A 56,475-nucleotide genomic window follows, 5' to 3' on the forward strand; every position below is an offset into this window, starting at 1 on the left:
CCGAGAAACGCATCCGGAAGGCACTCTCCGAGAGTTAGCTCTTCAGGATCGCGGACGCGACCCGCTCGGTGAGCCAGCGGGTCGTGCGTTCGGCACCCCAGCCGAACTCGTCCGCGGCGAGCGCGAACTGCGGGTACCGGAAGTGGAAGAAGATGACCTGCACGCCCTCCTCCACCGTGATCCCGTCGGCCAGGCCGCCCACGTCCCGCATACCTGTGACGATCTCCCGGAGAGCATTCTGCTGACGCTCGTCGGCGACCTTCAGAAACGCCTCCGCCGCGGGCGCACCGGCCGCGGCGCGGGTCACGATCTGGATGATGTCGCCCGACTCCGCATAGATCGCGACGTACCCCTTGGCCAGCGCATCCAGCGTGGCGCGCGCCGACTCGGCGGCGGCGCACTCAGCGATGATGCTCTGCACCAGGCTGCTGTTGGTCCACCTGTCCATCAGCGCCTGGAGCAGCCCCTCCTTGCCGCCGCACTGCGCGTACACCGTCGCCGGTGACACCCGGGCATCACGGGCGATGCTTTCGACGGTGGTCTGCGCGTACCCGTACCGGCCGAACAACTTCCGTGCCGAGCGCACCACCTCGTGGCGGGTCATCTCCGCGTAGATGTGGCGCCGGCTCCGGGACTGTTCCTGGTCTGGCACCCGACACCCACCTTCGATCTGCGACGACCGCACCGACGCCGAGCGGCTCCGCGGCGAATCTATCGGAGCGCGCCCGGCGGCGCCTTCCACCCCTCAGGATGTGATGAACTCCAGCAGATCCGCGTTGATGACGTCGGCGTTCGTGGTCGGAATGCCGTGCGGCCAGCCAGGGTAGGTCTTGAGCGTGGCATTCGCGAGGATCTCGACGGCCCGCGGCGCGGTACTGCCGTACGGAACGATCTGGTCGTCGTCGCCCTGCATGACCAGGACCGGCACGCTGATCTTCTTCAGGTCGTCGGTGTAGTCCTCCTGGGCGAACGCGTCGACGCAGTCGTACTGAGCCTTCGCCGAGCCCATCATGCCCTGGCGCCACCAGTTCTGGATCACTGCCTCGGACGGTTCGGCACCCGGCCGGTTGTACCCGTAGAACGGCCCGGCGGCCACCTCGCGGAAGAACTCCGACCGGTTCGCCGCGATGCCCTGCTTGAGACCCGCGAAGGCCTCCGGCGGCTGGCCATCAGGGTTCGCGTCGGTGAGCTGCTGCGACGGTACGACGGAACTGATCAGCACGACCTTCCCCACGCGGCCCTCGCCGTGCCGCCCGAGGTAGCGCACCACTTCGCCACCGCCGGCCGAGTGACCGACGTGCACGGCGTCGCGGAGATCGAGGTGGGCGACCAGCGCGGCGAGGTCGTCGGCGTAGTGGTTCATGTCGTGGCCCTCGGAGACCTGGGCCGACCTTCCGTGTCCCCGGCGGTCATGCGCGATCACCCGGAAGCCTTGGCCGAGGAAGAACAGCATCTGGTTGTCCCAGTCGTCGGCCGACAGCGGCCAGCCGTGGCTGAACACGATCGGTCGCCCGGATCCCCAGTCCTTGTAGAACAGTTCCACCCCGTCGGGGGTCGTGATCGTTGCCATGGGTGTTCTCGCCTTCTCGCTCGACCTGGTCCGCGTGCGGTCGCCCCGGGGCGGGAGCGCGCACGCCACGTCCGACGGTAGGGATCCGCAGTTGACGGTCAGTGGATTTGCAGTGGATCGCTGGCTGGAGCGTGACTCCAGCCTCTAGAGTGCAACTTGACCGACGCGCGTGACGGCAGCTGTCGCGGAGGCCGGACCATCGGCGAGGGAGCCGGACATGACGGAGACACTCACGCCTCGAAGCGTCGACGGGCAGCGCGCGGGCAGCGTGAGCTCGCTGAGGCTGCAGGTCCTGGGTCCGCTACGGGTCTGGCACGGCCGTGCGGAGGTCGACCCCGGTCCACGCCAGCAGGCCTATCTGCTCACGCTGCTGCTGGCACGTGCAGGGAGACCGATCGGCGCCGGCGAGCTGATCGACCTGATCTGGGGCGAGAACGAGCCGGCCAGCGCACTGAACGTGATCCACAAGTATGTCGGGGCGCTGCGCCGTCTCCTCGAGCCCGCGCTGCGCCCGCGGGAGCCGGGAGCCTTCCTCGTGCGCAGCGGCAACGGGTACCTGTGCACCGCCGGTCCGGACGTCCTGGACCTCGCTCGCTTCCGGCAACTCGTCGCCACGGCTCGGACAGCCGTCGGCAACAACCACGAAGCGGCCGCGCTCGACCAGTACGTGGCCGCGCTGGAGCTGTGGAGCGGCCCGGCCGGAGGCGGCACCGCGCACAGCCTCGCCGCGGTTCCGATCTTCGCCGGCCTCGACGACGAGTTCTTCGGCGCCTGTGTCGACGCGGCGCGGCTCGCGATCTCGCAAAACCGACCCCACCTGGTGCTGCCCGCGCTGCACGTCGCCTCGGCCATGGCGCCCTTGCACGAACCAGTGCACGCTGCCCTGGTGCGCTCGCTGTGCGGCGCCGGGCAGCAGGCGGAGGCGCTGACGGCGTACGACGTGATCCGCCGGCGGCTCGCGGACGACCTCGGGATCGAGCCAGGCGCGGCGGTACGTTCCGCCCAGCGGCACGTACTCGAGCAGACTGCGTCCCGCCGGACCGCGCAGAGTCGCACCAGCCTCGAGCTCGTCGGTCGAACTGAGGAGTTCGACATGCTCCGCGGCGCCGTCGAGCCGGCGCTGACCGGCGGGACGGCAGTCGCCCTCCTCGAAGGCGAGCCCGGCATCGGCAAGACACGTCTACTGCAGGAGATCGCTCGTCGTACGCAGGATCGCGCCGCGCGGGTGGTGTGGGGGCACGGTCTCCAGGGCGGCGGCGCACCGACCATGTGGCCATGGGTCGAGGTCGTCGAAAGTCTCCTCGAGACCCGGCCGGCAACGCGTCGCGCCGAGTGGCTCGCCGGCGACCTGAGCCGCCTCACCGAGCCTCGCAACACCGCCCGCACCACACCAACAGTCCCGCACGACGGCGCCCGGACCGCACCGACCGTCCCGGATGACGGCGCGCGGTTCCGGTTGTTCGAAGAGGTGGTGGGGGTGATCGCCGAATCGGCGGCCGAGCGGCCGTTGCTGATCGTCCTCGACGACCTGCAGTGGGCCGACCCCGCCTCGCTGCGGCTGTTCGACCATGTTGTCGCCCGGCTTCCCGCAGGCACGGCCGTGATCGCCGCGCTGCGGAACCGGGACCCGTCGCTCAGCCTCGAGCTGGCCCGAGCCCTCGCCGCCGCGAGCCGGATCCCCGGCCACCGGCGCCTCTTCGTCGGACCGCTCGGCGAACGGGGTGTTGCCGAGCTGATGCGACGCGAGACGGGCGACCTGCCCGCCGCGGAAGTCTCGCGTGCGGTGCATGCGCGCACCGGCGGCAACCCCTTCTTGGTCCAAGAGGTAGCGCGGCTTTTCACCAACGGCAGCACCATCACCGAGGAGTCCGTGCTGCGCAGTGGTGTCCCGCTGACGGTCCGGGACGTCGTCCGCGACCGCATGGCCGCGCTGGATCCCGGCACCCAGGAGCTTCTGCAGACGGCCGCGCTCGCCGGCCGGAGCGTCGAACTCGTGCTGCTCGCGAGGATCGCGTCCGCGACCGTGGCGACCTGTCTCGAGCAACTGGAGCCGGTGCGCGACCTCGGCCTCGCCGGGCCCGCACCCGGCGATCCGTTCAGGTACTGCTTCGCCCACGATCTCGTCCGCGAAGCGGTCTGCGAGGCCATCCCGCCCGGACGCGCCGCAGCACTGCACCGCGATATCGCCGACGCACTCGAGACCGTAGGTCCCGCTGACGAGTCACTCGCCGAGCGAGCGGCACACCACCTCTGGGAGGCCGGTCCGCTCATCGACGCTGCGCGCACGGTGTCGGCTCTGCTGCGGGCCGGGGCCCGGGCGACGGCCAAGACGGCGCTCCAGGATGCCGAACGGCACCTCGTCCGGGCCGTCGAGCGAGCCCGCGGAGCCTCGCTCCTCGAGCTCGAAATGGAGGCGCTGGCCCGCCTGATCGCGGTGGCCGGCATGCGGTCCATGTACGGCGCCGCCTCCGTCGAACTGCTGGAACGAGCCGAAACCGTGGCAAGGACACTCGGCCGGGAGCGTCAGGCCGCGAGTTTCCTCTTCTCCCGGTGGACCGCGCACGTGCAGGGCCTCGAACACGAACGCAGCGGCATCCTGGCGGACCGTCTGCTGGAGCAGGGATCGAGCTCCAGCGATCCGGTCGTCCGCGGCTACGGAGACGCCGCGTGGGGAATTCAGCAGTGGCACCTCGGACGTCTCGGAGCGTCGTACCGCCACCTGACCGCGACAGCGTCCCACGGGCTGCCTGGCGACCACGGCCCTGACCCGGTGTGGGACGGCCTGCGGCTGCTGATCGCGGCGACGCTGGCCGAGATCTCCGCGTACCACGGGCAGGCCGCTCACGCCCGGGCGGCCCTGGACAAGCTCGTCGCGGGCGCGGGGGACGATTCCTACGCGATCGCCGTCGCGACGTGCATGGCTGCCCGGACGGCCACCGTCGTCGGCGACCCGGACTGGGCGCTGCAGGTCGCGGACCGTGGGATCGCGGCGGATCCGCAGTTCTCGTTCGTCTTTCTCGGCACCTACCTGCGCCTGGCGCGATGCTGGGCGCTGGCGATGAGCGGTCACGATCCTGGCGCGGCCGCGGATGCAGCGGAGCGGCTGATCGTCGCCAACCTGACGAAACCTGTCCGATCCAGCGTCTCCACGTGCTACGCGCTCCTCGCGGAGATGCGGCTGGCAGCCGGTGACGCGGACGCTGCGGCTGTTGCGCTCGACCAGGCCGACGCCTTCCGGGACCGCTACGGGCAGCGGTCGGCGGACGGTCTGCATCTCCTCGTCCGGGCTGAGCTGGCGAAGACGCTCGCTGATCCGGGCAGCGCCGTACGTCTGGCCAAGCAGGCACGCGCTGTGGCCGAACGGCAGGAGGCATATCTGTTCGCGCAACGCGCCGATATGTTCCTCGGCGAGCTCAGCGATCGAGACCTAGGAGTTCAGTAGCCGCCGGGCGTGCTCGTGGACGGCGTCGCGGAGCTCGGGCGGTTCGAGGATCTCGAACGGCCAGCGGATCCGCAGGGTCTGGGCGATCAGCGGCCCGAGGTCGTTGGCCGCGAAGCGGAGTTCGCAGGTGATCGCGTCGATCGGGTCGACGATGGCTTCGCGGGCCGGGAAGACCTTGCGTACCGTGTCCGCGTCCGCCCCGACCCGGATCCGGGCGACGATGTCCCACGGCGCCACCCCGGTCCCCTCGGCCACCAGGGCGATCGGGTCGGGCGGGTTCTCGAACCGGTAGCGCGCGCCGGTCAGCACCGGGTCCGCGATCCGGTCGACGCGGAAGGTCCGCCAGGCCTGCCGGTCCCGATCGCGGGCGACCAGGTACCAGCGCCGGCCGGTGTGCACGATCTGCAGCGGCTCGACGCTGCGCTCGGACTCGTCGCCGCCGTGCGTGCGGTACCGGAACCGGATCCCCTCGACGTCTCGGCACCCCGCGGCGAGGGTGACGAGTACTTCGCCGTCGACCGTCGGCAACTCCCCCAGCGGCAGCTGACTGGTGTGTGCGCCGATCGCCGCGACCTGCTCGCGCAGCCGCGCCGGCAGGACCTGGTGGAGTTTCGCCAGCGCGGAGATCGCCGCCTCCTCGACGCCTGACACCGTCGTGGTCGTCGCGACGCGCAGCCCGACCGCGATCGCGACCGCCTCCTCGTCCTCCAGCAGCAGCGGCGGCAACCGGCCGCCGGGCCCGAGGCGGTAGCCGCCGCCGATCCCGGCCTCGGCGTCGACGGGGTACCCGAGTGACCGCAGCCGAGTGACGTCGCGCCGTACGGTCCGGGGCGTGACGTCGAGCCTGGCTGCCAGGTCGGCGCCGTCCCACTGCGGGCGGGTCTGGAGCAGTGAGAGCAGTCGGAGCAGTCGGGCCGCGGTGTCCATGATCTGTTCATTCTGCCCCGACCTGCGGACCGATCCTGTCCGCAGCTCGTCCTACCGTGAGGTCATGACCACGACACTGGAGAACTTGCTCGACCTGTCCGACTTCGCCTGGCAGCGACTGCGCGACCGGGTCGCCGGGCTCACGGACGAGGAGTACTTCTGGGAGCCCTTCGACGGCTGCTGGACGGTCCGGAAGACAGATTCGGGCTCCGCGGCCGACTGGGCCTGGATCCCGCCGGAGCCGGCGCCGTTCACCACCCTGGCGTGGCGGATCACCCACATCGTCGACATCCTGCAGGAGGACCGCACCGCCACGTGGCTCGGGCACCAGCCCGCGGACGACGACGGTCAACCCCCGGTACCGGCGTCTGCGGCGGAGGCCCTGACCGCACTCCAGCACGCGTACGACGTGTGGCGCCGACGGCTTGCGGCGTTCAGTCAGGACGACCTGGATCGGCCCATGGGTGAGATCGCGGGCCCGTGGGCGGACCACGACGGGACGGCGTTCGTGCTGCACATTCTCGACGAGCTGATCCATCACGGCGCCGAGGTCGGGTCCGTCCGCGACTTCTACCGGGGCCTGCGCGCCGAGGACCCGTTCGCCCCCGCCCTGACCGGCGACGTCACGCCAGCAGACCGGCCGGCCCTGCTCGCCGAGGCCGCCGCCGCCCAGCGCTGGGAAGTCATCCCGCGACTCGCCGAGCTGGGCTTCGGTATCAACGAGCGCACACCGAACGGCGTCACCGCGGCCCACGTCGCCGCGGGCACCGGATCTCTCGACACCCTCCGCTTCCTCGTCGAGCACGGCGCGGACCTGTCCCTGACCGACCCCCGCTTCAACGCCGACGTCCTCGGCTGGGCCAGCTGGTTCAAGCAGTCAGAGGCAGCCCGGTACCTCACGGCGCGAACGCACTCCGGGAGCGGTGCCTGAGCTCGCCCGGTGGGATCGCGGTCGCGAGCGATCGGGCGAGGGCGTCGAGGGTGTCGTGGACGCCTTGGGTGAAGATCTCCAGGTCCGGACAGCTGTCCCGGTCGGCGGCGGCGGTGACGTTCAGTTGGCCGGCGTACGACAGCGCGGCGACAACCAGCGTCAGATTGCCCATCGGCGGCATCAGGGGGAACGTCTCCAGCAATCGTGCGCCGGCGAGATAGAGCGGCACCGGCGGGCCAGGGACGTTGCTGACCACCAGATTCACCGACCGCTGCCGCGGGAACATCCGGTACCAGACGCGTTGCCCCGCGACGAACCGGAAGATTCCACTGCCGGCCTCCGGACGTGCCTCGTGCTTGCGCGCGGCGGTCTCGGCAGCGATCAACTCGAGCCGCCGGACCGGGTCGCGCTCGCCGACCGGTAGCGGCACCATCATCCAGCCAGGCTTGTTGCCCTTGGCCTGGGCAGGACCCTCCTGGTGCTGGGAGATCGTCACCATGGCGCGCTGTACCAGGCCGTCGACGTCCTCACCGCGGCTTGCCAGCAGCCGGCGCAGCCCGCCTGCGACGGCCGCCAGGATCACGTCGTTGACCTTGGCGTGCTGGACGTGGGCGATCTGGTGAGCAAGGTCGAGTCGGCCGCGTACGACGGATAACCGGCGCTCGGCACCGACCGGTTGGTTGAGGCTGGTCTGTGGAGCAGACTGCTCGGTGAGGACCTCACGCCACGCCGGCAGGGTGCGTCGTACCTGCTGCACCGTCCGCCGCGGATGGACGACGCCCGAAACCCCGCGAGCCAGCTCCTGCCCGCGGCGATGCAGGTTGTCGCGCAGCAGCTGGCCGGCCGACGGGATCGGCCTCGGCGTCCACGGCGGTGCTGCGGGAGTGGACGCATCGGCGCTCAGGTCGAGCAGCGCCGCGAAGGCAGCCATCGCTGCGGGTCCGTCCGCGAGGACGTGGTGAACCTTCAAGAACGCGCCCATGCGATGCTCCGGCAGGCCGGGGAGCAGCCAGAGCTCCCACAGCGGCCGGTCTGGATCCAATCGGGGCCTGGCCAGTTCCTCACACGCCCGCAGTAGTTGGGATTCGTCGGCAACCGCGTGGACCTTGACGTGGTCCGCGAGGTCGAAGGAGGGGGCGTCGACCCACAGCGGCCAGCCCAACCCCAGCCGCGGCCGGTACAGCACCTGCCGGAATCGAGGGACGAGCTGCAGTCTCGGCTCCAGGTGCCGACGGACCGTGTCGACACGGACACGGCCCTGCTCGTCGAGCAGGCTGGCGCCGTCGACGACGGCGAGTCCGCCGATGTCGGTGCACCAGCCGTAGTCGTCCCACAGCAGCAGGAAAAGGTCCGACGCTGTTAGTCGTTCAAGGTGACGTGTGCGGGCCATGTCGCAACGCCCCCTCTCCTTGTCGTCTACACGGCCAGGACCGGTTCAAGCCCCTGGACGAACGAGTACACCGCGAGTCCTCCGGCGTGCTTCTTCCCCAGCTGTCTGAGTTCGTCCGAGACCTGACCGAAGGCCGTCATGCGGTGGTCGTAGGCGTACTTCTCGAAGAGAACGGCCCGCGCCGCCATGACATTCAGGTTGTGCTCGATCAGCCCTTCACCGCTCTGATACGCCTCATGGACCTCGCATTCAGTGCCCTCGGTGTTGATGAACCAGTCGTAACGGATGGTGTGGGTGTCCAGCTCCCGGGTCAGTCGCAGGAGCTCGGCCGCCTGCGCCTTGAATCCCTCCAGTTCGCCCGGCCGGATCTTCAGCTGGGCGTGCACTTCCAGATGAGCCCGGGCCGAACCGATCGTCGCCGGCTGGATTCCGTCCAGGAACGAGAAGACGGCCGGGGCCGCTCCCGTCCGAGCCTCGACCAGGTCGACGAAGTCTTGCGAAACCTCGCCGAACAGAGCCGATCGATGGTCGTGGGCGTAGTCGCGGAAGAGGATCGTCCGCGCCGCCATGATGTGCGTGTTGTGCTCGGCCAGTCCGTGTTCGTCCGTGAACAGCTCGTGGACCTCGCACTCGCTGCCGTCCTCGTTGACGAACCAGTCGCAGCGAAGGGTGTGCGTGTCCTGCTCCCGGGTCAGCCGGAGGATCTCGGCCGCCTGGGCCTTGATCCCCTCAAGCTGACCTGGGCGAACCTTGAGGTGAGCGATGACTTCCAGGTTCGCCATGACCTCCTCCTCAGACGTTGTTCGGTACGTGGCTCCGGAACATCAGCCGCATGACCTTGTGGCCGAAGTCGGACGTCGGGTCGAACATCAGCGGGCATCCTCCGTCGATCACCGTGATGCCGTGCTGCCGCCCGTACTGGGTGGCGGCCGTCGACACGCTGCCCTCGCCGGGACCGCGGTGCATCCACACCTGTGTGATCCCGAGTTCGGCGCACTCGCGCACCGTCTCCTCGGCCCGCGACGGCGCCGTGGCGATGACGACGGCGTCGACCCCGCCGGGGATGCCCTTCAGGTCGTGGTAGCAGCGGTCGCCCTCGACCGAGTCGGCGTTCGGGTTGACGGCGTACACCTGGTAGCCCCGGTCCCGCAGGCGCTTGTACACGACGTTCGCGCCGTGGTCCTTCGGCTTGCGCGATACACCCGTCACCGCGATCCGCTTGTTCGCCAGGAACGCGGATGCAGCTTGCTGCATTGTCGGCATTTGTCGACCCTCCCGTCATGCCGTACCGGAAACGCCGAGCGGCGACAGACCGAGTTGCGCCGCGACGGCCGCGTTGTCGTAGTACAGGTTGTCGAGCACGACCTTGCCGTCGCGGACTCGTACCAGTTCCATGCCCTGCACCTCGATGCGCTTGCCGGTCGGCGGCAGCTCGGTGCCGTCGGGCAGCGTGACCGGACCGGTCTGTGTCCCGACGAACACGAACTCGTCCGCGAACGCGTCGCCCTCCTCGACGTAGCTGGTGTAGCGATGGGCGAGGTCCGAGAACGCGCCGAGTTCCTTGCCGAGGCGTTCGCGGATGGCGCTGCGGCCTTCGAAGAAGCCGTCGGGCATCAGCTGGACGGCGTCCTCGGCGTACAGCTCCATCACGCCGTCGAGATCGCCCTTGTTGTACCTCTCGATGTACTGCTCGAGGAGCTCTCTGTAGTTCTCTGTGGCTGCCTCTCGTCCTGTCGAGTTCTTGGACTCCCGTTCGACTTCGATCGAGTAGTCCGCTGCGTACGCGGCGACGGCGCCGATCGCGGCCACCGTCGGCGCGACGAGGAATCCGACCACGCCGACCGTCACCGGTACCTCGATCACGGGCTTGCCGTCGGAGTTCTTGATGATGATCCGGCGCACGTTACCTTCGTGGACCAGTTCCCTGACCTTCTCCACGAGGTGTCCGCCCTTGACGTCGATCCTCTCGGTCGTCGTCGTGACTTGCTGACCCATGGTGGTCACCTCCGCACCTGTCCTCAGGGGCGTCGCCCTATTCAACGCATGCTGGTCCCCGGGATCGCTTCGAGGCAGGGCCGAACGGCACCTTTCACCAGCTCGCCGACAGGCCGCTCGGCTCGACAACAGAGGTCCGTTGCCTCTGTCCGCGCGTGCGGGCACGGGGATGAAATGGGCGTCGCGTGCCTTCGCCGTCGACCGGCGACGAGTTCGTCAGGGGACGAAGGCTCGTTGGGAGCGGTGGCGGAAGGCCCGGGGTGAGAGGGCGTGGGCCGTGGTGAAGCAGCGGGTGAAGTACGACTGGCTGCCGAAGCCGCAGCGGGCGGCGATGCTCGCGACCGTGGCGTTTGTTGCCGCCAGCAAGGATGCGGCGTGTTCGAGGCGGAGATCGGTGACGAACGCGGTCGGGGTGACTCCGTACGCCGCGCGCAGCGAGCGGGACAGGTGGGCGGGGCTGACGCCGGCGAGCTTCAGCAGCCGCGGTACGCCGCCGCGGAGGTTGTCCTCGGCGCGCATCGCCGTACACGCCTTCGCCAGCCAATCCGGCACGCCGGGGCCCGCCGTCTCGTCGTCGGGTGAGACCAACTGGAGCAGGTCGATCCAGAACCGCAGCAGGTCGTAGGGGCCGGGCACGTCCTGGAACCGCTCCAGCGCGTGCTCGAAGACCGCGATCGCCCCCGTCCCGCGGAAGGCCACCGGCCGGCGCGCCGACGCCCAGCTTGCCGTCGGGTCGGTGCGGGTCAGGTCGAGGAACCCCTGCCAGGCCGAGCTCGGGAACGCGACGTTCACGAACTCCAGGCCGTCCGGCGCCGAGGCGCGGACGGCGTGCCGGTCGCTCGGCCGGATCAGGAGCACCTCACCGGGACGCAACTGCTCGACGCCGGTGGTCAGCAGGTGTTCGCCGCTGCCGGACACGATGCCCATGAACTCGTGGAAGTCGGCATGGGTGTGCAACTCGGTGTCCCTGGCCCGGGCCGGGATCCGCACGCGGGCCGCGTGGTACGGCCGGCCGAACGCGTGCGCCTCGAAGCGCAGGATCTGGTTCACATCAAGAAAGTACAAATTCCTGTCGCACCGCTGCTAGTCCCCCGGTCAGCCTGACCGGCACGCTGAAGGCATGTTCGAAACAGACGGCTACGTCATCTTCCGCGACGTCATCGACCAAGACCTGATCAAGGAAGTGAACGATCATGTCGAGTGGCTGCAGGCCCGGCACCCCGAGGTCCGGCCCGAGCAGCTCGGACATGTCTACCTGCGCGACGACCCGTTCTGGGTGCGGCTGGTCAGCGACGACCGGCTCGTCGACATCGCCGAGAAGTTCATCGGGCCGGACATCGCCCTGTTCGCGTCGCACTACATCTCCAAACCGCCGTACTCCGGCCAGCCGGTGCTGTGGCACCAGGACGCGGCGTTCTGGCCGCTCGACCCGATGGAGGTGGTGACGCTCTGGCTCGCCGTCGACCACTCGACCCCGGAGAACGGCTGCGTCCGGGTGATCCCGGGAAGCCATCGCTCCGACGTGGCCGGGATGCGCGACAACACCGAGGTGGAGAGCGTGCTCGGCAAGGAGATCGCGGTCGAGGTCGACGAGACCCAGGCCGTCGACATGGTGCTGGCCCCGGGCGATGTCGAGGTGCACCACCCGAACATCGTGCACGGCAGCAACGCCAACACGTCGCCGTACCGGCGCTGCGGGCTGACCATCCGCTACATCCCGACGACGACCAGGATCACCGACCCGGAGACGCCGTACCCGAGCGCCTTCCACCTGCGCGGTGCGCCCGGGCTGAACAGCTACCAGCCGCGACCGGCGTACGTCGAGGGCCGGCACTTCCCGTTCATCGGCGCCTGAGCCCGGACAGGCGAAAGGGCCCGCCCCCGGGGGGACGGGCCCTTTCGACGACTCACTCGAGGCAGATCCGGAACGGGTGTCCCGCCGGGTCGGCGTAGATGCGCCAGCCACGCGCGTTGTCGGCGGGCGGTGGGTCCAGCGGGTCGAGCGGCTCGGCCCCGAGAGCGACCACGGTGGCGTGACCGCTCGAAAGGTCCTCGACGATCAGGTCGAGATGGAGATCCTGCGCGTCGGTGCCGGGCCACGTGGCCGGCACGTACTCCTCCGAGCGCCGGAAGGCCAGCGTCGAGAACCCCAGCGAGGAACCGGGGCCGGTCAGGCTCCGCCAGTCCTCGTCGCCGTTCTCGTCGATCTCCAGCCCCAGCAGCGCCGAGTAGAACTGGGCGAGCTCGAGTGGGTCCGGGCAGTCCAGAACCACCGAGCCGAGCCGCCCGGCAGTACTGCCCGGCTGCTCTGCCACCTGCGTCATCTGTCCTCCACTTTCTGGTACGTCTGCCTGCCCCTGGTCCCGGGGCAGGTGCGGGCAGGGCCCTCTGGTCGGAAGGCCCGGCCGCCTACGATGACAGGTCGCGGGGACAGTTCGCATCTTTCGACACGCCTTCTCGCCGACTGAGCCGATCGCTGACAGTGAAGAGACAACTTCTCTACCACTGAAACCGCTATACACCGGTAGCGCGGCGGCGTTCGCCGAGCTTGCGGATCTTGGCCCGGGTCCCACAGTCCTCCATCGAGCACCAGCGCCGGGACCCGTTGCGGCTGCGGTCCAGGAACAGCCAGCCGCACCCGCCGTCGTCGACCGGGCAGGCCCGCAGCTGGCGCAGCTCGACGGTCCGGATCAGCTCGACCGCCGCGACCACCAGCCGATCGGGGATCAGCTGCGCCGGCGAGGTCCCGACCACCAGCTCGGCGATGCCGCGGTCGCGGGCCGGGTCCGGGATCAGCATCGACCGCGCGGCCGCCGCCGACCAGCGCAGCATCAGCCGCTCGAACGCGGAACCTTCGCTCTGCTTGACGCCGTCGGCCGCGATCACCGCGTGCGCGGCCCGCGGCGCGAGCACGTCGTACGTCGCCTCGCGGATCTCGAGCGTCGCGTTCAGCGCCTTCACAGCCAGCTCCGGGGCCGAACGCCAGGTGCCCTCGACGGCGCTGTAGTCACGCAGGTCGATCAGTCCGCTCCGGCGGCTCCAGGCCAGCAGTTCAGCGGGAGAGGTGAGGTGGTCGAGCTCCGCGGCGCCGCCTCGCGTGCGCGGGCTGACCGTGTTCACGAGGTCGAGGGCCGGGTGGCCGCCCACGATGCGATATTCCCCGCGAAAATTGTCGGTCATGGATGAGACGCTACCACTGTCCGACATTTTACCGGGATCAGGTGACCCATGACCCTCTCGTCCCGCCGAGCCGGCGCCGCGCTGGCGTTCCTCGGCGTCTCGACCTTCTCGTTCGTGACCGTCGAGGTCCTGCCGATCGGTCTGCTGACCGTGATCGCGGACGACCTCGGGCGGTCGCGTTCGCAGGTCGGCCTCCTCGTCACCGGGTACGCCGCTGTCGTCGTGCTCGCGTCCATCCCCCTCGCCCGGCTGACCCACCACCTCCCCCGCCGCCTGGTGCTGGCCGGCACCCTCGGGGTCCTCACCGTCGCCACCGCACTGTCCGCCGCCGCCCCGTCGTACGAGTTGCTGTTCGCCGCGCGACTCGTGATCGCTCTCGCACAGGCGCTGTTCTGGTCGATCGCGCCGCCGATCGCGACCAGCCTGTTCCCGCCGGAGTTCCGCGGCCGGGTGGTCGCGCGGCTCGCGATCGGGACGGCGCTGGCGCCGATCCTCGGCATCCCGCTCGGCACCTGGCTCGGCGAGCAGGCGGGCTGGCGGGTGCCGTTCGTGGTGATGACCGTGCTCGGCGCGGCCGCCTGCGCCGGGATCGCCGCCCTGCTGCCGCGCACCGAGGTGCAGGACAGCCCGTCGCGCCGGGGCAGCTCCCCCGACCTCCGGCGGTACGTCGTCCTGCTCGTCACCTCGGCCGTCGGCGTGACCGGGTTCCTCACGTTCAACACCTACGTCACACCGTTCCTGCTCGACATCTCCGGGTTCTCGCCCGACGTGCTGGGCCCGATGTTGCTGGCCAGCGGTGCCGGAGGCCTGGCCGGCACGCTGATCGTCGGCCGCATCCTCGACCGGTATCCGTGGGGAACGACCGTGGTTCCTCTCGGGCTGATCGCGCTCGGCCTCTTCGGCTTGTACGCGCTGGGACAGGTGCAGGCCGTGACGGTCGCACTGATAGCACTGATCGGTCTGTCCTTCAGCGGCCTCGCCGTCGCCGTCCAGAGCAGGACACTGCAGGTTGCCCCGGGCAGCACCGACATCGCCTCGGCCGGGACAAGCTCGGCGTTCAACGTGGGTATCGCCGCCGGCGCGTTCGTGGGAGGTGCGCTGATCGACACCACGACTGTGCGCGCGGTTGCGCTCGTCGGCGGTCTGCTGGCCGCGGCCGCAGCCCTGGTGATGCTGAGCGAGCCCCTGCTGGTCCGGCGCCGGCCCAGCGTGCCAGAGTGCGCCCATGACCTTTGTGAAGAGCCGGCCTGACGCACCCGCGGGCTTCTTCGAGGTCGAGGCCGCCGGTCTGCGCTGGCTGGCCGTGCCTGGCGGCGTTCCGGTCGCTGAGCCGCTCGACGTGTCTCCCACCCAGCTGACGATCACCAGGCTGGACAGCACACCGCCGACCGAGTCCGACGCCGAGGACTTCGGTCGGCGGCTGGCTGTCACGCACGACGCCGGTGCCCGCTACTTCGGCGTACCGCCGGACGGGTGGAGCGGCGACGGCTACATCGGCACGGTCCCGCTGCCGCACGCGTCAGAGCCCGTGACGTCGTGGGGCGAGTTCTACGCCAACCTGCGCCTCCGGCCGTACCTGCGTGCTGCCCGTGACGAGGGCATCTACCTCGACGACGTCGAGCGGGTCTGCACCCGGCTGGAGGCGGGTGCGTACGACGACCCGTCCGACGAGCCGTGCCGGATCCACGGCGATCTGTGGTCCGGCAACGTGCTCTGGACGCCGGACGGTGTTCACCTGATCGATCCGGCCGCACACGGCGGCCATCGCGAAACGGACCTCGCGATGCTCGCGCTGTTCGGGCTGCCGCGGCTCGATCGCGTCCTTCGCGCGTACGACGAGGCGCACCCGCTCGCGGACGGCTGGCGGGACCGGATCGGGCTGCACCAACTGCATCCCCTGGTGGTGCATGTCGTGCTCTTCGGCGGCAGCTACGTAACGCAGACCCTGGAGCTCGCCCGGCGGTATTGAAGCCTCTTGACGTAAAGCCGCCGCCCGCGAACACTCTCGATCATGATTCCGCAGCCCACAGCGCAGCAGCCGCTCCCCGACGAGACCTTCACCCTCCAGGCGGAAGCCACCATCGGCGTCGACGACCCCGCTGCCCAGCCGATCGCCGAGCGGCTCGCCGCGCGGCTGCGGCGGTCGACCGGCTTCGCGCTGCCGGTGCAGGACGGCGCCGGCACCATCACGCTGTCGACCGGCGGCGCCGAGTCCCTGGGCGCCGAGGGCTACGAACTCCGCGCGGACGCGTCCGGCGTCACGATCACGGCAGCCGGCGCCGAGGGCGTGTTCCGCGGCGTCACCACGCTCCGCCAGCTCCTCCCGGCCAAGGCCGAGGCCGGCAGCGCCCAGGAAGGCCCGTGGGAGATCGCCGGTACGACGATCACGGACACCCCACGGTACGGCTACCGCGGCGTGATGCTCGACGTCACCCGGCACTTCTTCACCGTCGACCAGGTGAAGAAGTTCATCGAGCTCGTGTCGCTCTACAAGATCAACCGGCTACACCTGCACCTGTCCGACGACCAGGGCTGGCGGATCCAGGTGGACTCCTGGCCACGCCTCACGGAGTACGGCGGCAGTCTGCAGGTCGGCGGCGGCGCGGGCGGCTCCTATACGAAGGAGGACTACGCCGAGCTGGTTCGGTACGCCGGGGAGCGGTACATCACCGTCGTGCCCGAGATCGACACCCCGGGGCACACCAACGCAGCACTGGCGTCGTACCCGGAGCTGAACAAGGGCGACCAGGCGCCGGAGCTCTACACCGAGACCGAGGTCGGGTTCAGCTCGCTCACCATCGGCAAGGACGTCACGTACGAGTTCCTCGACGACGTGTTCCGGGAGGTCGCCGAGCAGACGCCGGGTGACGTCCTGCACCTCGGCGGGGACGAGGCCCACTCGACGCCGCACGGGGAGTACCTGACCTTCGTGTCCAGAGCGACCGAGCTGGTCGTGAAGCACGGCAAGCGGGTGATGGGGTGGCACGAGATCGCCGACGGGGAGCTGCCGGCCGGGACCGTGGTGCAGTACTGGGGCACCGAGGACCCGAAGGCGCAGGGCCTGGCGCACAAGGCCGTCGAACAGGGTGCGACGCTGGTGCTGTCCCCTGCAAACCGGGCCTACCTCGATATGAAGTACCACGAGGAGACGCCGCTCGGCCTGCAGTGGGCCGGCCTGGTCAGCGTCGAGCAGTCCTACAGCTGGAACCCGGCGACGCTGATCCCGAACGTGCCGGCGAGCGCCATCGACGGCGTCGAGGCGCCGCTGTGGACGGAGACGCTCGACGACCTGGACAAGGTCGAGTTCATGACGTTCCCGCGGCTCCCCGGGATCGCCGAGCTCGGGTGGTCGCCGGAGTCCGCGCTCGACTGGACGACGTACCGCGACCGGCTGGCCGAGCAGGGATCGCGCTGGGAGGTGCTCGGCGTCAACTTCTACCGGGCACCGGAGATCGACTGGCGCTGACCCGACCCGGCCGAGTCAACCGTCCGAGCCGAGGACCCTGTCGAGCAGCCACGCCGTGGTCTCGTCCAGGTCCTGCTCGGCGACGGTGTGGATCGTGGTGTCTGCGTCCCGCACCTCCAGCCGGTACACGTACCGGTCCGGCTGCGGCCGGCCGAAGCCGAGATCCTTGGCGCCCAGTGCGCGGACCGCGGCCTCCAGCCGGTCCGCGTCCGGCTGGCCGGACGTGTCCAGTTCGCCCTGCTGGATCAGCCCGGCGAAACCGCCGCTGCGGGTCACGCTGACGATCACTGCTGCCTCCTCGTGGTTGCGTGCCCTGCAACTCCAGCGCACCTGCCCCGCACCTGTCCACAGCCGCGCGACACGCCGGGAAATCCGATCAGAATTCTGCGTCCATCACCCGGCGTACCGGTCGATTGTCCTTCGTTGCCAATGCCCGGCGGCCGCTGCCGCCTGCGAAACAGCAGGTCGGCGCGTGATTTGCGGTGCCGGACCGCGACCGTCACGGCGGGATTCAGCCGGGCACGGAGAGTAACGACCGGCGACAATCAGCGACACGTGTTTGTGGTCACCCCTACCATCAGCCCGCAGAACGGCTACAGTTATGGCGTTGCAAGTTTGGACTCCCTGACTTTTGCTGTGCTGCATGGCCGGTCTGTCGTCTGGGGCCTTTCGGCGACGCGCGGCTCATGAGGTGTGGGTCGCGGATTGTTAATAGCCATCGAGGAGATAGACAATGGCTGTCGGTACTGTCAAGTGGTTCAACGCTGACAAGGGCTTCGGCTTCATCACCCCGGATGACGGTGGCGCGGACGTGTTCGCGCACTACTCGGCCATCCAGATGTCGGGCTTCCGCTCGCTGGACGAGAACCAGCGCGTCGAGTTCGAGATCACCCAGGGCCAGAAGGGCCTGCAGGCGGAGAACATCCGCGCGATCTGATTCGTCGGATCACCCTTCTAGAACCTACGAAGGGGCCGCACACCGCGATTGGTGTGCGGCCCCTTCGCCGTTTCCCGGGTCTAATGGAAGCGTGACCGAAGACCCGCGGTACAGCCGGCCGGACGAGGATCCCGGCGAGCGCCTCGACCGCCACTGGATCGAGCTCCTCCAAGAGCTGCGGCTGGCCCAGACCGGCACGCAGATCCTGTTCGCGTTCCTGCTCGGGATCGCCTTCCAGGCCCGCTTCCAGGACGCGGGCAGCTTCGTCCACACCGTGTACGCCGCCACGCTGATCGCGTCCGCCCTGTCGGTCGGCCTGTTCGTGGCGCCGGTGTCCTTCCATCGGCTCATCTACCGCCGCCAGCTCCGGCACCGGATGCTCCCGATCGCCAGCCGGATGGCGATCGCCGGCCTGATCTTCCTGATCCTGGCGGTCGCCGGCGGCCTGCTGCTCGCCCTCGACGTCGTCCTCCCCCGGGGGATGGCCGTCTTCGCCGTCGCCTTGATCCTGATCTGGTTCATGATCTTCTGGTACGGCGTCCCGGCCTACATCCGGCGCACTAGCGGAGACGAGGAATGACCTCGGTCGCGATCGTCTCCAGCACCGCCTCGGAGCCGGCGTACACGCCTTCGGAGCGGGGCCAGTGGGTGATGACGTCGGTGAAGCCGAGGGCGGCTGCGCGGCCGACGGCGTCCTCGAAGGCGGACGGGCCGGACAAGGCGTAGACCTTGGAGTCGAGGGACAGGTACCGGTCCAGGTGGCGGCCCTCGAGAAGGTCGTCGAGGCGGTGGCTGAGGTCGGCGACCGACGTGAACCAGCTGTCCAGGTCGTCGGCCGCTCCCCCGGTCGTCATCCAGCCGTCGCCGTGTTCGGCGGCGAACCTGACCGATCGTGGACCGTTGCCGGCCAGGATGAACGGGACGCGCGGTTGCTGCACGCAGCCCGGCAGCGTCCGGGCGTTGCGCGTCTCGAAGTACTCGCCCTTGAAGTCCACGCCGTCCGTGGTGAGCAGCGTGTCGAGCAGGTTCACGAACTCCTCGTAGCGGTCCTGCCGCTGCCGCGGTGTCCGGTCCGGCCCGCCCTGGATGGTCGCGTCCAGGCTGCCGCCGGCGCCGATCCCGCACCGGAAGCGGCCGTCGGAGACGTCGTCGATCGCCAGGATGTCGCGGGTCAGCGCGAGCGGGTGCCGGAAGTTCGGCGACGTGACGAAGGTGCCGAGCCCGATCGTCTCCGTGGCCAGCGCGGCCGCCGTCAGCGTCGGCGTCGTCCCGTACCACGGTGAGTCCTGGAGACCGCTCCAGGTCAGGTGGTCGTACGTCCACGCATGGTCGAACCCGTACTCCTCAGCCCGCCGCCACCGCGGCGCGGCGTCCCGCCACCGGTACTCCGGCAGGATCGCGATCCCGAAACGCATGGACCGCACCCTACCGAGTGTGGCCGAGACCACGATTGTTGCGTTTTGCCACGATCTCCGACACGGTCGTAAGGCCCTACCCCCGACACAACAGAACGGAGGCGCGCCGAAGCGCGGCGTGACTTACCTGTGGCCATCGACATCGACAGCCAGACAGAGACTCCCGACCACGCAGCACATCCCGCAATCGCCACTCCACCACCACCCGGCAGCCGAAGTCGCGGCTCCGGACTCGACCGCGTCACCTTCGGGGTCACCGCGGTCATCGCCCTGGCGTTCGTCGCCTGGGGCATCGTCGACGCCACCGGTCTCGGGACGGCGTCCACCTCGGCCCTCGGCTGGGTCGAACAGAACACCGGCTGGCTGTTCGTCCTGCTGGCCTCCGGCTTCGTCGTCTACGTGATCTGGCTGGCGGCCGGACGCTACGGGCGGATCCCGCTCGGCCGCGACGACGAGGAACCCGAGTTCAAGACTGTGTCCTGGGTCGCGATGATGTTCAGCGCCGGCATGGGCATCGGCCTGATGTTCTTCGGCGTCAGCGAGCCGCTGTCGCACTTCGCCTCTCCCCCGCCCGGCACGGTCGAGGGCGGTACGTCGCAGGCGCTGGAGACCGCGATGGCGACGACGCTGTTCCACTGGACGCTGCACCCGTGGGCGATCTACGCGGTCGTCGGCATCGCGATCGCGTACGGCACCTTCCGGCGCGGCCGCTCGCAGCTGATCAGCGCGGCGTTCGCCCCGCTGCTGGGACGCCGTACCGAAGGGCCGATCGGCAAGGTCATCGACGGGCTGGCGATCTTCGCGACCCTGTTCGGATCGGCCGCGTCGCTCGGGCTCGGCGCGCTGCAGATCGGGTCCGGCGTCCGGATCCTCGGCTGGCTGGACAAGACCGGCAACGGCGTCATGGTCGGCGTCATCGCCGTACTGACCGCGGCGTTCGTCGCGTCCGCCGTGTCCGGCGTTGCCAAGGGCATCCAATGGCTCTCGAACATCAACATGGTGCTGGCCGTCGTGCTCGCGGTCTTCGTGTTCGTGGTCGGCCCGACGGTGCTGATCCTGAACCTGGTCCCGACCGCGATCGGCGACTACTTCCGCGACCTGGCCGACATGGCCGCCCGGACCGAGGCCAGCGGCGGCGACGCGATGGCGACGTGGCTGTCCGGCTGGACGGTCTTCTACTGGGCCTGGTGGATCTCGTGGACGCCGTTCGTCGGCATGTTCATCGCCCGGATCAGCCGCGGCCGCACGATCCGGCAGTTCGTCACCGGCGTGCTGCTGGTGCCGTCGCTGGTCAGCCTGCTGTGGTTCTGCATCTTCGGCGGGACCGCGATCGACATCCAGCGCGGCGGCACCGACATCGCGGGCGCGTCGACGACCGAGGGCCAGCTGTTCGGCATGCTCGACCACATCCCGCTCAGCGCGGTCACCACGATCATCGTGGTCGTCCTGGTCGCGATCTTCTTCGTGTCCGGTGCGGACGCGGCGTCGATCGTGATGGGCACGCTGTCCGAGCGCGGCGCGATCGAGCCGAAGAAGCCGCTGGTGATCTTCTGGGGCGTGCTCACCGGCGCGGTCGCGGCGGTGATGCTGCTCGCCGGCGGAGGCGGCTCGGATGCCCTGCAAGGCCTGCAGAACCTCACGATCGTCGCGGCGCTGCCGTTCGCGGTCGTCATGGTCGGGCTGGCGATCGCGCTGGCCAAGGACCTGCGCACGGATCCCCTGATGCTGCGCCGCGAGATCGGCTCGGAGGCGGTCGAGGCGGCGGTCATCGAGGGCGTCGGCCGGCACGGCGACGACTTCGCCCTGGTCGTCTGCAACGGCAACGCCAACGACGACCAGCCGCAGGACGAACCTACGAAGTAGGCGTGGGGAACGTGGCTAGGGAGCTGGTGCCGATGCTTCCTAGCCACACCTTGCCGTCGCGTTCGCGGACGCCGGTGGGCATGTGGAAGCCCGGGTGCTTGGCGCGCAGGTCGTGGACCAGCACGCCGGTCTCGTCGTACGCCTGGATCTCGATGATGTCCGCGGCCTTCGGCTTCAGCGCGTCCGGCAGCGCCCAGACCACCTTGCGGAGCGTCGGGTGCTTGGGCAGCAGCAGGTCGAGGACGGCGTTGCGCGGCGAGCCGACCGCAACCCAGATCAGACCGTCGGAGCCACGCGCGATGTTGTCCGGCAGCCCCGGGATCTCGGCGATCTGCGCGGGCTCGGCGCCGTCCGTCGTGAGGTCGAGCTTGTACAGCCCGTACATCGCGGTCTCGGCCCAGAACAGCGAACGGCGGTCGCTGCTCAACGCCACGCCGTTCGGGAAGCCGCGGCCGGTGGCCAGCCGGGTGATCTCCCCGTCAGGCGTCCGGCGGTACACGCTGCCGGTGGTGCTGTGCTCGAGGAGGTCGGCCATCCACTCGTCGATCCCGAACCGGGTCGAGGAGTCGGTGAAGTAGACCGTGCCGTCCTCGGTGACGTCGGCGTTGTTGCAGAACCGCATCGGGCGGCCGTCGATCTCCGACAGCAGCGTGCTGATCCGGTGGTCGCGGTCGAGGGTGAGCAGACCTCGATTGGCGTCGCAGATCAGCACCTTGCCGTCCGGCAGCCACTCCAGCCCGAGCGGCCGGCCGCCGGTGTCGGCGAGCGTGCTGATCGTCAGGCCGTCAGCGCTGACGCGCAGGATGCGGCCGTCGTACAGCCCGGTGAGGACGCTGCCGTCCTCGTCGATCAGCGTGTCCTCGGGGCCGGCGCCCGGCAACGCGACGACCGACACCTCGATTCCGGACGGCGTCCGGGCCGGCGGCGCGGGCGGCGGGGTCCAGCGGACGGGCGCGATCGACGACTTCATGCGCAGACCCTAGCGCTTCGCGGTCGGCCGGCCACAAACGGTACAGCCCGGACCGACACTCGATCGGTCCGGGCTGCTCGTCGTACTGGTCAGAAGATGACCTCGCCGCGGGCGCGGCGGGCGCGGAGCTTCTCCAGCGCCTCGTCGAGGATCTCCTGGGCCTCCTGCTCGGAGCGGCGCTCCTTCACGTAGGCCAGGTGCGTCTTGTAGGGCTCGATCTTCGGCGGCGGAGGCGGGTTGTTCACATCGGTGCTGGTCGGCAGACCGCACCGCGGACAATCCCACTCCTCCGGGATGGCCGCCTCGACCGCGAACCAGGTCGCGGTCTCGTGGCCGTTCGCACAGAAGAACACGATGCGCTGCCGGGGCGCGGTGTCGCCGCGCTCCGCCTCGCCCATCGGTCCGGCGCCGACCCGGCTGCCACGAATCGCACTGCCACCACCAGCCACGGGAACCTACTCCCCCTCAGCCGAGCTTGTAGAGCAGGCCGAGCGCGACGATGGCGGCGAACCAGATCAGACCGACACCGATGGTGATCCGGTCCAGGTTCCGCTCGGCGACCGACGAGCCGCCCAGGCTGGACGACACACCGCCACCGAAGAGGTCCGAGAGGCCGCCACCGCGGCCTTTGTGCAGCAGCACCAGCAGCGTCAGGAACAGGCTGCAGACGATCACGACGATCGAGAAAGCGAGAATCACGAGGAGTAGCCTAACTGAAGGTCCAGGTAACGGCAGATGCCGGCGAACTCGTCCACCTGGAGGCTCGCACCTCCGACCAGGCAGCCGTCGACATCCGGTTGGGCCATGATGCCACCTGCACTGGCCATCTTCACCGATCCGCCGTAAAGAATCCGTACCGAGTCGGCCACCGAGGGTGAGATCGTCTCCTCGATCCGGCCCCGGATCGCGGCGATCACCTCCTGCGCGTCCTCCGGCGTCGCGACCTCGCCGGTGCCGATCGCCCAGACCGGCTCGTACGCGATCACGACCTTGCGGACGTCGTCCTGCTTCAGCCCGGCCAGACCGGCGTCGACCTGACCCAGGCAGTGCGCGACGTGCCCGTCGGCCTTCCGGATCTCCAGGCCCTCGCCGACGCACATGATCGGGGTCAGGCCCGCCTCGAGCGCCTTCGTGGTCTTGGCGTTGACCAGCTCGTCGGTCTCGTTGTGGTACTGCCGGCGCTCGGAGTGCCCGGTCAGCACGTACGTGCAGCCGAGCTTGGTGAGCATCGCCGCCGAGATCTCGCCGGTGTACGCCCCGGAGTCGTGCGTGGACACGTCCTGGGCGCCGTACCTGATCTTCATCCGGTCACCGTCGACCAGCGTCTGCACGCTGCGGATGTCGGTGAACGGCGGCAGCACCGCCACCTCGACCCGGTCGAAGTCGTGCTTCTTGTCCTGCAGCGTCCAGCTCAGCTTCTGCAGCAGGTGCACGGCCTCGACATGGTTGAGGTTCATCTTCCAGTTGCCCGCCATCAACGGCGTACGGGCGCTGTCGGCCATCGGTTTCAGTCCTCTTCCAGTACCGCGAGACCCGGGAGCTCCTTGCCCTCCAGGTATTCGAGCGACGCACCGCCACCGGTGGAGATGTGGCCGAACGCCTCGTCGGCGAAGCCTAGCTGCCGGACGGCGGCCGCGGAGTCACCGCCGCCGACGACACTCAGGCCGTCCACCCCGGTCAACGCCTGCGCGACGGCCTTGGTTCCGCCGGCGAACGGCGCCATCTCGAAGACGCCCATCGGGCCGTTCCAGAACACGGTGTGCGCGCCGGCGATCTCGGCGGCGAACGCCGTGCCGGACTCCGGGCCGATGTCCAGGCCGAGCTGGTCGGCGGGAATCGCGTCGGCGGCCACCACGGTGGCCGGCGAGTCGGCCTTGAACTCGGGCGCGACCACGATGTCGGTCGGCAGCACGATCTTGTCGCCGGCCTCCTTGAGGTACCCGCGGACGACGTCCAGCTGGTCCTCTTCGAGCAGGCTCTTGCCGACCTCGTGGCCCTGCGCCTTCAGGAACGTGAAGACCATGCCGCCGCCGATCAGCAGCTTGTCGGCCTTGGCGAGCAGGTTGTCGATCACCGCGAGCTTGTCCGACACCTTGGCGCCGCCGAGCACGACGACGTACGGCCGCGCCGGGTCCTCGGTCAGCTTCTTCAGGACGTCGACCTCGGCGAGCACCAGCCCGCCGGCGGCGTGCGGCAGCTTGCGCGCCACGTCGTACACGCTGGCCTGCTTGCGGTGCACGACACCGAAGCCGTCGCTGACGAACACGTCCGCGAGCGCGGCGAGCTCCTCGGCCAGCGCCTCGCGCTGCGCCTCGTCCTTGCTCTCCTCGCGCGGGTCGTAGCGGACGTTCTCGAGCAGCAGGACCTCGCCCTCGTCCAGGTCCTGTACGGCGGCCTGCGCGGCGTCGCCGGTCACGTCACCGGCGAACCGCACGGTGATGCCCTCGGGCTGGAGCAGCTCGCCGAGCCGCTTCGCGACCGGGGCCAGCGTGAACTCCGGCTTCGGCTCGCCCTTCGGACGGCCCAGGTGCGCGGTGACGATCACCTTCGCGCCGGCCTTCGCGAGCGTGATCAGCGTCGGCAGCGAGGCGCGGATCCGGCCGTCGTCGCCGATCACCTCGCCCTTGATCGGCACGTTCAGGTCGGAGCGGACCAGCACCCGCTGACCGGCCAGGTCGCCGAGATCTTCGATGGTCTTCACAGTGTCAGATCCTCAGGAGAAACAGGCTTGCGCCCGAAGGAGGACACCAGGGTCACCTTCGGACGCAAGCACCGGAACGGAACGTCAGAGCGAGGCGCCGACGTGGTTGACCAGGTCGACCAGGCGGTTCGAGTAGCCCCACTCGTTGTCGTACCAGCCGACGACCTTGACCTGGTTGCCGATCACCTTGGTCAGGCCCGCGTCGAAGATGCAGGACGCCGGGTCGGTGACGATGTCGCTCGAGACGATCTCGTCCTCGGTGTAGGTCAGGTAGCCTTTCAGCGAGCCCTCGGCCGCGGCGGCCTTGTAGGCCTCCTTGACCTCTTCGACGGTGACCTCGCGGCCGACCTCGACGGTCAGGTCGGTGGCCGAGCCGGTCGGGACCGGCACCCGCAGCGCGTAGCCGTCCAGCTTGCCCTTGAGCTCCGGCAGCACCAGGCCGATCGCCTTCGCGGCGCCGGTCGAGGTCGGGACGATGTTCAGCGCGGCGGCGCGGGCGCGCCGCAGGTCCTTGTGCGGGCCGTCCTGCAGGTTCTGGTCCTGGGTGTACGCGTGGATCGTGGTCATCAGACCCTTCTCGATCGTGAACGCGTCGTTCAGAACCTTGGCCAGCGGGGCGATGCAGTTCGTGGTGCAGGACGCGTTCGAGATCACGGTGTGCTTCTCGGCGTCGTACAGGTCGTGGTTCACGCCCATCACCACGGTGAGGTCCTCGTTCTTCGCCGGGGCGGAGATGATGACCTTCTTGGCGCCGTTGTCGGCGTGCGTCTTGGCCTTGGAGGCGTCGGTGAAGAAGCCGGTGGACTCGATCACCACGTCGGCGCCGACGTCCGACCACTTCAGGTTGGCCGGGTCGCGCTCGGCGAACGCCTTGAAGCTCTTGCCGCCGACGGTGATGTCGTCGTCGGTGGCGGAGACCTCACCCGGGAAGCGGCCCAGGATCGAGTCGTACTTCAGCAGGTGAGCGAGGGTCTGGTTGTCGGTCAGGTCGTTGACGGCGACGACCTCGATGTCGGCACCGGACGCCTGCACGGCGCGGAAGAAGTTACGGCCGATGCGGCCGAAGCCGTTGATACCTACGCGTACGGTCACGGGTCTGCGTCTCCTCAGAACTAGCTTTGGCACTGCCGCTACAGCCCGAACACTAGCCCAACAGCCCACTCGATCAACTGGTAGCGTCCAGATGAGACCACCGGTAGTTTTTCACTGCTTCAGACCAGACCACTGGCTGGTACGACGAACGGCGATTTCCGGAAAGTCTCTCCGGAAACCGCCGCTCGATCAGATGTTCATCCCGTTACGGCAGAACGTTCACCGCGGCCCACGCCTTGTCGACCGCGGCCCGCTCCGGGCTGCTCGCGCCGTACAGGTCCGTGGCGGCGTTCAGCGTCGCCGTCCGGGCGCCGTGGTAGTCGGTCCGCGACGTCATGTACGTCGTCAGCGCGCGGTACCAGATCTTCTCGGCCTTGGTGATGCCGATCCCGGTGACCGTGACGCCGCCCGCGGTCGGGCTGTTGTACGCGACGCCGTTGATCGTCTTCGCGCCGCTGCCCTCGGACAGCAGGTAGAAGAAGTGGTTGCCGACACCGGACGAGTAGTGCACGTTCAGCCGGCCGACGCTCTTCGACCACGCGTCCGCGCTGGCCCCGTCCATCGACGGCTTGTCCATCCGCCGGATGTAGTTCACCGCCGGGTTGTAGTCGGTGAAGATCTCCTCACCCATCACGTAGTCCGGGGTGTCCTGGCTGTTGGCGGCGTACCACTCGACCGCCGTACCGAAGATGTCCGAGGTGGACTCGTTCAGACCACCGGACTCGCCGCTGTAGCGCAGGCCGGCCGAGCGGCTGGTGACACCGTGGCTCATCTCGTGGCCGGCGATGTCCAGCTCGACCAGCGGGCCGATGCCCTGGCTCGCGTCGCCGTCGCCGTACCGCATGCAGAAGCAGGAGTCGCTCCAGGACGCGTTCACGTACGCGCCGTCGTGAACGTACGACTTCGCGCCCTGACCGTCGTTGGCGATGCCGTTGCGGCCGTGCACGTTCTTGTAGTAGTCCCAGGTCTCCGCGATGCCGTAGTGCGCGTCGACGCCGGCGGTCTGGGCGTTGGAGTTGCTGCCGGTCCCCCACACGTTGTCCGCGTCGGAGTAGAGCGTGCCGGCGTTGTACGTCGAGTTGCCGCCGCGGACCGGGTCGACCATAGTCCAGCTGGTGCCGGACTTGGTGGTGTCGAGTCCGACGGTGCCGACGTACAGGCCGGTGCCGCTGCCGAGGTCGTCGTTGACGGTCGTCCAGCTGTCGAGGACCTTGCCGGTCTGCGCGTCGACGTACGTCTCGGTGCCGGTCGGCTCACCGTTGGCCTTGCGGCCCTCGCTGACGACCTTGTAGGCGAGCTTGGACTGGCCGGCGTTCGTCACGAAGACGACGAGCTGCTGCTTGCTGCCCTTGGTCTTGGCGGCTGCGAACGCGGTCGCGGCGGACACAGCCGGCTTCGTCGACAGGCTGAGCTTGCCGATCCCACCGGTGGACGAACGGGCCTTGCCCGCCTTGTCCTGGTGGACGACGACATCGCCGCCGACGACGGGCAGACCCTGGTACGTGCGGTCGAACCGGACGTGGCTGCTGCCGTCCGCGTCCGTGACGACATCGCGGACGACCAGGTCGCCGCCGTCGCCGAGGCCGAGCTGCGCGGCGTTGGCGCGGGCGGCCGCGACCGGCGACGCGGCGGGGCCGCTGCCGGGCTGGGCGGCCTGGACGGTGGCGGTGATGGAGGCGACGGCCAGGCCGGCGATCGCCGTCGCGGCGAGACCGGCGCGATGGATGCGCTTCATGGGAACTCCCTTGGGCGGAAGACGCGCACGCACCGGGACAAGGTCGTGCGCGAATGGGCACGCACACCCTGTGCGAGCCGTCCGCCAAAAGGAACCGATCGGCGTCGAAAACCCCGAAGTCCCGGGTAATCCTTCGACGCCGGGCCGGTCACCCCGCGCCGACGGCAGCGGCCCCGGAAACGAGTTCCGGGGCCGCTGGTTCGTGCGGGAAGTCGCTGCCGGTCAGGCCGGGTCGAGCATCTCCGGGGTCAGGTTGGCCTCGGTGTTCGGGATGCCGAGGTCGCTGGCGCGCTTGTCGGCCATCGCGAGCAACCGGCGGATCCGGCCGGCCACGGCGTCCTTGGTGAGGGCCGGCTCGTGCAGCTGGCCGAGCTCCTCGAGGCTGGCCTGCTTGTGCTCCAGCCGCAGCTTGCCCGCCACCTGCAGGTGGTCCGGCACGTCGTCGCCGAGGATCTCCAGCGCCCGCTCCACGCGAGCACCCGCCGCCACCGCCGCGCGGGCCGAACGGCGCAGGTTCGCGTCGTCGAAGTTGGCCAGCCGGTTCGCGGTCGCGCGGACCTCGCGGCGCATCCGGCGCTCCTCCCAGGCCAGCACCGACTCGTGCGCGCCGAGCCGGGTCAGCAGGGCGCCGATCGCGTCGCCGTCGCGGATCACCACGCGATCGACGTTGCGCACCTCACGGGCCTTCGAACCGATGCCGAGCCGCCGCGCCGCACCGACCAGCGCGAGGGCCGCCTCCGGCCCCGGGCAGGTCACCTCGAGCGAGGACGACCGGCCGGGCTCGGTCAGCGAACCGTGCGCCAGGAACGCACCCCGCCAGGCCGCCACCGCGTCACAGGAAGCCCCGGACACGACCGCCGGCGGGAGACCGCGGACCGGACGGCCCCGGTTGTCGACCAGACCGGTCTGTCGCGCGAGCGCGTCACCGTCCCGGACCACGCGAACGACGTACTTCGTCTGCTTGCGGATACCGGACGGCGAGATCACCACTACGTCGGACGGGTGGCCGAAGATCTCGGCGATGTCCTTGCGCAGCCGCCGGGCCGCGGCGCCGCTGTCCAACTCGGCCTCCACGACGATCCGCCCCGACACCAGGTGCAGCCCGCCCGCGAACCGCAATATGGACGACACCTCGGCCTTGCGGCAACAGGGTTTCGTGACCTGGATGCTGGTCAGCTCGGACTTCACCTGTGCAGTCATCGCCATAGAAGGCATCCTCCCACCCATGTCAAAGACCCTCGGTGGGTCACACCCCTTCCAACGCCGCGACCGGCCGCCCGTTACGAAGTCTGCAACCTTCGGCAGCATTGGCTGCGTTCCCTCGGCAACACTGTGGAACGGAGGGGTATGCACGCACGTGACGAAGCCGAGTTCACCGAGTTCGCCGCCATCATGCTGCGCCGGTTACGACGTACGGCGTACCTGATGTGCGGTGACTGGCATCGGGCCGAGGACGCGGCTCAGGACGCGCTGGTCAAGATCTACCGCCGCTGGACCCGGATCGACCGGACCCAGGGGCTCAACAGCTATGCGCACCAATGCCTGGTGACGGCCGTGTTCGACCAGGCCAGGAAGCCCTGGCGGCGCGAACGCCTCGCCGACACCGAGGAGCCGTCCGCACCACTGCCCGATCACGCGACGTCGGTCGACGACCGCCTGCTCGTCGTCCAGGCCCTCGCCTCCTTGCCGGCGAGTCAGCGGGCGTGCGTCGTACTGCGGCACTACGCCGACCTCAGCCTCGAACAGACCGCCGAAGTCCTCGGCATCGGCGTCGGCGGGGTGAAGAGCCAGTCCTCCCGTGGCCTCGCCCGCCTGCGCGACCTACTCGACCAGACCGAAAGGAGCGCCCCATGAGCACCGACCTCGAACGACTGCTCGCAGCAGCCGCCGACGACACCGACCAGCCGTTGCACACCGACGTCGACGAGATCCTGGTCCGCGGCCGGCGCTCGGTCCGGAAGAGCCGGATCGCCACCGTCTCCACGGCGGTGCTCACCACCGCCGCGATCGTCGGCGGGATCGCCGCGTGGTCCACCACGCGCCCGGAGAGCGCAGAACCAGCGGGTACGCCGAACGGCCAGACCATCACCATCGACGTGAAGACCGGCCGGATCATCGACGACGAGACCGGCAAGACGGTCGTGCCGGCTCCGCCGGTGAGCCCGTTGTCCGACGCCGAGGTCCTCAGCCGCTGCACGAAGTACGACCATGCGTACCAGCACTTCAGCCAGGCCCACCCCGGCAAGACGCTGGACAAGGCCGGGCCGGTCGATGCCCGCTGGAAGATCGTGGTGAAGAGCGGCGATCGGTCGGTGCTGAACGCCCTGTTCCTCTCACCCGACCAGTCGATCGTGTCGACCTGCACCATGGACGGCCCGGAGAAGCCGGACTCCTTCGGGCGCACCCGCACGGCCGCGATCTCGGCCAAGGGTCAGATCCGGCATCAGATGCAGCCGCAGGACGGCCTCCGCGTTCCGGTCCGCGGTGTCACCCGGGTGCTCGTGGACCTCGCTGGTGAAAGCAGACCTCGTGAGGCCCTGCTGGGAACTGATGGCTTCCTCACCCTCGGCCACCCCGGCGAGAACGCCAAGCTGATCACGGTGGACCGGATCCGCGGCTACGACGCCGGCGGCACGAAGATCTACGAACACGTCCCGACCCCGATCACTCCCCCGTCAATGCCGGCCGTCGACCCGTCGGTCACCGTCAGGACCGCCGACCCGATCACGCCGCAGGTCGTGCTCACGAAGGATCCGGAGACCGGCAAGCCCCTCGCTCCCGCGCCGCTGGTGAGTGCGCTGACCGACGAGCAGATCACCACCCGCTGCCGTGGGGTGGACGACATCTACTTCAAAGACAGCGCGGGCCATCCGGCCGACCCGCGGATCAAGGCGGCCGGCCCAGTCACGAAGGACTGGCAGGTCGCGCTCAAGACCGGTACCGGCAACAAGCTCACCGCCGTCCTTGTCTCTCCGGACAAGCGGGTCCTCGCGTGGTGCCACATGCTGGCGGCAACGGCCAACGGCTCGTACGACTACGCCCGGAGTGCGGTGCAGGCCAACGGGACCTTCAAAGACGACGGCACGTTCGCCATGGTGCCTAACGGCGTCGCGCAGATCATCGTCGACCTGCCGGGACAAGGCCCGACCCGCGCGCTGATCTCGAACGGCTTCTACATCTGGGGCCTCACCGGCGGGAACTCGGACATTCAGAGCGTCCGGGTCCGCGGGTACGACGCGCGCGGCAAGCAGATCTACGACACCAAGAAGGACGTCGACGCCGACTTCGACTAGAGCTCGTCGTCGATCAGGCTCTTCGGCAGGCAGCGGTTGGTCCAGAGGATCGCTTGCCACCGGCAAATGGCGGCGACATTCGCCACACCGTCGTCGTTCCAGTCGTCGCACATTGGTCGCCGAGCAGCGCGGAAATCCCTGCCACGGTGGAAAAACGCGCGTCTTCACTGATCCTGCAGAAAGATGCCATTGAGCCGCTGAACGCGTGGTGACGTGATCCGCCGGCCCGGACCCGTCACCGCCCGTACAGCGGGCCAGGTCTATTTGCTGCGGGCAACATCAATCTCTGGCGAATTCTCCGAAAGAGGTCTTCGGTCGGCATTCGCTGGTGCTTGTGGAAGGCAACCAGGCGCTGCTCGAAACACAGCAAACCTGGGGATGTGCGGCGTTCTGCCAATATCGAGCCGCCAGCGTTCAGTAATGGCGGAGAAGTTCTCTTGTGGTTAAAGGTGTCACTTAAGCGGTTTTATGCAGTACTCTCTGCAATTGCAGGGGTGGGGAGCTGGTGTTGGGGGCGCCGAATGGTGAACAATGCCGAGCGGCCGGGGGACTTCGCGGACGCCGGGATCGTGGCGAGGATCGTTCCGATCCTGGTGGCTTTCGGGCCACCGGTGGCTGTCAGCGGCTGGTTGTGGTCGAAGGTTCAGCAGAATCCGGTGGTCAGCATCGTCGTTCTGATGGGCTATTGGTTCCTGGTCGCGGTCGTACGATTCGTCTTCCGGGTGAGCAGTGAGGTCGGGGATTTGTGGATTCCCCGGACCGCCGCGGCGGTCGACCGGCGGGTGAGTGCGTTCCTGAAGAGCTACCGCGCGCGCTATCTGGGCCAACTGCTCGCCAGCGTGCGCGATGTCGAATTGCTCGGCATGGCCACCCAGGGAGAGTTCTCGCTGCAGCTCCGGCATGTCTATGTCGACGTCAGCCTGGCGCCGTCGCCGTTGCAGACGGCGACGCACGCGCCGTTCGTCGGAGCCGAGACTCCGGCCGGCGAGCGCCGGTCGCTGGATTCGTTCCTGGACAGCCGTCAGCCGCGGGTCTTCGCGGTGATCGGTGGCCCGGGTTCGGGTAAGACGACCCTGCTGCGCCGGACGGCGATTACACTGGGACAGCGGCGCGGCCACAAACGCGGGGTGCCGGTGATCCTTTACCTGCGCGACCATGTCCAGGAGATCATCCGCGATCCCGGGGTGTCGATTCCCGAACTGGTCGCGAGCGTTACCTGGCTGAAAGGTACGGTCACGGCGGACTGGTTCGAGCGCGGCCTGAGGAAAGGCCGTTGTGTCGTCATGCTGGACGGTTTGGACGAGGTCGCGGTCGAGGAACAGCGGCAGTTGACATCCACGTGGGTACAGGACCAGGTCGCGCGCTATCCGGCGAACCATTTCATCCTGACGTCGCGGCCGCACGGCTATGAATCGAATCCGGTCCGGGGTGCCGACGTACTGCAGGTCCGTCGGTTCACCAGTGACCAGATCTTCAGGTTCGTGCACAGGTGGTACTACGCCATCGAGTGCCGCAGCACCGGCGAGACCGGCGAGCGAACCCGAGCGATCGCGAAGGATCACGCCGCCGATCTCCTCCGCCGGATGCGCCTGCAGCCGGCTCTGTACGACCTGGCGGCCAACCCGATGCTGCTGACGATGATCGCCAACGTCCACAAGTACCGCGGCGCGCTGCCCGGCAGCCGGTCGGCGTTGTACGGCGAGATGTGCGATCTGCTGCTGCACCGGCGGCAGGCGGCCAAGCACCTGTCCGCGGGATCAGGTCTGAAGGCCGAACAGCGGGCCAAGGTGGTGCGCAAGCTGGCGCTGGCGATGATGACCCGCGAGGTCCGCGACGTGACGCGGGAGTCCGCGAGTGACATCGTCGGGCCGACGCTGACGAGGATCCCGCGGGCCGCGACGGCCGATGTGTTTCTGGCCGAGCTCACCACGAGTGGTCTGTTCGTCGAACGCGAGGTCGGTCTGTACGCGTTCGCGCATCAGACCCTGCAGGAGTACCTCGCGGCCGCGGAGATCCGTGATCATCCCGAGGTGAACGCTCTGGCGACGAAGGTCGACAACGCCTGGTGGCGCGAGACGATCCTCCTGTGGGCGGCGAACGCGGACGCGTCGCCCGTCATCGAGGCGTGCCTGAAGTCAGGCACGGTCGGCGCACTGGCGCTGGGCTTCGACTGTGCCGACGAAGCCCGCGAGGTCGACGTGGATCTCGTCGAACGCCTCGACGCGATGCTGTACTCGGATCCGCCGGCATCCGACGTCCTGGCACGCGACGCGCATCGCCGGCTGATGGCCGCGGTTCGCGCGTCGCGCACCCTTCGCCACACCGTGACCCTCAGCAATGGCGCTGTGGCGTGCGCGCAGCCTTTCCCGCTGTCGCTGTATCGCCTGTACGTCGACTTGTCGGGCGATCCGGGCGGTTCGGTTCGCAAGCCCGCGAAGGACGACAATGCGGAGGCGGTCGGGGTCTCGGCCGCCGAGGTCGAAAAGGTCGTCAGGTGGGTCAACGGTCTGTTCGACGACGGCACCGCCTACCGGCTGCCGGTACGCCGCGAGCTCGCCGATCCGATCACCGACGTCATCGTCGACCTGACCCGCCGGACCGTGTGGTACGCCGAGGACCCGCCCGCGGGAGCGGCCCCGCTGCCCGGAATCCGCACCCGGAAGGGATACGCCGGACCACGGCTGTTCGTGCCACCAGGGGTCTCGCATCCGTACGTCGCGAGCGACGGCCTGCTCGCGGAGACCATCCGGCGCGATCTGCGCTCCGTCGTCGGTGCGCTTCCTTATGTACTGAGCCTTGCTCTCGAGCGGGATCTGGAGCGGGCACGCACCCGAGACTTCACGGCGACTCTCGACCGGCTCGATCTGTTGAACCACAGCATGACGCCGGCGCTGGTCAAGGACGCGATCCACGTCGATCGGGCGCTGGCGCGGAGTCGTGGCGGAGACTTGTCGCAGGATCGCGACCTGCACCGGCGGCTCGACCGCCTCAGGGATCTGGCTGGTGGTTTGGCGGCGGTCACGGACTTCCCTGTCCCGCCCGTGCTGGTGCGCGAGTTCCGGCGTACCCTCCGTCGGGGGCGCGCCGTCGACGAAGCGATCAGTCAGGCGCTCGACATCATCTTGACGCACTCGTTGATCTCCGACGACGTGCCGATGCTGGTCCAGGAACTGCAGGATCCGGCGACGCTGCCCACCACCGCACCGGCGGGGCGAACCGTGCTGCAATGGGCCCCTTCGCGCATTCATCGCGACCAGTTCGAGCTCACGGTCGTGGCGCTCAGCCTGCTGCTGTCGCTCTGGGAGCCGCACAAGACGAAGTACCGCCACAGCCAGGGCTGGGTGCAGTTCGAGCGGTTCCTTGTCGACCTGTTCGCGGCGTCGAGCGAACTGACGCCGGCCATTCCCGATGAGGTCGAAGGTGTCCTGCGCCGGCTCGAGCCGTTGTTGCTCAAGGCAACCTGGAGCAGCGGGTCGGCTTTCGCGGGAGCCGACGCGGACCGCGACGAGCGATGCTGGCGGATCCTGGCCCGGCGGATCGTGGTCGTGTCCGCGTCCATGATCGCGACGACGGTCCACCACCCCGATGCGCCGTACACCAGCAGCCCGGCGATTCGGCTCGGCCTGCTCGCAGCGGCCTGCGTCGCGGACAGATTCACCGACGCCGCGATCGCACAAAGCCTTCGGGGACTCCACAGCAGCCTCACCTGCCTCGACGCCCGTCTCGACGACCCCAGCCTGCCTTCAGAGGTGCTGCTCCTCATGCGCGCGTAGGCGATGCGGTCGCCGTACTTCACGGCGAGCTCCGTCCTCGCGGAGCGGCTCCCGCGGTCCGGCCTAGCCGAAGATCTCCCGGTACACCTTCGCGAGCTTGTCCGGCGCGTGGTGCAGGTCGCGCTCTTCGTCGGCGATGTCCGCGATCACCAGCTCGGCCCCGAGGGACTGCGCCGTGCGGCGCAGCGACTCGGGGTCGGGCACGTGACCGATGTCGGCGAGCACGACGTCGATCCGCAGATCCGGCGCGTGCCCGGCCAGCACCTCGAGGTGCGTCTCCGGCGAGAACCCGTCCGTCTCCCCCTTCTGCTCCCCCAGGTTCAGGGTGAGCAGCCGGCGGGCGCTGGTCTGCTCGAGACCCCGGCACAGCTCGGGGACCAGCAGGTTCGGGATGACGGAGGTGAACCACGACCCCGGCCCGACCACGACCCAGTCGGCTTCCGCGACCGCGACCAGGGCCTCCGGACAGGCCGGCGGGTCGGCCGGGTCGAGGGCCACGTCGACCACGTGTCCCTCGGTCGAGGCCACCTCGGCCTGGCCGCGGATCTCCGTGATCCCCTCCGGATGCGCCGGGTCCAGCCCGAGCACGCGGGCCTTGATGTCCAGCGGTACGGCGGACATCGGCAGCACCCGGCCCTGCGCACCGAGCAGCCGCGCGACCCAGTCGAGTCCGTCGACCGCTTCGCCGAGCAGCTCCCACAGCGCGACGATCAGCAGATTGCCGACCGCGTGGTCGTGCAGCTCACCGTTGCTGCGGAAGCGATGCTGCAGTACGTCGGCCCACGTGCGGCCCCATTCGTCGTCGCGGCACAGCGCGGCCAGGGCCATCCGCAGGTCACCCGGCGGCAGCACCCCCAGCTCCTGGCGCAACCGGCCCGACGACCCGCCGTTGTCCGCGACGGTGACGACCGCGGTCAGCTGGTCGGTGACATGGCGAAGTGCGGACAGGGACGCCGCCAAGCCGTGTCCCCCGCCTAATGCGACAACCTTGGTCGATCTCGTCACTCACGCCCCAGATCCCGGTGCACGACCAACGTCGGTGACCCTCTCTCGCGCAGCCTCCGGGCGATCTCCTCGGCCATCGCGACACTGCGGTGCTTACCCCCGGTGCAGCCGATCGCGACGGTGACGAAGCGCTTGCCCTCGTTCAGGTAGCCGGTCCGCAGGGTGTCCAGCACGTCCACGTAGTTCTGCAGGAACTGCTGGGCCAGCGGATGGCCGAGCACGAAGTCTGACACAGGCTGGTCCTGCCCCGTCATCGGGCGCAGGTCGGGCTGCCAGTACGGGTTCGGGATGAAGCGCATGTCGGCGACCACGTCGGCGTCCACCGGGATGCCGTACTTGAACCCGAACGACACCACGGTCGCCCGGAGCTCGGCGTTCTCCTCGTCGCCGAAGGCGTTCACGATCTTCGCGGCGAGCTGGTGGATGTTCAGGCTCGAGGTGTCGATCACCAGGTCGGCGCCGGCCCGGATGTCGCCGAGCAGTTCCCGCTCGCGCTGGATGCCGTCCAGCAGCCGGCCCTCGCCCTGCAGCGGGTGCGGCCGGCGGACGCTCTCCTGCCGGCGCACGATCACGTCGTCGGACGCCTCAAGGAACAACGTCAGCGGCCGGTACCCCTTGAGCCGCAGGTCGTGGATCGCCGAGCTCAGTTCGTCGAAGAACAGGCCGGTCCGGACGTCGACGACGACCGCGAGCCGCGGTGCCGCGCCGGTCCCGACGACCTGCTCGACGATGGTGGTCAGGAACATCGGCGGCAGGTTGTCCACCACGAACCAGCCGAGGTCCTCCAGTACGTCGGCGACCGAACTCCGTCCCGCGCCCGACATCCCGGACACGATGATCAGGTTGCCGCCCGTGTCGTCCATCAGTTCTCAGTTCTCCCTGGATCCCCGTCGGGCGCCCCGGCCGGCGCCGGGACGTCGTCGCCCAGTATCTCGCCTGTCGCCGTGTTGACCGACGGGGCCCGGCCGGTTTCCGCCTTCGTTGCAGCAGCGTTAACCGCCAGTACGACGGACTCCGCCAGCCGCGGCCCGAAACCGGGCAGGTCCGCGACCTCGTCGACGGTGGCGGCGCGCAGCTTCTTGAGCGACCCGAAGTGCCGCAGCAGCGTCTTCCGCCGCACCTCGCCCAGTCCCGGAACCTCGTCGAGAGTGCTCTCGACCATCGACTTCGACCGCCGGTTGCGGTGGTGCGTGATCGCGAACCGGTGCGCTTCGTCGCGGAGGCGCTGCAGCAGGTACAGGCCCTCCGACGTCCGGGAGAAGATGACCGGGTCCTCCTCGTCGGGCACCCACACCTCCTCCAGGCGCTTGGCCAGGCCGACGACCGGGATGTCGCCGACGCCGATCTCGTCCATCGCCTGACGGGCCGCCGCCACCTGCGGCGGACCGCCGTCGACGACCACCAGGCCCGGTGCGTAGGCGAACTTCTTGGCCCGCCCGGTCTCCGGGTCGATGAGCGCCGCGTTCGGGTCCTCGTCCTCGGTCATGGTCGCGCGCTCGTCCAGGAGGCGCTTGAAGCGACGGGTCAGGACCTCGGCGATCGAGGCCACGTCGTTCTGCCCGTCGACGCCCTTGATCACGAACCGCCGGTACTCGCTCTTGCGCGGCAGGCCGTCCTCGAACACCACCATCGAGGCGACCACCTCGGTGCCCTGCAGGTTCGAGACGTCGTAGCACTCCAGCCGCAGCGGCGCCTCGGGCAGGTCGAGCGCGGCCTGGATCTCCTCCAGCGCCTGGTTACGCGTGGTCAGGTCGCTGGCGCGCTTGGTCTTGTGCATCGTCAGCGTCTGCAGCGCGTTGCGCTCGACGGTCTCCATCAGCGCCTTCTTGTCGCCGCGCTGCGGGACCCGGATCGACACCCGCGCGCCGCGCAGCTCCTCCAGCCAGGCCGTCAGCGCGTCCGCGTCGTCGGGCATCGTCGGGACCAGGATCTCCCGCGGGATCGTGTCGCCCGAGTCGCCGGCGTACGTCTGCTGGATGAACTGCGAGACCAGGTCGGCGGTGGTCGCCGTACCGTCCGCCTTGTCGGCGATCCAGCCGCGCTCACCGCGGATCCGCCCGCCGCGGACGTAGAAGATCTGCACCGCGACCTCGAGCGGGTCCTCGCTGAGCGCGATCACGTCGGTGTCGGTGCCGTCGCCGAGGACCACCGCGTTCTTCGCCAGGGCCTTCTCCAGCGCGGCCAGGTCGTCGCGGATCTTCGCGGCCCGCTCGTACTCCAGCTCGGCGGCCGCGGCCTGCATCTCCTTCTGCAGCCGGCGCACGTACGTCGCGGTCTGGCCGGAGAGGAACGCGGCGAAGTCGTCGACGATCTGCCGGTGCTCCTCCTGGGTCACCTGACCGGTGCAGGGGGCGGCGCACTTGCCGATGTACCCGAGCAGGCAGGGCCGGCCGATCTGGCGGTGCCGGTTGAACACGCCCTTGCTGCACGAGCGCATCGGGAAGACCCGGAGCAGCAGGTCGACGGTCTCCCGGATCGCCCACGCGTGACTGTACGGACCGAAGTACCGCACGCCCTTCTTCTTCTGGCCGCGGCCGACCATCACCCGCGGATACTCCTCGTTGAGGGTGATCGCGAGCCACGGGTACGACTTGTCGTCGCGGTACTTCACGTTGAAGCGCGGGTCGTACTCCTTGATCCAGGAATACTCCAGCTGCAGCGACTCGACCTCGGTGGCGACCACCGTCCACTCGACCTTCGAGGCCGTCGTCACCATCGCCTGGGTGCGCGGATGCAGGTTCACCAGATCCTGGAAGTACGACGACAGCCGGGCCCGCAGGTTCTTCGCCTTGCCGACGTAGATCACCCGCCCGGCGGAGTCGCTGAAGCGGTAGACGCCAGGCGAGTCGGGGATCGATCCCGGAGCGGGACGGTAGGAGGACGGATCAGCCACCCAACCACCCTAGTTCGCCCGCCCGACAAATCCGGAATCCGCGCAAAGTCTCCACTGCAAGTTCAATGACAGACTTGAAGGCATGATGCTCGACGAACTCGATCGGACGATCCGCGCGTACGACGGTGTCCGGGTGCTCGAGGCCCAGGACGACCTGTTCTACCTCTACGACCCCGCGGGCGACCTGCCACCGGAGCGGCAGCAGCCGTTCGCCACCGTCGTGACGGGCGACCACTACGAGACAGTGTCCCAGCTCGACCGGCCGGGATCCTGGCGGCTCAACCTCGGCGTCACGAAGACGACGTACACCGATCTGTTCGGTCCGGTCCCGACCGAGCGCGACGCCGACTGGGTGCTCGACTCCGGCCACGACTACGCCGCCCGCGACGTGCTGATGCCGCATCCGTTCTATGCCGGTCAGCACTGGGTCGCGATCGTCGACCCGACTGGTCTGGACCAGCTGCTGCCGTTGATCGACGAGGCCTACCGGTTCGCGGCACGCAAGTATTCCAACCACCAGGCCAGGCAAACCGGCTGAAGATTGCGGTCGTATTGCGGGTTGGCTCATAAGCCTGAGTTGACCCCCGGCTGGGATGGGCGCGCTCCCTACCGTGTGAACCAGGGTAGGTGTGCAGGTCCTTTGCGTGAGGCAACAAGGCCTTGCGCTGACTCGAGGGAGTTCCGCCCATGTCCCCCAAGAATGGACACCGCCTTCGGAGGCCGCGCGCCCTACTCGGTGCCGTCGCCGCATCCGCGCTCGCCGTCACCGGGATCGCCGCCACAGCGGCCGGCAGTGACGCGTCGCAAACCGCTCCGGTGAGCATCCGCGGCGCCGGCAGCGCGAACGCCATCCCCGGCAGCTACATCGTCGTCCTGGCCGGCCAGAACTCACGGGCCCAGACCCGGGCCGCGACGCAGAGCCTGGCCGCGAGCTACGAGGTCAAGGTGCACAAGCAGTTCGACTCGTCGCTCAAGGGCTTCTCGGCCGGTATGACCGAGGAGCAGGCGAAGAAGCTCGCCGGCGACCAGCGGGTCGCGTTCGTCCAGCAGAACCAGAAGATCACCGTCAGCCAGGACGATCCGCCGTGGGGCCTGGACCGCGCCGACCAGCGTGACCTGCCGCTGGACAAGAAGTACGAGGCGTCCACCACCGCCGACAACGTGAACGTCTACGTGATCGACACCGGCATCTACGCCGCCCACAAGGACTTCGGCGACCGCGCCTCGGTCGGCACCGACACCGTCGGCGACGGCCAGAACGGCGTCGACTGCATGGGCCACGGCAGCCATGTGGCCGGCACCATCGCGGGTACGACGTACGGCCTGGCCAAGGGCGCGAAGGTCGTCGGCGTCCGGGTGCTCGACTGCCAGGGCTCCGGCTCGACCGAGTCCGTGGTGGCCGGGATCGACTGGGTGACCAAGAACGCCAAGAAGCCGGCGGTCGCGAACATGAGCCTCGGCGGCGGCGCCGACGACGCGCTCGACGCGGCGGTCAAGGCCTCGGTCGACTCCGGCGTCACCTACGCCGTTGCTGCCGGCAACGAGAGCGCGGACGCCTGCCAGGGCTCGCCGGCCCGCGAGCCTTCGGCGATCACCGTCGGCGCGACCGACGACCAGGACAAGCGCGCGGAGTTCTCGAACTTCGGCAAGTGCGTCGACCTGTTCGCGCCGGGTGTCGACATCACCTCGGTCGGCATCACCGACCCGGACTCGACCGCGAAGATGAGCGGTACGTCGATGGCCACGCCGCACGTCGCGGGCGGGGTCGCGCTCTACCTGGCCGATCACCCGGACGCCACGCCGGCGGACGTGGCCAAGGCGCTCGTCGACGGATCGACGGCCGACAAGGTCGGTGACCCGGGCGAGGGCTCGCCGAACAAGCTGCTGTACGTCGGGGCCCCTGACCAGTCCTGACCACCTGACCGAAGGCCCGGCCACCGGATTCCTCACCCCGGCGGCCGGGCCTTCGCACGTCGATCAGGCCTGGACGATGTTGCTGCCGTCGACCTTCACGTTCACGGCCGGCAGGGCCGTCTGCGCCGGGCCGCTGACCGGGCTGCCGTCGGTGATGCTGAAGTGGCTGTTGTGGAACGGGCAGACGATCTGACCGTTCTCCACCGAGCCGATCGGGTTGCCCTGGTGCGTGCACACCGCGGAGAACCCCTTGTACTGCCCCGCGGTCGGCTGCGTCACGACCACCTTCGCGTCCTTGAACACCGCGCCGCCGCCGACCGGTACGTCGGCTGCCGGGCCGAGCACCGCACCACCACCGGCCGGCGCGCTCGACGAGGGCGCGCTCGACGAGGGTGCGCTGCTGCTCGGGGCCGAGCTGGTGGCAGGCGCCGAGCTCGAGCCGCTCGCGGACGGCGACGTACCGCCGCCTCCGGACGCGTCGTCGCTGCCACCGCAGGCCGCGAGGATCGGCGCGCCGGCACCCACCAGCGCGGCCATCGCCGCGCATCGCAGCACCGTCCTGCGGTCGCGCAGTTCGCCGTCCGCGGACGTTGCCGGTGCCATCGTGTCATCGCTCATAGATCTGGACCTCCAGGAGCCTGCTGATCGAAGTGGTCGAACGCTGTCTACCGACTCAAACGACCGGATCACCGGAACGGTTCAACCCGGTTCGGATTGAACCGCAGTTTGAGGGTTTGCTGTGAATCAGCTGGCAGTCACGACCCCGACGACCCGGGCGGCGAGTTCCAGGACGGCGCGGCGGCTGTCGGCGTCCAGTGCGGCTGCTGCCGAGCTGCGTTCGACTTGGCCTGGGTGGGCTTGGGGTTGCGTGGGGGGTGGTGGGGCTGCTGAGGTTCGTCGGGTGATTTCTCGTCCGGCGCCGTCCGGTGCAGCAGGTTCGCCTGGCAGTCGGATTCGGTTACTCGGGTCGCTCTGGCCTGCGCGGAACGCGGGGGCGCTTGGCGCGCGCTCGGTTGCTGCCCGGCACACTTTAGGGGTGGGAGAGGCCTGGAGATGACTGGGACGACGAACGACTCGACGGTGCTGAAGGCGATCGCGGACCTCGCGCCGCTGTGGCTGCCGGGGTGTGTCGTCGACACCGCGGACCGGACGGTCGAGGTCGGGTGGGGGCGCGGCGCGCTGCAGATGTCGGCGGTCGTCGGGCTCGGCGAGATCATCGACCGGTGCCGTCAGCTGCCGCAGCAACTCTGGGCGGAGCAGATCGAGGCGTGGCTGCGGGCGGTCGTCGCGGAGGGTGAACTGGCCACCGAGGAACACCGCTTCGGCGACGTCGCGGTGCGGCAGCGCGCGATGCTCCTGCAGCGCGGCTGGTCCGCGCGGACGTCCGGTCCGGTGGCGGACGCGCTGATCCCGTTCGGCGACCACTTCGAGGTCGTGGTGTTCATCGGCACCGGCGCCGACTACCGGCGGTTGACCGTCGTCCGGCGGTCGATGCTCGGCCTCGGCGACCCGGACGTCCCGTCGCCGGTGCAGTTGACGCTCGAACACATCGCGGATCTGCGGCCGGTCGAGCACGACGGCTTCTCGGTGCTCACCCGCGACGACGACCCGCTGGTGTCGATGGCGATCGTCGACCGCGAGAACCTGCTGCCCGCGGCCGCCATCGGCCTCGGCGTGTTGGTCGGCGTACCGAGGCTGAGCACCGTCGCGTTCTGCGCCGCCGACGCCGGGCAGGAGGCCGCCGACCGGCTGGCCCAGTACGTCGCCGACACCTACCGCGACGCACCGGATCAGTGCAGTCCCGACCTGTACTGGCTCCAGGGCGACCGCATGGTCCAGGTCCCGGTGACCCTGGCAACACCGCCGACAGTCATGCTGCCGGCGGCATTACTCCCAACCCCGCGGCGCACCTGGCTCCGTCACCTCTGGCAGCAACTCTTCCGCCGCTGACCAGCTAGCCGGCTACACGCTTCCGGGTCGTCGCCGTCTTCTTCGCCGGAGCCTTCTTGGCTGCCGTCTTCTTGGCAACCGCCTTCTTCGCCGGGGCAGCCTTCTTCGCGACCGCCTTCTTCGCCGGCACCGACTTCGCCGCGGCCTTCTTCGCGCTCGGCTTGGCCGCCCGGCCTTCGAGGATCTCGGCGAGGAACTGCCCGGTGTACGACGCGGGGTTGGTCGCGACCTGCTCCGGGGTGCCCTCCGCGACCAGTGTGCCGCCGCGGCGGCCGCCGTCGGGGCCGAGGTCGATGAGCCAGTCGGCAGTCTTGATGACGTCGAGGTTGTGCTCGATAACCAGCACCGAGTTGCCCTTGTCGACCAGCCCGCTGAGGACCCCGAGCAGCTTGCGGATGTCCTCGAAGTGCAGACCGGTGGTCGGCTCGTCGAGCACGTACACCGTGCGGCCCGTCGACCGCCGCTGCAGCTCCGACGCCAGCTTGACCCGCTGCGCCTCACCGCCGGACAGCGTCGGCGCCGGCTGACCGAGTCGCACATACCCCAGGCCGACCTCGACGAGCGTCTTCAGGTGCCGCGAGATCGCCGGGATCGCCGCGAAGAACTCGGACGCCTCCTCGATCGGCATGTCCAGCACGTCGGCGACCGTCTTGCCCTTGTAGTGCACCTCGAGCGTCTCGCGGTTGTACCGCGCGCCGTGGCACACCTCGCACGGGACATACACGTCCGGCAGGAAGTTCATCTCGATCTTCAGGGTGCCGTCACCCGAGCACGCCTCGCAGCGGCCGCCCTTGACGTTGAACGAGAACCGGCCCTGCTGGTACCCGCGGACCTTCGCCTCCGGCGTCTCCGCGAACAGCTTGCGGACGTGGTCCCAGACCCCGGTGTACGTCGCCGGGTTGGACCGCGGCGTCCGGCCGATCGGCGACTGGTCGACGTGGATGACCTTGTCGACCAGCTCCATCCCGGAGATCTTCGTGTGCCGGCCGGGCACGGCGCGGGCGCCGTAGATCTGCCGGGCGAGCGACGTGTAGAGGATGTCGTTGACCAGCGTCGACTTGCCCGAGCCGGACACGCCGGTGACCGCGACGAACACCCCGAGCGGGATGGTCACGTCGAGGTCCTTCAGGTTGTTCTGCCGGGCGCCGTACACAGTCAGCTCGCGGCCCTCGGTCAGCGGCCGCCGGACCTCCGGGATCGGGATCTCCCGCCGGCCGGAGACATACGCGCCGGTGATCGAGTCCGGGTGGTTGCGCAGGTCCTCGACGGTGCCGGACACGACCACCTGGCCGCCGTGCTCGCCGGCGCCGGGGCCGATGTCGACGACCCAGTCCGCGTGGTCGATGGTGTCCTCGTCGTGCTCGACGACGATCAGCGTGTTGCCGAGCTCCTTGAGCCGGACCAGTGTGTCGATCAGCCGCCGGTTGTCCCGCTGGTGCAGGCCGATCGACGGCTCGTCCAGCACATACAGCACGCCGACCAGGCCGGAGCCGATCTGGGTGGCTAGCCGGATCCGCTGCGCCTCACCGCCGGACAGCGAACCCGCCGGGCGGCTGAGCGCGAGGTAGTCCAGGCCGACGTCGAGCAGGAACCGCAGCCGCTCGCCGATCTCCTTGACCACCCGCTCCGCGATCTGCTTCTCCCGCGGCGACAGCTCCATCTGCGACAGGAAGCCGTGCACCTCGTCGATCGACATCGCGCTGATCTCGGCGATGTTCTTCCCGCCGAGCGTGACCGCGAGCGAGATCGGCTTCAGCCGCGCACCGTTGCAGGCCAGGCACGGCACCTCGCGCATGTACTCCTCGAAGCGCTCCCGCCCGGTGTCGCTGGACGCCTCCGCGTGCCGGCGCTCGACGTACGGGATGACGCCTTCGAAGCTCGTGTAGTACGACCGCTCGCGGCCGTAGCGGTTCTGGTACGAGACGTGGACCTGCTTGTCGTGGCCGGTGAGCAGCGCCTTCTTCGCCTTCGCCGGCAGCTCGCCGAACGGCGTGCTGGTCTTGAACTTCAGGTCCTTCGCCAGCGCGTCCAGCAGCCGCTCGAAGTACTGCGAGACGTTCTGCCCCGACCACGGCTGGATCGCGCCCTCGTCGAGCGACTTGGACGGATCCGGCACCAGCAGCTCCGGGTCGACCTCCATCCGGGTCCCCAGACCGGTGCAGACCGGGCACGCGCCGTACGGCGAGTTGAACGAGAACGACCGCGGCTCGAGCTCGTCGATCGCGAGCGGATGATCGTTCGGGCAGGCGAGCTTCTCGGAGAACCGGCGCTCGCGGTGCGGGTCGTCGTCCGGGAGGTCGACGAAGTCCAGCACCACCAGGCCGCTGGCCAGGCCGAGCGCGGTCTCGACCGAGTCGGTCAGCCGCTGCTTGGCCGACTCCTTCACCGCGAGCCGGTCGACGACCACGTCGATGCTGTGCTTCTTCTGCTTCTCCAACTTCGGCGGGTCGGTCAGCTGGATGGTCTCGCCGTCGACCCGGGCCCGCGAGAACCCCTGACCGGTCAGCTGCCGGAAGAGGTCGACGTACTCCCCCTTGCGGCTGCGGACGACCGGCGCGAGCACCTGGAACCTGGTGCCCTCCTCCAGCTCGAGCACCCGGTCGACGATCTGCTGCGGCGTCTGCCGCGCGATCGGCTCGCCGCACTCCGGACAGTGCGGCCGCCCGGCGCGCGCGAACAGCAGCCGGAGGTAGTCGTACACCTCGGTGATCGTGCCGACCGTGGAGCGCGGGTTCCGTGAGGTGGACTTCTGGTCGATCGAGACGGCCGGCGACAGCCCTTCGATGAAGTCGACGTCCGGCTTGTCCATCTGGCCGAGGAACTGCCGCGCATATGCCGACAGGGACTCGACGTAGCGCCGCTGACCCTCGGCGAAGATCGTGTCGAAGGCCAGGCTGGACTTCCCGGACCCGGACAGGCCGGTGAAGACGATCATGGCGTCCCGCGGCAGGTCGACCGAGACGTCCTTCAGGTTGTGCTCACGCGCTCCGCGCACGATCAGACGGTCAGACACAAGCTCACTCTCAGCCGTTCTCGAGGGGTTCCAGGTGGTTCTCCGACTTGCCCGGTCATGCTAACGAGGCCCACCGACAAAAACTTCCGCCGCCGGATCCGGCGACCGTTTCGAAAGTATATTCGATCGCGGACCGTGCTCGATGCAACCGGGCCGGAGGTGCAAGGATCGGCGGTGACATCTGGATGTCACCGAGAGCAGGGAGAGGCGAGAGATGCCGGAGTACCACGGGAACGTGAAGGTCGGCGGGCCGGCGCAGACCCACGAGCTGGCCAAGCTGATGATCACCAAGGTCGCGGTCGGGCCGATGGACAACAACGCCTACCTGCTGCGCTGCCGGCAGACCGACGAGCAGGTGCTGATCGACGCCGCGAACGAGGCGGACACGCTGCTCCGCCTGATCGGCGACGGCGGCCTGGCGCGGGTGATCACCACGCACCGCCACCAGGACCACTGGGAGGCGCTCGCCGAGGTCGTCGCCCGGACCGGCGCCACCACGGTCGCCGGCCGCCACGACGCCGAGGCTATCCCGGTCCCGACCGACCAGCTCGTCGACGACGGCGACCACATCGCGGTCGGCAGCTGCAGCCTGCGCGTCATCCACCTGGTCGGCCACACCCCCGGCTCGATCGCCCTGCTGTACGACGACCCGGACGGCGCGCCGCACCTGTTCACCGGCGACTCGCTGTTCCCCGGCGGCGTCGGCAACACCCAGGGCGACGCCGAGCGCTTCACGTCGCTCATCAACGACGTCGAGACCAAGCTCTTCAACGAGCTCCCCGGCGAAACCTGGGTCTACCCCGGCCACGGGTCCGACACCAGCCTCGGCGCCGAACGCCCGCATGTCGCCGAATGGCGCGCACGCGGCTGGTAGTCGTCAGATCCGTCCGCGCGCCGCTTCGATCTGCTCGCTGATCTTCGCGGCGCCGGCCGACGCGGCCAGGGATGCGGCCTCGTCGGCCAGGGCGCGGGCGTCGTCCGGGCGGTTCTGGGCGACCGCCAGGTAGACGAGGCCGACCAGGTTGGCGGCGACGCCTGCGGTGAAGCCGAGGGTGCGGCGGAGGGCGGTGGACTCCTCCAGCAACTCGCGGGCCTCGGGGAAGTTGCCGGACATCTGCGCGGCGACGCCGAGGTGGCGGAGGGCGTAGGAGAGGGTGAGGTCGTCCCCGCTCTTGCGGGACAGCTCGACGGACGCGGTCAGGAACGGTACGGCGGTCGCGTTGTCGTCGCGGACGACCTGGTGGAAGCAGCCGATCCAGAACCGCGCCAAGGCCTCGCCGCGCTCGTCGCCGGCGTCGCCGTACAGCTCGGCCGCGCGTTCGAAGTACCCGAGCTCCTCCGGAGGCTCGACGCCCGACTCCAGGAAGCGGCAGTGCAGGATCCGGCCGCGCTGCAGGAGCAACGCCGCCTCCACCACGTCGAGCGCACGATCCGCCTCGGGCAGGTCGTCGTACTCACCGCCGAAAATCGCCCGCTCGTACAGTCCGTCGACCTGTCGCATCAGCTCGTCCATCTGCCCGATCCTAGGGGTGATACGAGCTCGACGCGGTGCTCGACCTCTACCAGAGCTTGAGGTTCCGCGAGCTCATCCGTCACCTCACGTTCTCCTCGAGACCCACCAGAGCCTGGCGGCGGCGTTAGCATCGCGTTCATGACGACCTGGCAGGACGTTTGTGCGCTGGCCGAGCGGCTGCCTGACGCGCGGCTCAGTGAGGCGCACGAGGGATCGCCGGCGTGGTTCGCCGGCCGCCACCAATTCGCCCGGCTCCGCTGGGACGACGCCGGCCGCGAACTGCTGCAGGTGTGGACCGGCGACATGACCACCCAGGCCGCGCTGGCCGAGCGCCGGGACGTGTTCCCGGTCGTCCACACCTTCCAGTACCGGGTCACCTGCTGGGGCTATCTCGATCGGATCGATCTGCGTGAGGCCGCCGAACTGCTCCTCGACTCGTACACGATCCGCGGCGGACCGAAGCGCGGGCAGGCCGTCGATCCGGCGGAGTTCCTGCCGCCGCCCGGCTAGCGGTCGGTGAGTTCTGCCGGGTAGGCGATCACGTCGACGAGCGCGTTGTTGCGGATCGCGGTGATCTCGGTCCGGCGCGCGATCGCGTCCTCGAACAGTTGCCGTTGCAGCGACTGCGCGTCCCGGAGCGGTACGCCGTTCACCGCCAGCACGAGATCCCCCTGACGTAGCCCGGCGGCCGCCGCCGGGCTGGCGGGGATCACCTCGACGACCCGGAGCGCCGCCCGCTGATCGAAGCGCTGCGCGAGGGCCGGGTGCAGCGGCGCGGGCGTCGTCACGAGCCCGAGGTACGCGCGCCGTACGCGGCCGTCGTGGAGCAGCGCGTAGATGATCCGCCGCGTGGTCGGATTGACCGGGACCGCGAGCCCCAGCCCGATCCCGGCGACCGCGGTGTTGATGCCGATCACCCGCCCGTTGCCGTCGGCAAGCGCCCCGCCGGAGTTGCCCGGATTCAGCGCCGCGTCCGTCTGGATCACGTCCTCGATGATCCGGTGCGCCGAGCCGCTGCGCACCGGCAGCGACCGGCCGAGGGCGCTCACCACGCCGGCGGTCACGCTGCCGGCCAGCCCGAGCGGATTGCCGACGGCAACCACCAGGTTACCGACCTTCAACAGGTCCGCGTCGCCGTACTCGGGCGGATCCGGGATCTCCCGGTCGGCCCGCAGTACGGCGAGATCGGACAGCTGGTCCACCCCGACCACGCGCGCCTGCGCCGTCGTACCGTCCGCGAACTCGGCTGACGCCTCGGACCCGTCGCCGACCACATGCGCGTTCGTGAGCAGGTGCCCGTCCCCGGTCAGCACCACGGCCGAGCCTGACGAGTCGCCCCGCCGGCTGTGGATCCGCAGGCTCGCGACCCGCGGGATCAGGTGGGCCGCCACACCCGAGACCACTCGGGAGTAGGCATCCAGGACGTCGTCCCCGGCCATCTCGTCAGCCATCGCCCTCACCTCCTGAATTACATCATTACACCGAAAGCAAGAACGTGAACCCGACCACAAAACTGACCGATCGGTTGAAAACTGGCCGATCGGTCAGTCAGGATGCGTGACATGGCAGTCACCACCCCCGCCCGGGAGCGGACCAGGCGCGAGATCGTGCGCCAGGCGATGGCTCTGTTCCAGGCCGGCGGCTACAACGCGACGTCGCTGCAGGACATCGCGACCGCGGCGGGCTGCTCGAAAGCGACCGTGCTGTACCACTTCAGCGGCAAGCCCGCCGTGCTGGCCGCCGTGCTCGAACCGGCCGCCGCGGACCTGGCCGAGCTGGTCGCCGCCGCGGCCGACCTGCCCCGCGCGGAGGCACAGGACCTCACGATCCAGCGCTTCATCGATCTCGCCGTCGAGCACCGCGGCGTCGTGGACGTGCTCCAGGACGTGATCCCGGTGATCGAGCAGATGCCCGAGGTCGCCCCGCTGGTGGCCGACGGCCTGCGCATGACGGAGTACATGGCCGGATCCGACGACCCGCTCGAGCAGGACCTGGCCAAGTTCGCGATCAACGGCCTGCTCGGCGAGTGCCGGCACTCCGACGAGCGCACCGACGACGACCTCCGACGACTCTGCGACATCGCGCTGCGAAGACTCCTCCGCCGCGCCTGACCGCGACACCCAAACGACCCGCCGCCGCGCGGGTGGTCGACCCTGCCCTGAACGACACGGAAACGGAACCCGATGGCCAACTTCCTGTACCGGCTCGGCCGGTTCTCGTACCAGCGTCGCCGCCTCGTCGCCGCCGTCTGGGCGCTGTTCCTCGTCCTGCTGGGCGTCGGCGCGCTGACGCTCGGCGGCAAGACCGCGAACACATTCTCGATCCCGGGCACCGAGTCGCAGCGCGCACTCGACGCGCTGAAGCAGGAACTGCCGGCCGCCAGCGGCGCGTCCGCGACGGTCGTCGTGAAGGCGCCCGACGGCAAGACGCTCGCCGACCCGACCGTGAAGGCAGCCGTCGGCGCCACCGTCGCCAAGGTCGCGAAGGTGCCCGAGGTGATCGCGGCGATCGACCCGTTCACGAGCAAGGCGATCAGCCCGGACGGTACGACGGGGCTGATCAGCGTCCAGTTCGACAAGCCGGCCGACGAACTGTCGCACGAGAGCAGCGACGGGTACGACGGGCTGAGCGCGTTGAGCTCGGGTGATCTCCAGGTCGTGCCCGGCGGGCAGATCAAAGCCGGGGTCCCGGAGATCGGTGCGACCGAGGTGATCGGCGTGGCGGTCGCGGCCGTCGTACTGGTCGTGACGTTCGGGTCGCTGGTCGCGGCCGGGATGACGCTGGTGACGGCGTTGCTCGGCGTGCTGGCTGGGATGGCCGGGTTGTTCATCGTGACCGCGTTCACCGATGTGTCCTCGACGGCGCCGATCCTGGCGCTGATGCTCGGCCTCGCGGTGGGTATCGACTATGCGTTGTTCATCAGCTCGCGGCACCGGTCGCAGCTCGGCGAAGGCATGGATCCGGAGGAGTCGGTGGCGCGGGCGACCGCGACGGCCGGGTCGGCGGTGCTGTTCGCGGGCGCGACCGTGGTCATCGCGCTCGCCGGGCTGTCGGTCGTCGGCGTACCGTTCCTGACCGCGATGGGCCTGGCCGCCGCGGCGACGGTGCTGACCGCCGTACTGGTGGCGTTGACGTTGCTGCCGGCGCTGCTCGGCTTCGTGGGGAACCGGGTGCTGCCGCGCAAGCTCCGGAAGGCGCCGGCCGCTGTCGCGCCGGTCGAGGGCTTTGGCTTCCGATGGGGGCGGCTGGTGACGCGGTTGCGGGTGCCGATCGTTGCTGTCGGCATCATCGGCTTGGGGTTGCTGGCGATCCCGGCGAAGGACATGCAGCTCGCGCTGCCCGACGGCGCCTCGGCGGCGGCCGGGAGCAATCAGCGGGTTGCGTACGACCTGACCGCCGCGGCATTCGGGCCGGGCGCCAACGGGCCGCTGGTGGTTGTTGTGAAGAGCAACGACGCGGCGACGTCGAACACGCTCGTACAGCAGGTGCTCGGCAAGACGCAGGGGCTCCCCGACGTGGTGGCGGCCCAGCCCGCGGCGGCGAGTCAGGACGGTACGACGCGGTTGCTGCAGGTGATCCCGCGGAGTGGGCCGGCGAGCGAGGAGACCGCCGACCTGGTGAAGAACCTGCGGTCGGCGGTGAAGCCGCTCGCCACGGGTGACGCCAGTATCTCGGTGACCGGGAACACGGCGGTCGGGGTCGACGTGTCGAACAAGCTGTCCGATGCGCTACCGACGTACCTGTTCGTGGTGATCGGGCTTTCGTTCCTGCTGTTGCTGCTCGCGTTCCGGTCGGTGCTGGTGCCGTTGAAGGCGACGCTCGGGTTTGTGCTGACGATCGGGGCGACATTCGGGATCACGGTCGCGGTGTTCCAGGAGGGGCACCTGGCGAGCTGGGTCGGGGTCGACTCCCCCGGTCCGCTGGTGAGCTTCCTGCCGATCATCATGATGGGCATCCTGTTCGGCCTGGCGATGGACTACGAGGTGTTCATCGTGTCCCGCGTGCGCGAGGAGTTCGTGCACGGCCGGCACGCGAACGACGCCACCGTCCAGGGCCTCGGCCACGGCGCCCGCGTCGTCACCGCCGCCGCCCTGATCATGGCGTCGGTCTTCGCCGGCTTCATCCTGGTCGAGGACCCGATCATCAAGGCCATCGGCTTCGGCCTCACCATCGGCGTCCTGATCGACGCCTTCGTGGTCCGCATGACGCTGGTCCCCGCCATCCTCAGCCTCCTCGGCGACCGAGCCTGGTGGTTCCCCCGCTGGCTAGACCGCCTCACCCCCCGCGTAGACATCGAAGGCGAAACCCTTCGGGCCGAAGCTCCGAAGCCCAAGGAACTCGCGGACGTACGCTGACCTGCGTGGTGGGGCGTCGGCGTCCGCCGCCCCACCACGCAGCAGGCTCGACGCATCACCCACGCGGTAGGGCGTGTAGCTCTCAGCCGAGATGCTTACCCGCCCCGCCAGCACGGAGCTCGGGATGACGTAAATGCTGCCGTCACCGAGCACGATGAAGAACAGGTCGATCGTGTCGGGATCGTAAGGCATCTTGCCGGCCGTCTTGTCGAGCACATACGGCCGTCTTCCGATCCCGACATCCCAGTACCCCCGCCCGTTCCGTGAGGCGCACGACTTCACCTGCACGCGCTGGATGCCGTCCGTCGTGGTCACCAGCAGGTCGTAGACCTCCGGCTCCATCGGCAGCGCCACCGCACAGCCATGCAACGTGAACCAGGCCATGGCAAGTGCCGGCGCCGCCGCTCGCAGCATCTCTGGACGGAGCGTCAACTGGAACGGCTCGGTGGTCGGCTGGGAAGACGGGGACGGCCGCAGCTTCGAACAGTCCAGGCCCAGCCGGACCGCGTGCCCCTTGATGCGCACGCGAGACTCGGCACCGTCGCTGACGCCCAGTCCGGCGATCACGTCGGCCCAGCAGGTCGCGTCGCGCATCACCTCACGCAACTTCCGGTCGGACCACTGCCGCTGGCCGGTGAAGTGCGCCGTGTCGAGCGCGAGCCGCTCGGCGTGCTTCTTCAGCGAGCGCACAGTGCCTGCAGATGTGCCTTTCAGTCCCAGTGCGCGGGCGACGCCACGCCATGAATGGTTCTCGGCTGCAGCCTGGCGGAGGTCGTCGTCGTTCCAGGTTCGTCTGTCACCCCAGGTCGTCATGGGGCCAACGTAACGAGGGGCACCGACAGAATCGGTGCCCCTCGAGGGGTCGGGCTGACAGGATTTGAACCTGCGATCTTTCGGCCCCCAGCCGAACGCGTTACCAAACTACGCCACAGCCCGCCGAACCGCCCCGAAGGGCGAACCGGGGTAAACCATACCCCATCAACTGGGGCAGCACTTACCGGGTCCGGTCAGCGTTTCTTGTTCTTTTGGCGGGCTCGGATCTGGACGTGGACGGGGCTGCCGACGAAGCCGAAGTCCTCGCGGAGGCGGCGTTCGATGAAGCGCTGGTAGGAGGGTTCGATCTGGCCGGAGGTGAAGATCGCGAAGGTCGGGGGCATCGTGGTGGCCTGGGTGCCGAACAGGATCTTCGGCTGCTTGCCGGAGCGGACCGGGTGCGGGTGCGCGGCGACCAGGCGGCCGAGGAAGGCGTTCAGCTGGCCGGTCGGGACGCGGGTCTGCCAGCCCTCCAGCGCCGCCTCGATCGCGGGCACCAGCTTCTCCATGTGCCGGCCGGTGAGCGCGCTGATGTTGACCCGCGGCGCCCAGCGGAACTGGACGAGGTCGCGGTCGATCTCGCGCTCCAGGTAGTAGCGGCGCTCCTCGTCGACCAGGTCCCACTTGTTGTACGCGATCACGAGCGCCTTGCCGGCCTCCTCGACCGCGTTCATGATCCGCAGGTCCTGCTCGGAGATCGACTCCGAGGCGTCGATCACGACCACCACGACCTCCGCACGCTCGATCGCCGCGTTGGTCCGCAGCGAGGCGTAGTACTCGTGGCCCTGGGCGTTCTTCACCTTGCGCCGGATGCCGGCGGTGTCGATGAACCGCCACTCCTGGCCGCCGAGCGTGATCAGCTCGTCGACCGGGTCGACCGTCGTCCCGGCGACGTCGCTGACGACGACCCGGTCCTCCTTGGCGACCTTGTTCAGCAGTGACGACTTGCCCACGTTCGGTTTGCCGACGATCGCGACCCGGCGCGGGCCGCCGACCTCGTCGTCGCGCTCGGCCGGGGCCTCCGGGAGCGCCTCGAGGACGGCGTCCAGCAGGTCGCCGGTCCCGCGGCCGTGCATCGCGGACACCGGGAACGGCTCGCCGATGCCGAGGCTCCACAGGTTCATCGCCTCGGACTCGATCCGCTGGTCGTCGACCTTGTTCGCGGCCAGGACCACCGGCTTGCCGGACTTGCGCAGCACCCGGACCACGGCCTCGTCCGCGTCGGTGATGCCGACCACGGCGTCGACCACGAACAGCACCGCGTCGGCGGCGTTGATCGCCACCTCGGCCTGGGCCGCGACCAGCGCGGCCATGCCGACCGCGTCCGGGTCCCAGCCGCCGGTGTCGACGACCGTGAACTCGCGGCCGGCCCAGTTGGCGTCGTACGACACGCGGTCCCGGGTGACGCCCGGGGTGTCCTCGACGACCGCCTCGCGGCGGCCGATGATGCGGTTGACCAGCGTGGACTTGCCCACGTTCGGCCGCCCGACGATCGCAAGGACGGGCAGCGGCCCGGTGTCCTCCCGGTCGTGCGTCGGTACTTCGGTGGGCAGGTCAGTCATCAGGGTCCTTCGGGTCTCGCCAGCCCGGGAGCGGGTGGCCGGTTTCTTCGACGGCCGCCTTCACATGGGCGCGCAGCACGTCCCCGATGTGGCCGGTGACCGCCTGTACGTCGGAATGTCTCCTGGGAAAGGGTACGCGCTCGACGGCGAAAGGCTCGCCGTACACCACGTCGATCCGGCTTCCGGCCGGCGGATAGCCCTCCACGTCGCCGCCCGGCAGCCGCGTCCCCATCAGCGCGACCGGCAGGATCGGCGCGCCGGTGACCATCGCCAGGTACGCCAGGCCGACCTTGATCCGGCTGAAGTCGCCGGGCCCGCGGGTGCCCTCCGGGTAGATGTTCAGCACCCGCCCGTCGCGCAGCACCTGGATCGACTTGCGGACCGCGAGCGGGTCGTACGACGAGCGGTCGACCGGGATCTGCCCGATCAGGTGCAGGAACCTGCCCTGCAGCCCGCCGAACACCTCGATCTTGCCGAGCTGGTGCAGCATCCGCGGCGCGAGCGCGCCGAGCAGCGGCGCGTCCAGCAGGCTCAGGTGGTTCGGGGCCATCAGCAGTGGCCCGGTCAGCGGGAACCGGTCCTCGTGGTGGATGGTCAGGTTGTACTTGCGCCGGAAGTACGGCGCGGCGACCTTCCGGAGCGGGACCGCGAACCGGTACGGCAGCGCGGGCAGGTCGTCGGTGCGAGGCAGATCCTTGTGCCCGGTGACTTCTGCGGTCATGGGGCGTCCCGGTCTGGACCGAGGAGCGCAGGGAGCGCAGCGACCGGAGCGACGAGGGAAGACCGGGAGTCAAAGCCCCATGACCCACCGCGCCGGAGGCGCGGCATGGGTACAGTCATAGCTCCCGGCCTCGAGGAACGGTCTCCTTGGCGAGCCGGCTGATCACGTCGATGACCTCCTCGAGGGTCAGATGGGTGGAATCGACGGTGACGGCTCCGTCGGAGGCGACCAGGAACTGCGAGACCGTCGCGTCGTCGGCGTCGCGGCGGACGATCTGGTCCCGCAACTGCTCCGCACTGACCGCACCGGACCCCAGCTCGGCGCCGCGCCGGGACAGCCGGGCGTCCTGGTCGGCGGTCAGGTGGACCTTGAGCTCGGCGTCCGGGGCGACCACGGTGGCGATGTCGCGGCCCTCGACCACGATCCCGCCGCCGTCCTGCGCAGCGTCGATGACGGCTCGCTGCCGCCGGACCAGCTCGTGGCGGACGTCCAGGTTGGTGGCGATCTTCGACACCACCTCGCTGATCCGGGGCTCCCGGATCGCGGCGGTGATGTCGGTCCCGTCGGCGATCACGAACTGGCGGCCCGGGTCGGTGCTGATCTCCAGCTCCAGCTCCCGCGCGCGCTGCGCGACCGCCGCCGTGTCGTCCAGGTCCAGACCGCGGTCGACGGCCGACCAGGTCACCGCGCGGTACGTCGCCCCGGTGTCCAGGTAGCGCAGTCCGAGCCGGGTGGCCACTCCGCGCGCGGTGCTCGACTTACCGGAGCCGCTCGGCCCGTCCACAGCGATGATCATGCCCCGAAGATTACCTTCGCGCGGGGACAAGCTAGCGGTGGACTACCCACCCGCGCTCGGTGAGGACGTCGACCAGCTGGTCGACCGAGCCGGGCTTGACGGTGAGCTCGACCTCACCGACCGGGCGGCCCGGGCTGTGGTCGATGCGCAGGTCTTCGACGTTGGCGCCGGACTCGGCGGCGTCGGCGAACAGCCGGGCCAGCTGACCCGGGCGGTCCGGGATCGTGACGAGCACCGTGACCAGGTCGATGTGCGGCGTACCGTGCTTGCCCGGCACCCGCACCGCGCCGGACACGCCCTGGCCGAGGATCGCGGTCAGCTCGTCGGCCGCCTCCTCCTTGCCGAGGGCAACGAGCAGCCGATCGAGCTCACCGCGGATCTGCTCCAGCAGGCCGGTCAGCGCGGTCGAGTTCGCCGACACGATCTGGGTCCACAGCCGCGGGTCACCGGCCGCGATCCGGGTCACGTCGCGGACGCCCTGACCGGACAGCTCGAGGTGCGAGGACGGCGCGTCCGCGAGGGTGCCCGCGGCAAGCGCCGACATCAGGTGCGGAAGGTGCGAGACCCGGGCGACGCCCAGGTCGTGGTCCTCGACGGACAGCTCGACCGTCCGCGCGCCGCAGGCCTCGGCGAGCCGCCGGACCAGATCGACCGCCTCCGGGGCGCTCGTCGCGTGCGGGGTGATCGCCCAGGTGGCGCCGTCGAACAGGTCCGCGCGGGCCGCCAGTGGGCCGTTGCGCTCGGAGCCCGCCATCGGGTGGCTGCCGACGTACCGGCTGACGTCGTCGGTCAGGCCGCGCGCGTCGGTCAGCGGCTTCGACTTCACACTGGCCGCGTCCGTGACGATCGCCGGGGTCTGCTGCAGCTGCTCGGCGACGACGGCGCCGACATGGTCCGGCGGTACGGCGACCACGACCAGCTGCGGCTCGATGTCGACCGTCCGCGCGCCGGCGCCGATCCGCTCGGCCATCAGCGCGTTGTCCGGGTTCCCGTCGACGAGCTCGACGACCACGCCGAGCCGTGCCAGGGCGAGGCCGATCGACGTGCCGATCAGCCCGGTGCCGACGATGCGGACCGGGCCGCGAAGCTCGGTCATTGGGCGCCGGTCAGGTCCGGACGGAGCGCGACCGCGCCGTGCAGATAGACGTGCTGGATCTTGTCCCGGGACCGGGGCGTCTCGGTGTGCACCATCAGCCGGACGACCCGCGGCAGCGCGTGCGGCACCGGGATCTCCTGCATGCACATCAGCGGTACGTCGGT

The 56,475-nt window shown here is 69.5% G+C and carries 53 protein-coding genes and 1 tRNA gene (2 of these 54 cut by a window edge); 20 read left to right on the forward strand and 34 right to left on the reverse strand.

Annotation, left to right across the window (positions count from 1 at the left end; genetic code table 11):
• On the forward strand, positions 1-38 hold the 3' end of the coding sequence (gene hrpA / locus ACWEOO_RS05800; protein ID WP_452141989.1) for an ATP-dependent RNA helicase HrpA. Its footprint begins 3,859 nt before the window's first position; only the last 38 of its 3,897 coding nucleotides appear in the window; its start codon lies beyond the left edge, outside the window; it ends in the stop codon at positions 36-38.
• Here the strand turns inward: hrpA and ACWEOO_RS05805 are convergent.
• Both ACWEOO_RS05805 and ACWEOO_RS05810 read right to left on the reverse strand, forming a co-directional pair.
• A complete protein-coding gene (locus ACWEOO_RS05805; RefSeq protein WP_452141990.1) occupies positions 35-652 on the reverse strand; it encodes a TetR/AcrR family transcriptional regulator in 618 nt (205 codons plus the stop codon). The two genes, hrpA and ACWEOO_RS05805, sit on opposite strands and share 4 nt — an antisense overlap.
• A gap of 93 nt (positions 653-745) precedes the next feature.
• The gene (locus tag ACWEOO_RS05810; RefSeq protein ID WP_452141991.1) at positions 746-1,570 is read right to left on the reverse strand and encodes an alpha/beta fold hydrolase; all 825 of its coding nucleotides are present in this window, start codon (positions 1,568-1,570) and stop codon (positions 746-748) included.
• A 217-nt stretch (positions 1,571-1,787) separates the two neighbouring features.
• On the opposite strand from ACWEOO_RS05810, the gene ACWEOO_RS05815 reads away from it, so the two are divergent.
• The gene (locus ACWEOO_RS05815; protein ID WP_452141992.1) at positions 1,788-5,012 is read left to right on the forward strand and encodes an ATP-binding protein; all 3,225 of its coding nucleotides are present in this window, start codon (positions 1,788-1,790) and stop codon (positions 5,010-5,012) included.
• On the opposite strand, the gene ACWEOO_RS05820 is transcribed toward ACWEOO_RS05815, so the two are convergent.
• On the reverse strand, positions 4,998-5,939 hold the full coding sequence (locus ACWEOO_RS05820; protein ID WP_452141993.1) for a helix-turn-helix transcriptional regulator: 942 nt from the start codon (positions 5,937-5,939) through the stop codon (positions 4,998-5,000). The two genes, ACWEOO_RS05815 and ACWEOO_RS05820, sit on opposite strands and share 15 nt — an antisense overlap.
• Before the next feature lie 64 nt (positions 5,940-6,003).
• Here ACWEOO_RS05820 and ACWEOO_RS05825 point away from each other — a divergent pair, with 64 nt between their 5' ends.
• Positions 6,004-6,870, forward strand: coding sequence for a DinB family protein (locus ACWEOO_RS05825; RefSeq protein ID WP_452141994.1), 867 nt, complete (start codon positions 6,004-6,006; stop codon positions 6,868-6,870).
• On the opposite strand, the gene ACWEOO_RS05830 is transcribed toward ACWEOO_RS05825, so the two are convergent.
• The 5 genes from ACWEOO_RS05830 to ACWEOO_RS05850 all read right to left on the reverse strand — a co-directional run bounded on the left by ACWEOO_RS05830 (position 6,836) and on the right by ACWEOO_RS05850 (position 11,305).
• A complete protein-coding gene (locus tag ACWEOO_RS05830; RefSeq protein ID WP_452141995.1) occupies positions 6,836-8,260 on the reverse strand; it encodes a wax ester/triacylglycerol synthase family O-acyltransferase in 1,425 nt (474 codons plus the stop codon). The genes ACWEOO_RS05825 and ACWEOO_RS05830 overlap by 35 nt on opposite strands.
• Positions 8,261-8,286: 26 nt before the next feature.
• Positions 8,287-9,042: a putative quinol monooxygenase gene (locus ACWEOO_RS05835; RefSeq protein ID WP_452141996.1), complete on the reverse strand. Its 756-nt coding sequence runs from the start codon at positions 9,040-9,042 to the stop codon at positions 8,287-8,289.
• Positions 9,043-9,052: 10 nt separating this feature from the next.
• A complete protein-coding gene (locus ACWEOO_RS05840; protein WP_452141997.1) occupies positions 9,053-9,523 on the reverse strand; it encodes a CoA-binding protein in 471 nt (156 codons plus the stop codon).
• Between the two features lie 15 nt (positions 9,524-9,538).
• Entirely contained in the window at positions 9,539-10,255 is a 717-nt protein-coding gene (locus tag ACWEOO_RS05845) for a DUF4342 domain-containing protein (protein WP_452141998.1), read from the reverse strand.
• 216 nt (positions 10,256-10,471) lie between these two features.
• Positions 10,472-11,305 (reverse strand): AraC family transcriptional regulator, encoded by an 834-nt coding sequence (locus ACWEOO_RS05850; RefSeq protein ID WP_452141999.1) that lies wholly within the window; start codon positions 11,303-11,305, stop codon positions 10,472-10,474.
• 70 nt (positions 11,306-11,375) lie between these two features.
• Between ACWEOO_RS05850 and ACWEOO_RS05855 the strand changes: the two genes are divergently transcribed.
• Positions 11,376-12,110, forward strand: a complete 735-nt coding sequence (locus tag ACWEOO_RS05855; protein ID WP_452142000.1) for a phytanoyl-CoA dioxygenase family protein — start codon at positions 11,376-11,378, stop codon at positions 12,108-12,110.
• Between the two features lie 52 nt (positions 12,111-12,162).
• Here ACWEOO_RS05855 and ACWEOO_RS05860 read toward each other — a convergent pair whose 3' ends face one another.
• Together ACWEOO_RS05860 and ACWEOO_RS05865 are read right to left on the reverse strand one after the other, a co-directional pair.
• Positions 12,163-12,579, reverse strand: a complete 417-nt coding sequence (locus ACWEOO_RS05860; protein WP_355692545.1) for a VOC family protein — start codon at positions 12,577-12,579, stop codon at positions 12,163-12,165.
• A gap of 190 nt (positions 12,580-12,769) precedes the next feature.
• Positions 12,770-13,435, reverse strand: a complete 666-nt coding sequence (locus ACWEOO_RS05865) for a CGNR zinc finger domain-containing protein (protein ID WP_452142001.1) — start codon at positions 13,433-13,435, stop codon at positions 12,770-12,772.
• 48 nt (positions 13,436-13,483) lie between these two features.
• Between ACWEOO_RS05865 and ACWEOO_RS05870 the strand changes: the two genes are divergently transcribed.
• Genes ACWEOO_RS05870 through ACWEOO_RS05880 form a run of 3 tightly spaced genes read left to right on the forward strand, consistent with a single transcriptional unit; the run spans position 13,484 to position 16,901 of the window.
• Positions 13,484-14,686 (forward strand): MFS transporter, encoded by a 1,203-nt coding sequence (locus ACWEOO_RS05870; protein WP_452142002.1) that lies wholly within the window; start codon positions 13,484-13,486, stop codon positions 14,684-14,686.
• Positions 14,661-15,404: a fructosamine kinase family protein gene (locus ACWEOO_RS05875; RefSeq protein WP_452142003.1), complete on the forward strand. Its 744-nt coding sequence runs from the start codon at positions 14,661-14,663 to the stop codon at positions 15,402-15,404. Before ACWEOO_RS05870 ends, ACWEOO_RS05875 begins: the two co-directional genes overlap by 26 nt.
• Positions 15,405-15,446: 42 nt before the next feature.
• Positions 15,447-16,901, forward strand: a complete 1,455-nt coding sequence (locus tag ACWEOO_RS05880) for a beta-N-acetylhexosaminidase (RefSeq protein WP_452142004.1) — start codon at positions 15,447-15,449, stop codon at positions 16,899-16,901.
• A gap of 15 nt (positions 16,902-16,916) precedes the next feature.
• Here ACWEOO_RS05880 and ACWEOO_RS05885 read toward each other — a convergent pair whose 3' ends face one another.
• A complete protein-coding gene (locus ACWEOO_RS05885) occupies positions 16,917-17,189 on the reverse strand; it encodes a protealysin inhibitor emfourin (protein ID WP_452142005.1) in 273 nt (90 codons plus the stop codon).
• 445 nt (positions 17,190-17,634) lie between these two features.
• Between ACWEOO_RS05885 and ACWEOO_RS05890 the strand changes: the two genes are divergently transcribed.
• Together ACWEOO_RS05890 and ACWEOO_RS05895 are read left to right on the forward strand one after the other, a co-directional pair.
• Complete coding sequence (locus tag ACWEOO_RS05890) at positions 17,635-17,838, forward strand: cold-shock protein (protein ID WP_134100749.1); 204 nt, start codon at positions 17,635-17,637, stop codon at positions 17,836-17,838.
• 91 nt (positions 17,839-17,929) lie between these two features.
• On the forward strand, positions 17,930-18,418 hold the full coding sequence (locus tag ACWEOO_RS05895) for a DUF6328 family protein (RefSeq protein ID WP_452142006.1): 489 nt from the start codon (positions 17,930-17,932) through the stop codon (positions 18,416-18,418).
• Here the strand turns inward: ACWEOO_RS05895 and ACWEOO_RS05900 are convergent.
• On the reverse strand, positions 18,399-19,253 hold the full coding sequence (locus tag ACWEOO_RS05900) for an LLM class flavin-dependent oxidoreductase (protein ID WP_452142007.1): 855 nt from the start codon (positions 19,251-19,253) through the stop codon (positions 18,399-18,401). The genes ACWEOO_RS05895 and ACWEOO_RS05900 overlap by 20 nt on opposite strands.
• Positions 19,254-19,382: 129 nt before the next feature.
• Here ACWEOO_RS05900 and ACWEOO_RS05905 point away from each other — a divergent pair, with 129 nt between their 5' ends.
• The gene (locus tag ACWEOO_RS05905) at positions 19,383-21,116 is read left to right on the forward strand and encodes a BCCT family transporter (RefSeq protein ID WP_452142008.1); all 1,734 of its coding nucleotides are present in this window, start codon (positions 19,383-19,385) and stop codon (positions 21,114-21,116) included.
• On the opposite strand, the gene ACWEOO_RS05910 is transcribed toward ACWEOO_RS05905, so the two are convergent.
• From ACWEOO_RS05910 to whiA, 8 genes are all read right to left on the reverse strand, one after another.
• Positions 21,106-22,086: an SMP-30/gluconolactonase/LRE family protein gene (locus tag ACWEOO_RS05910; RefSeq protein ID WP_452142009.1), complete on the reverse strand. Its 981-nt coding sequence runs from the start codon at positions 22,084-22,086 to the stop codon at positions 21,106-21,108. The two genes, ACWEOO_RS05905 and ACWEOO_RS05910, sit on opposite strands and share 11 nt — an antisense overlap.
• Before the next feature lie 89 nt (positions 22,087-22,175).
• Positions 22,176-22,535, reverse strand: a complete 360-nt coding sequence (locus ACWEOO_RS05915; RefSeq protein WP_131296896.1) for an RNA polymerase-binding protein RbpA — start codon at positions 22,533-22,535, stop codon at positions 22,176-22,178.
• A 16-nt stretch (positions 22,536-22,551) separates the two neighbouring features.
• Positions 22,552-22,785, reverse strand: a complete 234-nt coding sequence (gene secG, locus ACWEOO_RS05920) for a preprotein translocase subunit SecG (protein ID WP_130385521.1) — start codon at positions 22,783-22,785, stop codon at positions 22,552-22,554.
• On the reverse strand, positions 22,782-23,588 hold the full coding sequence (gene tpiA / locus ACWEOO_RS05925; protein WP_359925063.1) for a triose-phosphate isomerase: 807 nt from the start codon (positions 23,586-23,588) through the stop codon (positions 22,782-22,784). Before tpiA ends, secG begins: the two co-directional genes overlap by 4 nt.
• 5 nt (positions 23,589-23,593) lie before the next feature.
• Complete coding sequence (locus ACWEOO_RS05930; RefSeq protein WP_452142010.1) at positions 23,594-24,787, reverse strand: phosphoglycerate kinase; 1,194 nt, start codon at positions 24,785-24,787, stop codon at positions 23,594-23,596.
• Between the two features lie 84 nt (positions 24,788-24,871).
• Positions 24,872-25,879 (reverse strand): type I glyceraldehyde-3-phosphate dehydrogenase, encoded by a 1,008-nt coding sequence (gene gap, locus ACWEOO_RS05935; RefSeq protein ID WP_452142011.1) that lies wholly within the window; start codon positions 25,877-25,879, stop codon positions 24,872-24,874.
• Between the two features lie 205 nt (positions 25,880-26,084).
• On the reverse strand, positions 26,085-27,614 hold the full coding sequence (locus tag ACWEOO_RS05940; RefSeq protein WP_452142012.1) for a M4 family metallopeptidase: 1,530 nt from the start codon (positions 27,612-27,614) through the stop codon (positions 26,085-26,087).
• A 222-nt stretch (positions 27,615-27,836) separates the two neighbouring features.
• Complete coding sequence (gene whiA, locus ACWEOO_RS05945; protein WP_141860534.1) at positions 27,837-28,820, reverse strand: DNA-binding protein WhiA; 984 nt, start codon at positions 28,818-28,820, stop codon at positions 27,837-27,839.
• A gap of 141 nt (positions 28,821-28,961) precedes the next feature.
• On the opposite strand from whiA, the gene ACWEOO_RS05950 reads away from it, so the two are divergent.
• The 3 genes from ACWEOO_RS05950 (at position 28,962) to ACWEOO_RS05960 (ending at position 34,680) form a co-directional block, all read left to right on the forward strand.
• A complete protein-coding gene (locus tag ACWEOO_RS05950) occupies positions 28,962-29,468 on the forward strand; it encodes a SigE family RNA polymerase sigma factor (RefSeq protein WP_359925052.1) in 507 nt (168 codons plus the stop codon).
• Positions 29,465-30,907, forward strand: coding sequence for a hypothetical protein (locus ACWEOO_RS05955; protein WP_452142013.1), 1,443 nt, complete (start codon positions 29,465-29,467; stop codon positions 30,905-30,907). The genes ACWEOO_RS05950 and ACWEOO_RS05955 overlap by 4 nt, the downstream gene beginning before the upstream one ends.
• A 521-nt stretch (positions 30,908-31,428) precedes the next feature.
• Complete coding sequence (locus tag ACWEOO_RS05960) at positions 31,429-34,680, forward strand: NACHT domain-containing protein (protein WP_452142014.1); 3,252 nt, start codon at positions 31,429-31,431, stop codon at positions 34,678-34,680.
• Positions 34,681-34,743: 63 nt separating this feature from the next.
• Here the strand turns inward: ACWEOO_RS05960 and ACWEOO_RS05965 are convergent, their stop codons facing one another.
• From ACWEOO_RS05965 to uvrC, 3 genes are read right to left on the reverse strand one after another with little or no spacing between them, the layout of a single operon-like run.
• A complete protein-coding gene (locus ACWEOO_RS05965; RefSeq protein WP_452142015.1) occupies positions 34,744-35,685 on the reverse strand; it encodes a gluconeogenesis factor YvcK family protein in 942 nt (313 codons plus the stop codon).
• Entirely contained in the window at positions 35,682-36,548 is an 867-nt protein-coding gene (gene rapZ / locus ACWEOO_RS05970) for an RNase adapter RapZ (protein WP_359925042.1), read from the reverse strand. Before rapZ ends, ACWEOO_RS05965 begins: the two co-directional genes overlap by 4 nt.
• Entirely contained in the window at positions 36,548-38,578 is a 2,031-nt protein-coding gene (uvrC, locus tag ACWEOO_RS05975; RefSeq protein WP_452142016.1) for an excinuclease ABC subunit UvrC, read from the reverse strand. Before uvrC ends, rapZ begins: the two co-directional genes overlap by 1 nt.
• Before the next feature lie 82 nt (positions 38,579-38,660).
• Between uvrC and ACWEOO_RS05980 the strand changes: the two genes are divergently transcribed.
• Both ACWEOO_RS05980 and ACWEOO_RS05985 read left to right on the forward strand, forming a co-directional pair.
• A complete protein-coding gene (locus ACWEOO_RS05980; protein WP_452142017.1) occupies positions 38,661-39,116 on the forward strand; it encodes a DUF6194 family protein in 456 nt (151 codons plus the stop codon).
• Between the two features lie 149 nt (positions 39,117-39,265).
• Positions 39,266-40,492, forward strand: a complete 1,227-nt coding sequence (locus ACWEOO_RS05985) for a S8 family peptidase (RefSeq protein WP_452142018.1) — start codon at positions 39,266-39,268, stop codon at positions 40,490-40,492.
• Between the two features lie 63 nt (positions 40,493-40,555).
• Here ACWEOO_RS05985 and ACWEOO_RS05990 read toward each other — a convergent pair whose 3' ends face one another.
• Positions 40,556-41,110: a Rieske (2Fe-2S) protein gene (locus ACWEOO_RS05990; RefSeq protein ID WP_452142019.1), complete on the reverse strand. Its 555-nt coding sequence runs from the start codon at positions 41,108-41,110 to the stop codon at positions 40,556-40,558.
• A 435-nt stretch (positions 41,111-41,545) separates the two neighbouring features.
• Between ACWEOO_RS05990 and ACWEOO_RS05995 the strand changes: the two genes are divergently transcribed.
• Positions 41,546-42,442, forward strand: coding sequence for a hypothetical protein (locus tag ACWEOO_RS05995; RefSeq protein WP_359925030.1), 897 nt, complete (start codon positions 41,546-41,548; stop codon positions 42,440-42,442).
• 4 nt (positions 42,443-42,446) lie between these two features.
• Here ACWEOO_RS05995 and uvrA read toward each other — a convergent pair whose 3' ends face one another.
• Entirely contained in the window at positions 42,447-45,455 is a 3,009-nt protein-coding gene (uvrA, locus tag ACWEOO_RS06000) for an excinuclease ABC subunit UvrA (RefSeq protein WP_452142020.1), read from the reverse strand.
• A 214-nt stretch (positions 45,456-45,669) separates the two neighbouring features.
• Between uvrA and ACWEOO_RS06005 the strand changes: the two genes are divergently transcribed.
• A complete protein-coding gene (locus ACWEOO_RS06005) occupies positions 45,670-46,329 on the forward strand; it encodes an MBL fold metallo-hydrolase (protein ID WP_452142021.1) in 660 nt (219 codons plus the stop codon).
• A gap of 3 nt (positions 46,330-46,332) precedes the next feature.
• On the opposite strand, the gene ACWEOO_RS06010 is transcribed toward ACWEOO_RS06005, so the two are convergent.
• Entirely contained in the window at positions 46,333-46,968 is a 636-nt protein-coding gene (locus ACWEOO_RS06010; protein WP_452142022.1) for a tetratricopeptide repeat protein, read from the reverse strand.
• Between the two features lie 138 nt (positions 46,969-47,106).
• Here ACWEOO_RS06010 and ACWEOO_RS06015 point away from each other — a divergent pair, with 138 nt between their 5' ends.
• Complete coding sequence (locus tag ACWEOO_RS06015) at positions 47,107-47,478, forward strand: hypothetical protein (RefSeq protein WP_363716403.1); 372 nt, start codon at positions 47,107-47,109, stop codon at positions 47,476-47,478.
• On the opposite strand, the gene ACWEOO_RS06020 is transcribed toward ACWEOO_RS06015, so the two are convergent.
• Positions 47,475-48,419, reverse strand: coding sequence for a S1C family serine protease (locus ACWEOO_RS06020; RefSeq protein ID WP_359925019.1), 945 nt, complete (start codon positions 48,417-48,419; stop codon positions 47,475-47,477). The genes ACWEOO_RS06015 and ACWEOO_RS06020 overlap by 4 nt on opposite strands.
• 111 nt (positions 48,420-48,530) lie before the next feature.
• Between ACWEOO_RS06020 and ACWEOO_RS06025 the strand changes: the two genes are divergently transcribed.
• Together ACWEOO_RS06025 and ACWEOO_RS06030 are read left to right on the forward strand one after the other, a co-directional pair.
• Entirely contained in the window at positions 48,531-49,079 is a 549-nt protein-coding gene (locus ACWEOO_RS06025; protein WP_452142023.1) for a TetR/AcrR family transcriptional regulator, read from the forward strand.
• 72 nt (positions 49,080-49,151) lie between these two features.
• Positions 49,152-51,323, forward strand: coding sequence for an MMPL family transporter (locus ACWEOO_RS06030; RefSeq protein ID WP_452142024.1), 2,172 nt, complete (start codon positions 49,152-49,154; stop codon positions 51,321-51,323).
• On the opposite strand, the gene ACWEOO_RS06035 is transcribed toward ACWEOO_RS06030, so the two are convergent.
• From ACWEOO_RS06035 to aroH, 7 genes are all read right to left on the reverse strand, one after another.
• Positions 51,234-52,136 carry a hypothetical protein gene (locus ACWEOO_RS06035; protein WP_452142025.1) on the reverse strand — a complete coding sequence of 301 codons (903 nt, stop codon included), beginning with the start codon at positions 52,134-52,136 and terminating at the stop codon, positions 51,234-51,236. The two genes, ACWEOO_RS06030 and ACWEOO_RS06035, sit on opposite strands and share 90 nt — an antisense overlap.
• Before the next feature lie 49 nt (positions 52,137-52,185).
• Positions 52,186-52,259, reverse strand: a tRNA-Pro gene (locus tag ACWEOO_RS06040).
• A gap of 71 nt (positions 52,260-52,330) precedes the next feature.
• Positions 52,331-53,698: a ribosome biogenesis GTPase Der gene (der, locus tag ACWEOO_RS06045; RefSeq protein WP_452142026.1), complete on the reverse strand. Its 1,368-nt coding sequence runs from the start codon at positions 53,696-53,698 to the stop codon at positions 52,331-52,333.
• Positions 53,691-54,419 (reverse strand): lysophospholipid acyltransferase family protein, encoded by a 729-nt coding sequence (locus ACWEOO_RS06050; protein ID WP_452142027.1) that lies wholly within the window; start codon positions 54,417-54,419, stop codon positions 53,691-53,693. Before ACWEOO_RS06050 ends, der begins: the two co-directional genes overlap by 8 nt.
• Positions 54,420-54,534: 115 nt before the next feature.
• On the reverse strand, positions 54,535-55,215 hold the full coding sequence (cmk, locus tag ACWEOO_RS06055) for a (d)CMP kinase (protein ID WP_452142028.1): 681 nt from the start codon (positions 55,213-55,215) through the stop codon (positions 54,535-54,537).
• Between the two features lie 31 nt (positions 55,216-55,246).
• On the reverse strand, positions 55,247-56,311 hold the full coding sequence (locus tag ACWEOO_RS06060; protein WP_452142029.1) for a prephenate dehydrogenase: 1,065 nt from the start codon (positions 56,309-56,311) through the stop codon (positions 55,247-55,249).
• Positions 56,308-56,475 carry the 3' portion of a chorismate mutase gene (aroH, locus tag ACWEOO_RS06065; RefSeq protein ID WP_452142030.1) on the reverse strand. 201 nt of this gene lie beyond the right edge of the window, so the window shows 168 of its 369 coding nt (coding positions 202-369); its start codon lies off the right edge, out of view — the gene reads right to left on this strand; its stop codon occupies positions 56,308-56,310. The genes ACWEOO_RS06060 and aroH overlap by 4 nt, the downstream gene beginning before the upstream one ends.

Source organism: Kribbella sp. NPDC004138 (genome assembly GCF_053603655.1).

Coding starts and splice junctions, on each gene's coding strand:
- ACWEOO_RS05810 (WP_452141991.1), bottom strand. CDS start 1,570: ATGGCAACGATCACGACCCCCGACGGGGTGGAACTGTTCTACAAGGAC.
- ACWEOO_RS05815 (WP_452141992.1), top strand. CDS start 1,788: ATGACGGAGACACTCACGCCTCGAAGCGTCGACGGGCAGCGCGCGGGC.
- ACWEOO_RS05820 (WP_452141993.1), bottom strand. CDS start 5,939: ATGGACACCGCGGCCCGACTGCTCCGACTGCTCTCACTGCTCCAGACC.
- ACWEOO_RS05825 (WP_452141994.1), top strand. CDS start 6,004: ATGACCACGACACTGGAGAACTTGCTCGACCTGTCCGACTTCGCCTGG.
- ACWEOO_RS05830 (WP_452141995.1), bottom strand. CDS start 8,260: ATGGCCCGCACACGTCACCTTGAACGACTAACAGCGTCGGACCTTTTC.
- ACWEOO_RS05835 (WP_452141996.1), bottom strand. CDS start 9,042: ATGGCGAACCTGGAAGTCATCGCTCACCTCAAGGTTCGCCCAGGTCAG.
- ACWEOO_RS05840 (WP_452141997.1), bottom strand. CDS start 9,523: ATGCCGACAATGCAGCAAGCTGCATCCGCGTTCCTGGCGAACAAGCGG.
- ACWEOO_RS05845 (WP_452141998.1), bottom strand. CDS start 10,255: ATGGGTCAGCAAGTCACGACGACGACCGAGAGGATCGACGTCAAGGGC.
- ACWEOO_RS05855 (WP_452142000.1), top strand. CDS start 11,376: ATGTTCGAAACAGACGGCTACGTCATCTTCCGCGACGTCATCGACCAA.
- ACWEOO_RS05860 (WP_355692545.1), bottom strand. CDS start 12,579: ATGACGCAGGTGGCAGAGCAGCCGGGCAGTACTGCCGGGCGGCTCGGC.
- ACWEOO_RS05865 (WP_452142001.1), bottom strand. CDS start 13,435: ATGACCGACAATTTTCGCGGGGAATATCGCATCGTGGGCGGCCACCCG.
- ACWEOO_RS05870 (WP_452142002.1), top strand. CDS start 13,484: ATGACCCTCTCGTCCCGCCGAGCCGGCGCCGCGCTGGCGTTCCTCGGC.
- ACWEOO_RS05875 (WP_452142003.1), top strand. CDS start 14,661: ATGACCTTTGTGAAGAGCCGGCCTGACGCACCCGCGGGCTTCTTCGAG.
- ACWEOO_RS05880 (WP_452142004.1), top strand. CDS start 15,447: ATGATTCCGCAGCCCACAGCGCAGCAGCCGCTCCCCGACGAGACCTTC.
- ACWEOO_RS05890 (WP_134100749.1), top strand. CDS start 17,635: ATGGCTGTCGGTACTGTCAAGTGGTTCAACGCTGACAAGGGCTTCGGC.
- ACWEOO_RS05900 (WP_452142007.1), bottom strand. CDS start 19,253: ATGCGTTTCGGGATCGCGATCCTGCCGGAGTACCGGTGGCGGGACGCC.
- ACWEOO_RS05910 (WP_452142009.1), bottom strand. CDS start 22,086: ATGAAGTCGTCGATCGCGCCCGTCCGCTGGACCCCGCCGCCCGCGCCG.
- tpiA (WP_359925063.1), bottom strand. CDS start 23,588: ATGGCCGACAGCGCCCGTACGCCGTTGATGGCGGGCAACTGGAAGATG.
- ACWEOO_RS05940 (WP_452142012.1), bottom strand. CDS start 27,614: ATGAAGCGCATCCATCGCGCCGGTCTCGCCGCGACGGCGATCGCCGGC.
- whiA (WP_141860534.1), bottom strand. CDS start 28,820: ATGGCGATGACTGCACAGGTGAAGTCCGAGCTGACCAGCATCCAGGTC.
- ACWEOO_RS05950 (WP_359925052.1), top strand. CDS start 28,962: ATGCACGCACGTGACGAAGCCGAGTTCACCGAGTTCGCCGCCATCATG.
- ACWEOO_RS05955 (WP_452142013.1), top strand. CDS start 29,465: ATGAGCACCGACCTCGAACGACTGCTCGCAGCAGCCGCCGACGACACC.
- ACWEOO_RS05960 (WP_452142014.1), top strand. CDS start 31,429: ATGGTGAACAATGCCGAGCGGCCGGGGGACTTCGCGGACGCCGGGATC.
- rapZ (WP_359925042.1), bottom strand. CDS start 36,548: ATGGACGACACGGGCGGCAACCTGATCATCGTGTCCGGGATGTCGGGC.
- ACWEOO_RS05980 (WP_452142017.1), top strand. CDS start 38,661: ATGATGCTCGACGAACTCGATCGGACGATCCGCGCGTACGACGGTGTC.
- ACWEOO_RS05985 (WP_452142018.1), top strand. CDS start 39,266: ATGTCCCCCAAGAATGGACACCGCCTTCGGAGGCCGCGCGCCCTACTC.
- ACWEOO_RS05990 (WP_452142019.1), bottom strand. CDS start 41,110: ATGAGCGATGACACGATGGCACCGGCAACGTCCGCGGACGGCGAACTG.
- ACWEOO_RS05995 (WP_359925030.1), top strand. CDS start 41,546: ATGACTGGGACGACGAACGACTCGACGGTGCTGAAGGCGATCGCGGAC.
- ACWEOO_RS06005 (WP_452142021.1), top strand. CDS start 45,670: ATGCCGGAGTACCACGGGAACGTGAAGGTCGGCGGGCCGGCGCAGACC.
- ACWEOO_RS06010 (WP_452142022.1), bottom strand. CDS start 46,968: ATGGACGAGCTGATGCGACAGGTCGACGGACTGTACGAGCGGGCGATT.
- ACWEOO_RS06015 (WP_363716403.1), top strand. CDS start 47,107: ATGACGACCTGGCAGGACGTTTGTGCGCTGGCCGAGCGGCTGCCTGAC.
- ACWEOO_RS06020 (WP_359925019.1), bottom strand. CDS start 48,419: ATGGCTGACGAGATGGCCGGGGACGACGTCCTGGATGCCTACTCCCGA.
- ACWEOO_RS06025 (WP_452142023.1), top strand. CDS start 48,531: ATGGCAGTCACCACCCCCGCCCGGGAGCGGACCAGGCGCGAGATCGTG.
- ACWEOO_RS06030 (WP_452142024.1), top strand. CDS start 49,152: ATGGCCAACTTCCTGTACCGGCTCGGCCGGTTCTCGTACCAGCGTCGC.
- ACWEOO_RS06035 (WP_452142025.1), bottom strand. CDS start 52,136: ATGACGACCTGGGGTGACAGACGAACCTGGAACGACGACGACCTCCGC.
- der (WP_452142026.1), bottom strand. CDS start 53,698: ATGACTGACCTGCCCACCGAAGTACCGACGCACGACCGGGAGGACACC.
- ACWEOO_RS06050 (WP_452142027.1), bottom strand. CDS start 54,419: ATGACCGCAGAAGTCACCGGGCACAAGGATCTGCCTCGCACCGACGAC.
- cmk (WP_452142028.1), bottom strand. CDS start 55,215: ATGATCATCGCTGTGGACGGGCCGAGCGGCTCCGGTAAGTCGAGCACC.
- ACWEOO_RS06060 (WP_452142029.1), bottom strand. CDS start 56,311: ATGACCGAGCTTCGCGGCCCGGTCCGCATCGTCGGCACCGGGCTGATC.